We start from the raw sequence: 45,584 nt of genomic DNA, 5'->3' as shown, positions 1-45,584 counted from the left end.
CGGCCAAACCCAGGCCGAGCTGCGGCCCGCGCCTTGCGAGCGCACGCACCACGGCCCGCGGGCTATCCGACGCGAATTTGAAGACACTCCCTAGCCGCCGAGGGCGCCCAGTCGCGTCATCAGGCCGAGGCTGTCCGAGACGACCCAGTACTCGGCGAACCGGTCGCCCTCGGCGCGCAGCATGTCGTGCCCGCGGAACGCCACCTTGGTCCCGGCGGGGGCCTGCGCGCCGGGGATGCCGCCTTGGTAGGTGCCGTGGAAGGTCCAGCGCGCGGCGAGCAGCTCGCCGTCCACGACCGGGCCGACGTCGAGGGTGTTCTCGATGTCGGTGAACAGCGCGTGCGACTGGCGTACCTGGTCGGCGAGCTCCTCGGGGCCGTGGAAGTCGTGCGTGGGCCAGTGCCCGACGACGTCCGGGGTGAAGATCCGGCCCACGGCGTCGAAGTCGCCGGCCCAGACGTCGAAGAGCCACTGGTGGTACAGCGCCTTGAGATCGGTCATGGTCACCCGACTACCCGGAAGTGACCGGACGCCAACATGCCTTCCTCGGCCCGGGCGGGCGGCGTGTCGGTGCGGCCACGTAGCGTTTGACGTATCGGGGCGGGGCGCTCCGAGCGAGGCGACTGTGTAGGGGGCTTCATGTACCGCCAGGGCGACATCCTGCTGCTTCCCGTCGAGGAGCGGACCGTTCCGACCGGGGTGACCGCGCTGCCCGCCAAGCCGAGGGACGGGCGCGGACGCCTCGTGCTGGCACTCGGCGAGGTGACCGGCCACGCACACGCGGTCGTCGGCGCGGGCACGCTGTTCCTCGACCCGGAGCCGACCGTCATCGGGCACCTCAAGCTGGACGCGCCGACCCGCCTGGTCCATGAGGAGCACGCCGCGATCCCGCTGCCGAAGGGCTGGTACCGCGTCATCCGCCAGCGCGAGTACGTCCCGGGCGCGGTCCGCATCGTCGCCGACTGACGCGCGACGACCGTCCGGCGCCACCGCCGATCCGTGCGGCGATTCCGCGCGCTCGGCCGCGAAGGCCCGGTGTGCCGCGGCCGAACGTGCCAATTTCCCCCGCATGGGGCCGTGTTCGCGGGCCGACGGCCATCGCGGATACTCACGGATACCCACACGGATTCCCAGGAGACCAGAATCGTGACCACCCCCGCCACGACCAGCGCCGCGTCGGCCGCCTCGCACCGGCAGGCCCCGCCCGAGCTGACCCTCGCGCACCGCGCCCTGCTCGCCGAGGTCGCCGACGAGTGGGCCGCGGTCGCCGCGGCGACCGGTGCGGCCGACCGGGCCGCCGCGGAGGCCGGTATCCGGGACGCCTACCGCGCCGCGGGGCTGGCCGAGCCCTCGAAGATCCTCTGGTACGACTCCCCGCTCGCCGCGGCCGTCGCCGCGACCGTCGTCGCCGGTTCCTTCAAGCCGCAGGAACTCGCCGCCGCCGGGCTCCGGGTGCGCGCCCCGGCCGGGTCGCGGGCCGGCCGGTGCGTACGCGACCGGCTGCGCGCCGCCGCGTGGGAGCGGGCGCGTACCGACGCCGCCGCGCTGCTCGGCCAGACGACCTGGGCCCAGGCCTGGCACGAGGTGTCCGAGCGGCTGTGGGCACCGACCACCGGCCTGGCCGCCCGGGTGCGTACGGGGGTGGAGGAGGCGGTCGAGGCCGCCGTGACCGGTCCGCGCACGTCGGCCACCCGGGGCACCGCCGCCCGAGGCGGCGCCGGCATCGTCGCGGGCCGCCCGGTCGCCGCGGAGACCCGCGCCGCCACCCTCGACGCGCTGGGCGGCCAGCACGACGCCGCCTGGCTCGCCGCGTTCGACGGCCTGCGCCGCTGCTTCCCGGCACTGGACGGCTCGCCGTCCGCCCCGGTGCTCGACGCCTTCGGCCGCGTCGCCCGTTCGGCCGGATGGTGGTGGCCGTACGAGAACTTCGTCCTCGTCGCCGAGCGCCCGACCATGCTGCACCGCGACGAGAACGCCCGCCTGCACAGCGGCGACGGCCCGGCACTGGCGTTCCCCGACGGCTTCGCGCTGCACGCCTGGCGCGGCATGCCCATCCCGGCCGATTTCGTCAGCGGCCTCGGCCCGCAGGGCAGCGGGCTCGACGCCGCCCGCATCCGCGGCGAGGACAACGCCGAGCTGCGCCGCGTGATGCTGGAGATCTACGGGTACGACCGCTACCTCGCCGAGGTCGGTGCCCGCCCGCTGCACCGCGACGAGACCGGTGTCCTGTGGCGCATCGAACTCCCGGACGACGAGCCGGTCGTCATGGTCGAGGTCCTGAACTCCACACCCGAGCCCGACGGCACGACACGCACGTACTGGCTCCGCGTGCCCCCGACCACCCGCACCGCCCGCGCCGGCGTCGCCTGGACCTTCGGCCTCACCGAGACCGAGTACCACCCGGCCCGCGAGACCTGAGGAATCGGCTCAGCGGGGTGTCCCGACCCCGTGGGACCGGGGTGCGGGAACCCGCGCCGTTACGCCGTCCTGGTGGTGGCGGCAGTCGTCCCGCGTGGTCAGCGGCCACGGTGTGAACGTCTCGTCCGGCCGTTGCAGGTAGATGTCGTGCTCGTGGGCGATGACGCCGCCGACCGGCTCGTCGACGAGCCGGGCGAGCACGTAGCCGGCGGCAAGGCCGGTGACGTCCCGGACGGTTCCCAGCGGCAGGAGCGACCGGGTCTCGGCGATGGCCTCGTGGTCGCCGGCCCTGATCACCACAGGGGTGGCCGGCGCGACGCCGTGCGCCGCGATCGCGACCGCGATGTTGTCCAGGTCGTCGGAGCCGACCGCGGCGATCGACCGGGCCTTGCCGAGACGGAGTTGTTCGAGGACCGTACGGTCGCCGCCGTGCCCGGTCATGACCGGGATGCCGAGGGACCGGGCAAGCCGCGCGGTCGCGGCGTGGGGGTCGCGCTCGACGCCCACCACGGGCACGCCGTGGCGCTGCAGTTCGGCACACAGCCGCAGCCCCACCTGACCCATGCCGACGACGATGACGTGGCCGGAACGCGGCAGCGTACGCGGACCGATCAGGCCGATGAGCTTCAGGCCGAGCATGCGCTCGATGACACCGGCGGTGAACAGCGCGCTGAACAGGAGCGTGGCCAACATCGCCGCACTGGCCGCCAGTTGGTAGCCGTAGGAGTGTGCGGGGGCGGTGGCCGGGCCCACCGCCGCGACGACGCGAGTGGCGTGGAAGAGTGCCTCGGCCGGGTGGTGGCCGTGGCTCACGAGCCAGGCCCAGTCGGCGAGTAGCACGGCGAGGATGCCCGTAAGGCCGATGACCAGCAGCCGGGTGCCGGCGTCGTGGGGACGCAGCTGGCCCGCGAAACGCCCCAGGCGGCGGCCCAGTTGCCGCCCGTGCGGTTGGCAGGCCCCGAGCCTGGGCCGTGCGTCCACCGCCGTTACGGCGCGCGTGCCCTGCGGCCGGTGATGGACGGCCAGGTTCGCCGGATCGATGCAGGGACCGGCGAGGGACGGCGCGGCGAGGTCCGCCGGCGAGGTGACGTCGCACTGCGGGAGCAGGCGCTTGAGCTCCTCGGAGACCGTGCGGTCGAAGACCGTGACGGTGACCGGCGCCTGCGGGGATATGTGCGCCACGGCCAGGGCGTAGCGCAGAGCGGCGACGTCGTCGTGGAGGAGGATGGCCACGCCATCGGGCGTGGTGCGCAAAGCCGTGCGCAGTTCGCTGTCGTTCGGCTCCCCGAGATGGTGGACGGTGTGCTCGCGTGCGGTCAGTGATGCGCAGACGCGGCGCGCGAGGTTGGTGTCGCCGATGACGACCAGGCGGCGGTCGGCGGGCGGTGATCCAGGCTGTGCGGTGGTCACGAGGAGTTGTCCCGGGGGTCGCAAGCGGAGCCGCCGCGGCGGCGCGAAGCAGCTCACGGCGTCGGTCAGGGGCCTGACGACCCTAGCGCTGTGGACGGAATGGTTCACCGGCCCCGCTTGTAGCCAACTCGCGCGCCCCCGCCGGAACCGCGGCGGTACGGACCGCCGTCCGAGTCGGGGGGAGGACGGCCTGCCCCTTTCACGAGGAGGCCACGCGTGTCCAAGGTCATGACGTTCCTGGCGGTGTGCACGGCGGTCGTGGGGACCATCCTGTACTTCACCACCGATCTGTCGCTGTCGGAGTTGCTGGCGGTCGGCGCCGGCGCGCTGTTCCTGCTGTGGCAGGTCGTGCTGCTCACCGTCCCGTGGAGCCTGTACTTCCAGGCCAAGGCGGTCATCCGGGAGATCCACCTCGCGCGCGAGCAGGGCACCGAGGTGGCCGCCGCCCGCGAGGACGAAGCGGTACGCATCGCCGGGCGGCTCAAGTGGGCGGCGATCGGCGCGCATCTTCTGTCCGCCGCGGTGGTCGCGGTCATCACGTACGTCTCGGGTGAGGACATCGGCTACTACTTCTCCGGGTTCTACCTGCTGAGCACCGGATTCCGGCCCGCCCAGGCGTACTTCGCCCATCTGCGGCAGCGGCTGTTCGGCATGATGAACGAGGTCCGCTACCCGCACGAGAACGTCGTCGAGCTCCGCGCCCGGGTCGAAGCCGCGGAATCCCAGCTGGAGGCGTTGCAGCGGCGCGCCGAGGAACTTGCCGAGGCCGACGAGGCCGTCCGCGAGCTGGTGGCCGCGCACGAGGCGTCCGGCCGCGCCCGCGACGAGAAGCTGGAGCGCCAACTCGACGCCATCGGACGCCGCTTCGAGGACACCGTGAACCGCCTCACCGACAACCAGGAAGTCATCGCGGGCATCAAGGCGTTCCTGCGGTTGCTGCGTACCGAGCAGGCCTGACGCGGGCGGAGGACCCACCTGGGGGACCCGATTGGCGGGTCGGCCGCGGCGGGACTGTGGGGTGCCACATGGGGAGGGTTGCCCCGCCGAGGTACCGTCACGAGGCAGAGATCCGCAGGAAGTGCCGCCCGGACAGCCGGGGTTCCGCCGTCGTGAGGAGATGCCGCCGTGGGAGCGCTGGTCACGTACCGCCTTGAGGACGCCGTCGCGACCGTCACGCTGGACGACGGCAAGGTCAACGCGCTGTCCCCGGGCATGCTCGCGGAAATCGGCGCCGCCCTCGACCGGGCGGAGGCGGACGGCGCCGTCGTCGTGCTCACCGGACGGGAGCGGGTGTTCTCGGCGGGCTTCGACCTCCGGGTGCTCAGGGGCGGTGGCGCGGAGGCGTACGGCATGCTCATGGCCGGCTTCGAACTCGCCGTTCGCATGCTGGCCTTCCCCCGGCCCGTGGTCGTCGCCTGCAACGGGCACGCGTACGCGATGGCGGTGTTCCTGCTGTTGTCCGGGGACTACCGCGTCGGGGTGGACGGGCCGTACACGATCACCGCGAACGAGGTCGCCATCGGCCTCACGATGCCGCACACCGCCGTGGAGGTCTGCCGTCAGCGGCTCACGCCCGCGCACTTCACCCGGGCTGTGGTGAACGCCGAGGCCTACTCGCCGGCGGACGCCGTTCCTGCGGGGTTCCTGGACCGGGTCGTGGCCGACGAGGAGTTGGCCGTGACGGCACGGGCCAAGGCCGTCGAACTCGCGAAGCTGGATCCGCAGGCGCACGCGGCGAGCAAACTGCGGGTCCGGGGGCCGGCGTTGGCCGCGATCCGCGAGGCGATCGAGAAGGATGCCGTGGACCTGCGTGCGTCAGGCTGACGTGGTCGCGGGGACGCGTTCCAGGATGCCGCCGGCGAAGACGCCGTACAGGGGGAGCGACGGCATGTGGACGTAGCCGATGTGGCAGTCGCATGTCGCGTTGGGGCACGGGCGTGGGCGCAGGGCCTGGCGGAAGGATCCGTCGTAGAGGTTCCCGAGCACTTCGGGCACGAAGTGGCAGCGGCGGACGGTTCCTTCGCCGTCGACGCTGATGACGCTGTCGCCGGTGCGGCAGTCGCGCCCCAGGGACGGGTGCGCGTTGCGGCTGTAGCCAAAGTGGGGGTCGATCTCGGCCCATGCGGCCGCCTCGGCATCGGTGTAGGTGCGGCCTTCCGCGGCGTTGATCCAGAGATAGACGCCGGGCGGCAGCTCCGCACGCAACTTGCGTGCGGCGGCCAGGTGTTCGGGTTGTCCGACGACGCCGACGCTGAACCGCACCCCGCGTGCGCGCAGTTCACGGCAGCGGGCGAGGAAGCGGGCGTACGGCACCTGGTCCGGGTGGTACGTCGCCCACAGCGCCAGCCGCGTCAGGTCGGCCGCGTCCGTCCACCGCGGGTGCGCGCTCAGGTTGGTCTGGATCGCCACACGCTCCACATGCGGCAGATGGCTCAGCTCGGCGAGGGCGCGCCGGTACCACGTGCGTACCAGGCCTTCGCCCCACGGGGTGAAGAGAACTGACACCCGCTCAGGGGCGTGGGCGACCCAGTCGGTGAAGCGTTCGAGCGCCGCGCGGTCGGTCCGCAGTTGCTCCGGCGTGTCGCGGCGCTTGGCGAACGGGCAGTAGCCGCAGTCGTAGTCGCAGGACGCCAGCGGGCCCCGGTAGAGGATCGTCAGCGGCCGCGCGGACGTCGCGCCGGGCCGGGACGGCCGGACGGGGAACGGCAGCGGGACGGTGGTCACCGGGCGCGGTACCCGTCCATCAGAGCGCCGGTGCGGGCGGAGAACAGGCGCGGGCCGATGGCGTCCGACCAGGCGAGGCCGTCCTCGGTCAGGTGCAGCCGATCGGCGGTGGCGGTCAGCAGACCGGCGTCGGCGAGCGGGGAGAGTTCGTCCGCGAAGTCGTCGCCCGGCCCGGCGCCGGGCTGGGTGCCGAACCGGGCACGGTAGTCGGCGGTGTCGAGGCCTTCGGCCTGGAGGAGAGAGGTCAGGAGGTGCCGGCGGCGCTGCTCGGACGCGTCGAGGCGGTAGCCCACCCGGGCGCGCGCGAAGGCGGCCTGATCGAGCGCCACGTACTCGTCGATGATGGCCCGGACTTCGCCGATGCCCACCGCGTAGTCGAACGAGTAGTGCAGGTCCGAGGTGTAGGAGCGGGCGCCGCAGCCGAGCCCCACCATGCCGTCGCGCTGGCAGCAGTACGCGGTGCCGGTGCTGGCGTCGGTGCCAGGGGCCTTGTCGGCGTCGGCACGGATCGCCGGGACGGCGTCCGCGCGGCGGAACATGCGCATGGACACCTGCTCGTACCCGGCGGCCCGCAGGTGGTCGCGGCCGACGCGGTAGAGCGCCAGGCGGTCGGCGTCCCAGTCGGCGCGTGTCACGGCGCGTCGGCCGAGGCCGGTGAGCGGGCGCACGTACAGCGGGTACAGATACAGCTCTTCGGGCCGCCAGGCGAGCGCGGCGTCGATCGACGCGATCCAACTGGCCCGTGTCTGGCCGTCGATGCCGTAGATCAGGTCGATGTTGAGCTCGGGGATCGCGGCGTCGCGGATCGCCGCGAGTGCGTTCTCGACCTCGGCGCGGCGCTGCGGGCGCCCCGCCGCGCGGGCCTCGGCGTCGTCGAACGACTGCACCCCGATGCTGACACGGGTCGTGCCGTGCGCGGCGAGTACGGCGAGCCGGTCAGGCGTGGCCGTGGCGGGGGACGTCTCGACGGACAGCGGTATTGCGGCGAGATCGGCGCCCATCACGTCGGTGGCAATGGTGAACAGCCGTTCAAGTTCCGGGGCTTCGAGGTACGTGGGGGTCCCGCCGCCGACCGCCCCGACCGCGAACCGGGCGCCGGGCAGGGCCTCGCGTACGGCGAGCGCCTGCCGCTCCAGCGCGTCGAGGTAGCGGGACACCAACTCCTCGGGCGCGCCGGTCCGGGTGAACAAGTTGCAGAACCCGCAGCGCATTTCGCAGAACGGGATGTGGAGGTAGAGGAAGAGGGAGGAGAGGTCCTGGCCCTGCCAGACGTCCCGCAGCGCCGGCTTGGGGGCGAGCGGCCGATAGGCGGTCTTGTGCGGGTACGAGTAGACGTAGCCGGCGTACGGGGACCCGAGCCCGGCGGGTGCCTCCGGCGCCGACGGCACGCGCGTGGGATCGGCAGTGCTGGGGGACCCCAGGGGCGGCATGGACGGGACCTCCGGCGGTGGGGTGACACGTACGGACGCGGACGGCCCCGACCCTACGCGGGAGGCCCGACAGCCCCCGCGCAGGGTCAGGACACGTCCGCGCTCCCGACCCCCGTCGGCTCAGTACCGGAGCGGAACCCACGTGGTGGGGTCGCTACAGTCCCGGAAGTCGATGCCGGCGATGAACGCGTCCACGACCCCGCGCGGGATCTGGCGCGTGTCCCTGACCAAGATGTGTCCGATGCATTTGTCGGTGGTGAACACGACGCTCGACTGGCCTGGTTCCGTGACCACGTGGTTGCCGGACGTGTCCTCGCTGTGCCACGTGTCCGCCTCACCCACACGGGTCGGCGGAATTGCGGTCGGTACGGCGTGTTCGAGGCCCGCTCGCGGCTGGACGAGGACCGTGAAGCCTGTCCGCAGATCGTCCAGGCTGTTGAGCACGGAGTAATCGGGAGACGGGCGCCACTGAGGCGTGGTCACGTCGAACAGCACGTCGCTGAGGCCGCCCCCCAGCCGAGCCAGCCGCATGCGGAGCCCGGTCGGCACCGTACCGAAGTTCATGGGCACGGTGGCTTCACGCGGCGTGATCCGGACGGCCTCGGCCACCCTCCGGAGCGGTTCGGGGACGCTGCCCGGCTTGACGTACAGGAACCAGATACCGCTTGGGTCCTGCCACACGAGGGCGGCTTCCCAGCCCGGATCCCCCGGCTTGCCGCGGCTCGCGAAGAACGCCGGCCGCCCGCGGACCGTGACGATTTGCCCGGTGGCGTAGGGAGCAGGGTCGAAGGTGCCCGGTTGATAGACGAACAGGACTCCGCCGCTATCCCCCTGAGTCGGTTTCGCGGGCCGGATGCTCAGGACCTGCGTGGTGCCGATGAGGCCGTCGAGCATCGCGACATACCCGGCCCCCGGGTCCACCGAAGCGATGAGCGTCACCGGGGTGCCGGCGGCGTAGGGCGCGGCCGGCACCCCCGGCGAAGGCTGCAACTCCGGTGGTATCGCACCCGCCGTCGGTGCGGAAGGGGCCGGACTGGTGCGGTCGGCGCCGTCCCTCATGAAGGGGATGCACGCGACCAGGAGGGCCAGGACGACGGATGTCCCGGTGATCCGGAGGATCCGGTTGCGGCGCCGCTCCGGAGCCGCGGCGAGGACCGAGGGGACCAGGCCCAGCATCTCCGGAGCGTTCTCGTCCGCTTCCGCGGCGAGGATTCGGCGGAGGTCGTCGACATCGAACGTGCTCATGCGCCGCCTCCGTTCTGTGCCACGAGTGCCGGCCGCGGCGCCATGTCGACCCGGAGCGTGGCCAGGGCCCGGGTGGCGTACGCGCGGACGGTCGACGCCCGGCAGCCGAGGACGTGCGCTATCTGGGCGTCCGACAGGTCCTCGTAGTAGCGGAGAACGATGACCGCGCGCTGGCGTGCCGGAAGCGTGCTCAGACGCTGCATCATCGCTGCCCGCTCCGTGTAGGCCGCCTCGGCGGAGGACGCCTGCGCGCAGAGTTCTTCGATGCCTTCGTACGAAACGGTGACCGTTGTGGGCGACTTCCGTCGGCGCATCGTGAGGTACTCGTTGGTCAGCATCGCGCGTACGTAGGCGTCCGGGCGCTCCACTCGCGACACCCGGCGCCACTTCACCAACGTCGGGATGAGCACCTCTTGGGTGAGGTCCCGGGCGAGTTCGCGGTCTCCGCACAACATGTACGCGTAACGCAGCAACGCCGGAGTGCGCGCTGTCGCGAACTCCTCGAACTCCATGCACCCGTCTCCCCCCTGTGCCCTGGCACCGCACGGTGCCTCGTAGAAGGGAATGCGCGGGGAGTGCCGATGTGCTGCGCCGAAGCGCAAATTCGTCCGGGAGCCGGCCACGGGGCCGTCCGCCCGGCGGCGGACGGCCCCGTCGGATCAGCGTTGCAGAGCCACCCAGGTCGAGGGGTCGGTGCAGTCCCCGAAGTCGATGCCGGCGATGAAGGCTTCGATTTCCGCTTTGGGGATCTCCTGCTTGTCCTTCACCCTGATGCTGCCCACGCACTTGTCGGTGGCGATCAGCGTGCCTGACTGGTTGGGGTCGAACGAGACGACCGATTCCTCCGGGTTCTCGGTGTACCACGTGTCGGCCTCGCCGAGCCGGACCGGCACAACGCCTTGCGGTATCGCGTGCTCCATCCCGGGACGCGGCTGCATGATCAGGACGAAGCCGGTCCGCGTGCCGTCTTCGGTGTCGCCGACCTGCGCGTCGGGGGGCGGAGTCGGGAGTCCGCCGGTGGCAAACGTGAGGGCCACCAGGCTGTTTCCGGTGCGGACCGCCTCGAGACGTACCCCGTCGGCCGGTTGGGGCAGCCCCATGGGGACGCGGACCTGCCGCGGGTCGGTCAGACTCAGTGCCTCGGCGCCCAGCAGCGTCGTCTCGCGGCTCTGCTCGTCGAGCGTCGTGTAGACCAGCCATCGGTCGTCGGGAGTCTGCCAGACGAGCCTGGTGGCGAAGTACGTTTCGGGTGGTGTCGTCGAAAGCGGCGACGTGACCGGGGGCAGGGGATACCGCTTGTTGAAGTAGCCCGGCATCCCGTTCACGGTCACCGCCTCGCCGCCTTTGTACGGCTCGGGGTCGAACGAGCCCGCTGCGTACACGGCGACCGCGCCGCCCCCGAACTCCACGGAGGTTCCGCGGATCTCCAGGTATTGCGTGGTGCCGATGACGGACTCCTCGATGACCGCGAAGGGCTTCCCGGGAGTGACCGAGGCGGGCAGTGCGATCGGAGCCGCGGGCGGCACCGTCGGTTGCGTCGACGGAGCCGGTCCGGCCGACCCCTGCTGCGTCGGCGCGTCCCCTCCGTCGAGGAGCAGCGGGACCGTGACCGCCGCGGCCACCACCGCCATCGCAGCGCCTGTTGCCTGGAAGACGGTACGCCTGCGGCGTGCCGGTGCCGCGGCCATGACCGTGGCCAGCATGCCGAGTTCCGGCGGTGCCTCCTCGGCCCTTTCGGCCAGTGTCTGTCGCAGTTGATCGATGTCGTGCGTGGTCATCGGCCCTCTCCGTCTCCTGTTGCGAGCGCGGGTGTCTTGGTCATGTCGACCCGGAGCGTGGCCAGCGCGCGGGTCGCGTACGCACGGACGGTCGAGGCTCCGCAGCCCAGAACGTCCGCTATCTCGGCATCGGAGAGGTCTTCGTAGTAGCGCAGCACGATGACCGCACGCTGCCGGCGCGGCAGCGTGCCGAGGCGCTGCCACAGGTCGGCGCGGTCGGCGTAGGCGTCGTCGGGCCGCACGGCGGGCGCCGCGGGACCGTCGAGCGCGTCGTACGTGAGCGCCACCGTGGCGACCGCCTTCCGGCGGCGCAGGGACAGGAACTCGTTCGTGAGCATGGTGCGCACGTACGCGTCAGGCCGGTCCAGGCGCTCGATCCGCCGCCACTTGACCAGTGCCCGGATCAGCACTTCCTGGGTCATGTCGCGGGCGAGTTCACGGTCGCCGCACAGCATGAAGGCGTACCGCAGTAGCGACGACATACGCGCCGCAGCGAACTCCTCAAATCGCATCCGGACCTCTCCCGTTGTCGGCCCCCTGTGGAGCCTGCGCAACCTGAAACGCATCCGGATGCCTGTGTGCTGCGCGCGAGGGTCAGATTGTTTGCGCGGGAGACGTCGGGAACGTGAGTCCGTCTTGCGGATGCTGACCCTTCGTCACCATTCGCCGGGGTTCAGCATGAACTGCGCGTACGGCACCGTCCACACGACCTCGTGGCCGAGGCGGTGCCCCGTGTAGCCGCCTTCGCCGTACGCCGTCCCGTGGTCCGACGTGACGATCGTGAAGCACGGCCGGCGGCTGCTCATCGCGCGGAAGAGGCGGCCGATGTGGCGGTCGACGTATTCGAGAGCCGCGGCGTGCGTGGCCCGGGTGTCGCCGTCGGCGGCCGTGGCCCCCGGCATGTGGAACCAGTTCGGCTGGTGCAGCGCGGCGACGTTGACCAGCAGGAACAGGCGCTGGTCGGTGTCCAGCGCGCCGACCACGCGCTCCGCGCGGGCGACCTGGGCCTCGAACGAGATCGGGGACGTGACGCCGAGCTCCGGGTCCCAGTGGCTCTCCGCGAACATGCCCGGCAGCACCGAGCCGAGGGCACCCTGCTTGTTGAAGAAGCCGACGCCGCCGATGCACGCCGTGTGGTAGCCGGCGCGGGCCAGGCCGGCGGGCAGGTCGGCCTCCTCGAACACCCACGTGTTCGGTGCCGTCGACTCGCTGCCGCCGAAGCGGGCCGCGAACAGGCGCGGGTGCGGGCCGGGCCCCAGCGGCGTGGGCAGGAAGCCCGCGAGGAACGCGGTGTGCGCCGCGTACGTGAAGCTGCCGGGCGTATGCCGGGCCTCCCAGCGGCCGTCCGGCAGCACGCGCGCCAGGTTGGGCAGTCGGCCTGCCGAAGCGAGCTCGGCGGCGACGTCGTACCGCAGCGTGTCGAGCGTGACGATGAGCAGGTCGTGGTGGCCGACGACCTCGTTCATGTCGGGGTCCGCGGCGAGGCCGGGGCGCGGCGCGGAGGCGGTCGGCGAGCCGGGCCCGGGACCGTGTCCGACGCCGTGCCCGGGGAGGGGGCCGGAGGCGGGGCCGGAGTCTTGGCCGGGGCCTTCCGCGTCGTCGTGGCCGTGGTTCGGCGGGAAGGGGGTCGTCATGTCGGGCACGGAAGTCGGTCCTCGTCTGGTGCAGCCTGTCCCGCCGGACGTTGCGGTCCGTGCGGGCGCCATCCATCCACCAGGGCCCGGACTTGTTCCCCCCACGTGTCCCGTCCCCGATGCAGCACGCCCGGCAGCAGGTCGCCGAACGCGTTGACCTCGCCGACGGCGTGGCGGCGCCGGTCGACCGCGAAGAGGAGATCGACGCCGACGTGCAGCGTACGGGGAAAACACCCGGCCGCGCGGACACACGTCGTCATTGCCTCCCGCCAGGTGCCCTCGCCGACCGCCGCGCGCACCGCGTTGACGTCGGCGCGCGCGTTCCCGAGATGGAGATTGGTCATGGGGGTACGGCTGCCGCGCGCCACGACGTGCGTTGCCCGCCCCGCCACCACAAGCACCCGCAGGTCGACCGCGAGGCCCTCGAGTGTGAGCTTCGGCAGCCACCCCTCCACGTGCACGCCGTCCGCGCACAGGGCGTCGACCAGGTCGGCGACCTCGGCCTCGTCGCGGTACTTGCGGACCCGCAGCGAATTGAACAGCTCGACGCCCGCGGCGGTACGCACGAGCTCGGCGGACGTGGTGGCCTGCACGCGCCCGCCCGCCCCGGTCTCCAGCGCGACGACACCCGACGCCGACGAGCCGTGCAGCGGCTTGACGAAGACGCGCGGCCGCCCGGCGGCGCCCATCAGCTCCCGCAACTCCGCGTACGAACGCACGGGAGCACTCTGCCCGTTCGGGCCGAGACCGGGCGGTACGGGGACACCCGCGTCGGCCAGCCGCGCGTGCGCGCGCGTCTTGTCGAACATGACGGCGATGTCGCCGGGGTCGTTGGCGAGCCAGGCGCCCGGGGACGCGTCGACGGCGGCCCGTACGCGCTCCAACGCCTTCAGAAAGGCCGCATGCCGAACCGACCCGCCCTCCACGCGCTGCGGGTCGGCAGGGCCGCCCAGGAGCGCGTGGACGGCAGGGTCCTCGCCGGGCGAGTCGACGCGTACCGGCCCCGGGTCGAAGGCGAGTTCACCGCCGCGCAGGACGTCCGCCCATGCGACGACCCGCGGCCGCGGCAGCCCGGCGGCCGCGGCCGCGGCCGCAAAGCCGACGATGCGCCGGTGCCCGGGGTTGCCGACCACAGTGATCACCCCGGTCGCCTGCCCGCCCTCGTCCACCTGCTGCCGTCCTCTCACGTGCGTGCCCGCCGCCCATCCTGGTGCACGCCACCGACGGACGACTCACGGCCCGCCGATATCCGAAAGGCCGCCACGCGCGGGCCCGGACCGACGAGTTCCGACGTGGGGGAGCGTCTTCAGTAGCATGGCCGACGAGTTGTCCACCGCAACGCGCGTGCGTGGCGTCGGTCCGAGTGCGTCGCTTTCGAAACGGGGGTAGACCGTGGCAAGTTCCGCATTCGACCGCACTCCGGAGCAGAACGCGCTCATCGAGGGCTGGACCCCGCCCGGAGTCGACGTCTCCCGGGCGCACACGGCCCGCATGTACGACTTCTACCTCGGCGGAAAGACGAACTTCCCGCCCGACCGGGCCGCCGCGGAGCAGGCGCTTGCCGCGTTTCCGCACGTCCGGGTGACCGCCCAGGAGAACCGCGCTTTTCTGCTGCGACTGGTACGCCACCTGGCCGGCCTGGGGATCACGCAGTTCCTCGACATCGGCACCGGTATCCCGATCGAGGGCCGCAACACGCACGACGCGGCGCAGGCGGTCGCCCCCGAGTCGCGGGTCGTGTACGTCGACAACGACCCGATCGTGCTCGCCCACGCGCGCGCTCTGCTGTCCGGCAGCCCGACCGGTGCCACCGCGTACATCGACGCCGACGGGCGCGACCCCGAGTCGATCCTCGGCCACCCGACGCTCACCGCGACGCTCGACCTGGACCGGCCGATCGCCGTACTGATGATGGCCGTCCTGCACTTCGTCCCGGACGAGGACAAGCCGTTCGAGATCCTGACCCGGCTGACCGGCCCACTGGCGTCCGGCAGTTACCTCGGCCTCTCGCACGCCACCCCCGACTACGACCCGGTCGGCTGGAAGGCGATCGAGGAGGCGTACCACCAGTCCGGGATCCCCGGGAAGACCAGGACACGGGCCGAGTTCCAGGCGCTGGTCCCGGACGGCTGGGTGATCACCGAACCGGGCGTCGAGGTCGTGTCGCAGTGGAAGCCCGACCCCGGCACGAAGCAGCCGGACCCGGTCCAGGTGTCCTGCTACGGCGTGCTGGCGCGCAAGCCCTGAGCCGAGTCCGGGCGGCTCGACCGGGTCTCGCCGAACCCCCTGCCGCGCGGTCCTGCGCCGACTACTCGGACACGGCGACGTAGCGGCCGCTACCCCAGTCTCCGCGGCGGAGAGCCTGGGGCATGTCCACCTCGACGCCGGGGAGGGCGGCGAGGAGCCGCTGACGCACCGGCTCGCCGACGAAGTGGTGGTGTGCCGTGAACCGCCGCAGGTGGGTCAACGGCTGTCCGCCGAGCAGTGCCTCGGCGCCCTCGTCGCCCAACGTGCCGTGCGACAGGTCGAGTTCTTCGAGGCGGCCGACGATCGGCGCGCCGCCGAGCGCCTCGGCGATCTCGTCCTGGATCTCGCTGTTCACCAGGCCGAGGTGGCGGAGCGCGGGCAGGTCCGTGCCGTCCAGGATCCTGGCGAGGTCGGCGACGGAGGCGTCCCCGCCGTAGTTCTCGACGCCCAGCCAGATGTCGAGGTGTGTCAGTCGGGGGAAGGCGCTCGCGCCGATGGCGCGGACGACCTCGCGTCCCAGACCGCCGGCCTGCACGTGCAGCTTGCGCAGGTTGGGGTACGTGCGGGTGGGCAGGACCAGCCCCTCGCCGCCGCGCGTGGTCAGTTCCTCCAGGAGCGGGTACGCGTCCAGCAGCGTGGTCATGTCGTACTGCCGGATGTAGGCGGCGTCCGACTCCTCGCGGACGATGTCGCCGACGAAGAGGGCGCGCAGGTTGGGCAGGCGGTCCGCGGCGTCGCGCACGAGCGGTACGGGGTGGGACTCGGTGTCCTCCGAGTAGTGGTCGGCCCAGTCGCCCACGACGAGCGCCGTGACGCGGGAACTGTCCACGGTGCCGAGGAAGTGTTCGAGGAGCTTGCCGAATTCGGCGACCGGGTCGCCGAACTCGTAGCCCTCGACCACGCGGATCCGCCACGCCACCGCACCGGGGTCGGCGACGGCGGGCAACTCGATGTTGTGCCGGTGGTCGACGGTGACGTCCACGACCGGAAGCCCGGCGAAGTCGGCGGCGTGTTCCTCGAAGCTCATTCGGAGACCTCCACGTAGCGGCCGTCGCCCCAACTGCGGGTGTCGGCGGGGGGTGAGATGTCGGAGCTGACGCCGGAGGCGCGCAGTGCGGTGCGAAGCCGGTCCGCCATGGCCTCCCCCAGGAAGTGGTGACGGATCCTCAGTTCCTTGAGGTGGCCCAGCGGTTGGCCGCTCAGCAGGGCCTCCGCGCCGCGGTCGCCCAGGGTGCCCATCGACAGGTCGAGCGTTTCCAGGCGGGCGGTGAGCGGGGCTCCAGCCAGGGCCTCGGCGATCTCGTCCTGGAACTCGCTGTTCATCAGCCCGAGGCGGCGCAGCGCCGGTACGCGTGCCCCGGTCAGCAGTTCGGAGAGGTCGTCCACGCTGGCGTCGCCGCCGTACTCGCCTACGCCGAGCCACAGTTCCAGTTCTTCCAGGGCCGGGAGCTCGCTCAGGCAGACGGCGCGCACGATGCGGGCGGCCAGGCCGCCGCTCTCGATCCGCAGGCGGCGCAGGTGCTCGTGGCGCACCGGTGAGAACGCGGGGGAGTCCACCGGGGCGTTCTCGACGCCGCGAACGCCCAGTTCCGCCAGGAGCGGGAACGCCTCCAGAAGCGGTGTGACGGGGCCGAGGGTGATCCAGGAGATCTCGGACTCCTCCTGCACGATGTCGCCGACGTACAGGTGGCGCAGCGCCGGGAACCGGTGGGCGTCGCGGACCAGCCGCTCGACCATCGGGTTCTCCTCGGACATGTCCTCGTCCCAGCCGCCGATGATCAGGGCGGTGACCTTCGACGTGTCGACGGTGTCCGCGAAGTACTCGTAGATCTCGGTGATTTCGGGGTCTTCGGAGTCCCAGGCGCGCCTGCGCAGCCGCCAGGCGACCGCGTCCGGGGCGTATTCGCCGGGAGCGATGCCGTACGGCGGGTTCGGCTGCCGGGAGTAGGTCTCCGGGGGCTGTTCGCCGGGGACCGCGGAGGGTTCGGACGAGTAGGAGTGGCGCAGGTCGGCGACCGGGAGGCCGCCGAAGTGGTCGAGGTAGCGATGGATGCCCATGCGTGGTCTTCCTGCCGGTGGATGCGCGGGGTGGAGGTGTGCGGTTGCCGTGGCGCCCGGCCGCCCGCCGCTACTCGGCGACCTCGGTGTACCGCCAGGCCTGCCCGTCGCCCCACTCCTCGGCCTCCTCGGGGTCGTCGAGGTTGACGTCGACGCCCGGGAGCGCGGCGAGCAGCCGCCTGCGCATGGCCTCGCCGATGAAGTGGTGGCGCAGGTTGAGGTGCGTCAGGTGGGTGAGCGGCTGGCCGGTGATCAGCGCTTCGGCACCCTCGTCGCCGAGCGTGCCCATCGAGAGGTCGAGCGTGGTCAGCCGGGACACGACGGGGGCGGAGCCGACGGCCGCGGCGATCTCGTCCTGGATCTCGCTGTTCATCAGGCCCAGGCGGGTGAGGGCCGGCAGGCCGTCGCCGCGCAGGATGCCGGCGAGGTCGGCGACGGTCGCGTCACCGCCGTACTCGCTGACGCCGAGCCACAGTTCGAGGCTCGTCAAGGAAGGGAACGCCCCGGCGCCGAACGCGCGGGGGATCGCGGCGGGCAGGCCGCCGGACTGGAACTCGGCGGTACGCAGCGCCGGGTGGCCGACCGCCGGATCGAGGGTGAGCCCGTCGCCGCCCTGCACGACGAGGGTCTCCAGCGCCGGGAACGCGGTCAGGATCGGTGTGATGTCGCTCTGCTGGATCCAGGAGATCTCGTTCTCCTCGGACGAGATGTCGCCGAGGTAGAGGTGGCGCAAGGCCGGTAGCCGGGCGGCCTGTTCGCACAGGAGGCGGACCGCGGTGGCGGAGCTCTCACCGTGTTCGCCCCACGTGCCGATGACGATGGCGGGCACGTCCTCGGTCTTCACCGTCTCGAGGAAGCGGGTGAAGTACTCCTCGTACGTCTCGTGCGCCTGGTAGCCCGGCACCCGCAGTGCCCAGGCGGCGTCGGCGGCCGCCGGGAGCGGGGCCTGCGGTTTGCGCGCCCTGGCGTTGTCCGAGCGGGTCGCCTTCGGATGCGGGATCTCGTGGAGGTGGGCGACGGGCAACCCGGCGAAGTGCGACTCGTACCTGGACATGGGTGGGGCGACTCCTTCGGGGACGGCGGGGCGCGGGTCCCGGGTGTCGGCGCGGGTGCCCGGGCGATGCGCGTGCGGGTCCTGCCTACCAGAGCGCGGTGACGTCGGCACCGCAGGGGGCGCGCGGTGCGGACGGTGCCGGTGATGCGGGGGTGCCGCGGTGCGGGGGGCGCACGATACGGAGGGGCGCGCGGCTCCGAGGGGCGCGCTCCGGGGTGAGGGAAAACCCTGTCGCAGTTGTCGGTTCGGTTGTGTACGTTGTTCTCGACAGCAGAAATTCTCACTTAGAGAACAACTGAACGGACGGGAAACGGGACATGACGACGGTCGGGCAGCCGGACAGCGACAGCGAGCGCGCATGGCTGGCCGCGTACGACCCCAGGGCGTTCGCACCGATCGCCGTGACGGTCGACGTCGTCGCCCTGACCATCCGTCAGCGGGCGGACGGCGGCGGCAAGTCGCTGCACGTGCTCACCATCCGGCGCGGCGCGATGCCGTTCGCCGGGTGCCGGGCGCTGCCGGGCGGATTCGTCCGGGCCGCCGAGGACGAAGACCTCGACGAGGCCGCGGTACGCGAACTCGCCGAGGAGACCGGCCTCGCCGCGCACGGGGGCGGCGAGGCCGGCCCCCTCGAAGCCCTGTCCCGCCTGCACCTGGAGCAGTTGGGCACGTACGGGACTCCCGGACGCGACCCGCGCATGCGCGTCGTGTCCGTCGCGTACCTCGCCTTCGCCCCCGACCTGCCGGACGCGACCGCGGGCGGCGACGCCGCCGCGGCCGCCTGGCTCCCGGTCGACGCGCTCGACCCGGCCGAACTCGCCTTCGACCACGCCCGCATCCTCGCCCACGGCCTGGAGCGCGCCCGGGCGAAGCTCGAATACACCTCCCTCGCAACGGCGTTCGTCGGACCCAAGTTCACGATCACCGAACTGCGCGAGGTGTACGAGGCCGTGTGGGGAGAACCCCTGCACGCCGGCAACTTCCACCGCAAGGTGCTGTCCGTTCCCGGACTCGTCGAGGACACGGACACCACCACCGCCCGCGGCGGCGCCCGCGGCGGCCGACGCGCCCGGCTCTACCGAGCCGGCGGCGCGCGCCTGCTGCACCCGGCGCTGCTGCGTCCGTCACGGGAGGACAACCAGTGACAGGCACGCCAGGCACCACCACTCCGGCGATCCCCGCGACCCTCGAAGAGGCGCTCGACCTGGTCGGTGGGGCGGACGCGCCCGAGGACCTGTTCGGGCCCTACGACGGCACCCCCGAGGCGTGCCTGCGCTCGGGCGGACGCATGTACCGCGTCCTCGCCCGGCTGCTGCACCCCGACACGGTGCCGGAAGGCCGCAAGGCCGCCGCCCAGGCGGTGTTCACCCGGCTCTCCGAGCTGTGGCTGCGCTACCAGCAGACCATCACAGGGGTGACCGGCCGTCAGGTCGTCATCACCACAAGGAAACGCGCGTACTCCGTCGGCGGCGAGCGGGCCCGCGGCGACATCGCCACGCTCTACAAGGTGACGTACGCGGACGCCGACGGCGCGGAGGTGCGCGCGCTGCTCAAGATGCCGCGCTCGGTCTCCGACAACGACCTGATGGAGCGTGAGGCGACCGCGCTGGCCCGCATCGCGCGGGAGGGCGACCGCAAGTACGCCGCCTACGTACCGGGGTTGGTCGAGGCGTTCCGGCACCGCGACGTGGGGTCCGGAAGCGAGCGCCGCGCCAACGTGGTCGAGCGGGTGCGCGGGTTCGTGTCGCTGACCGAGGTGCGGGAGGCGTACCCGGACGGCCTCGACGCCCGCGACGTGGCATGGATGTGGCGGCGGCTGCTGGTCGCGCTCGGCTACGCGCACCGGGCCGGCGTCGTGCACGGCGCGGTCGTGCCCGACCACGTCCTGATCCACCCGCAGAAGCACGGACTCGTACTGGTCGACTGGTGCTACGCGACGCTCCTGGAGCGCGGCCCCGACGAGCGCTACGGGGCCGCCACCGAGCACGTGCCCGCGATGCTCGACCGGTACGCCGACATGTATCCGCCCGAGGTGCCCGGCAAACAGCCGCCGGACCAGTCGACGGACGTGTTCATGGCGACGCAGTGCATGACGTACCTCCTCAACGCGGAGGCGCCCAAGCCGCTGCTGCGCTTCGCGCGCGGCTGCACGCTGCCGGCGCCCGCACGACGGCCGCACGACGCGTGGCAGCTGCTGCGCGAACTCGACGAGCTGCTGGGCCGGTTGTACGGCCCGCGCCGCTTCCGTCCGTTCACGATGCCGGGACGGCGCGGCGGCAAGAGCACGTGACGGACTGACGGCCGGCACCGCGGTCGGCCCGTCCGGGCCGCCGACCGCACGGCCTGCCTTGTCGCGGGCTCGGCAGCCCGCCCGCGGGCGGGCCCCACAACTCTTTCTCCTCACCACCCATCCCCGGGAGGGACACCATGGGAAGCGGAAGCTGGTCCACCAACGTCTACGACGCGGCACAGAGCTACAACGCCAGCGCGGGGCGCAGCGCGTTCGACTACAGCGACCGCGCGCACCGCAGCGTGCCGCGTTCGGCGTGGAAGGCGCACGACGACCTGAACCCGTACGACGTAGGGGTGCGCGAGAGCCGCGACAGCGACGAACACCCCACCTCGCTGGCCATTTCGGTGCTGTTCGACGTCACCGGGTCGATGCGGAGCGTGCCGGTCACGCTCCAGACCAAGCTGCCGGAGCTGTTCGGCCTGCTGCTGCGGAAGGGATACGTCGACCACCCGCAGATCCTGTTCGGCGCGATCGGCGACGCGACGTGCGACCGAGTGCCTTTGCAGGTCGGGCAGTTCGAGTCCGACAACCGCATGGACGACCAGCTGGGGAACATCCTGCTGGAAGGCGGCGGGGGCGGGCAGAAGACCGAATCGTACGAGCTGGCCATGTACTTCATGGCGCGGCACACCGAGATGGACTGCCTCGACAAGCGGGGGAAGAAGGGCTACCTGTTCGTCATCGGCGACGAGATGCCGTACAACCGCGTCAAGCGCCGCGAGGTGGAGTCGGTGATCGGCGACAAGCTGCGCGAGGACATCTCGGTCGAGGCGATGGTGGCCGAATTGCAGCGCAAGTTCGAGGTGTACTACATCCTGCCGGCCGGGTCGTCGTACGTCGGCGACACCGAAGTGCTCGGTGCCTGGCGGGGGTTGCTGCGCCAGAACGTCATCGAGCTGGACAACCTCGACGCGGTCTGCGAGACGATCGCGCTCACGATCGGGCTGGCCGAGGACGCGATCGACCTGGACGAGGGCCTCGGGCACCTGAAGGACGTGGGTGCGGACGACGGGCAGGTCGGGTCGGTCTCCAGGGCGCTGGCGTCGTACGCCGAGGGCCGGGGCGGATCGCTCGCGGTCACGCAGACGCTTCCGGGCCTGGACGACGGGACCGAGGGGACCACCCGGCTGTAGAGATGCGGGGCGGTGCGGCGGCGCCGAGGGGCACGGTGTCGACGCGCCGCCCCGCTCTCGGCATCCGCCTCCTCAGTCGATCGTCACAGGAGATCCGGTGCGCAACCTCGACCATGTGATCGTCGTCGACCTCGGCTTCGGCGACGCCGGCAAGGGCACCGTCGTGGACCACCTATGCGTCCGGGCGTCCCGTACGCGCCACCCCGTCCGCGCGGTTGTCCGGTTCAACGGCGGGGCGCAGGCCGCGCACAACGTCGTCGCCGACGACGGGCGGCACCACACCTTCGCCCAGTTCGGCGCCGGCTCCTTCACCCCCGGGGTCGAGACCTTCCTCTCGCGCTTCATGCTCCTCGACCCGCTCGCACTCGCCGCCGAGGCCGACCACCTTGCGGCAATCGGCGTACCGGATCCGCTCGATCGGCTTACCGTCGACCGCGAGGCCCTTCTCATCACCCCCTTCCACGCCGCGGCCAACCGGGCGCGGGAGGCCGCCCGCGGGGACGCCCGTCACGGATCCTGCGGCATGGGGGTCGGCGAGACCGCCGCGTTCGCCCTCGCCCACCCGGCGACGGCCCCCCGCGCGGGCGACACGCGCGAGCCGGGCAAACTGCGCCGCAAGCTCGCCGCCGTACACGACGCCCTCGCCGCCGACCTCGGCAGCCTGTGGCCCGCCACAGACATTCCCTCCCTCGACGACTGCCTGACCGCCTTCCGCGCATTCGGCAGGGCCGTGCGGCTGGTCGACAGATCCCACCTCGACGGGCTGCTCCGTGCGGGGCCGGTCGTGTTCGAGGGCGCCCAAGGCGTGCTGCTCGACGAGTGGCACGGCTTCCACCCCTACACGACCTGGTCCACGACGACCTTCGCCAACGCCGAGGCGCTGCTCGCGGAGGCGACGGGGGACAGCGCGCGGTCGGCGACCCGGCTGGGCGTCGTACGCACCTACACACCCCGCCACGGCCCCGGCCCGCTCGTCACCGAGGACTCCGCCCTCACCGCCGCCCTCCCCGACCCGCACAACGGCACCGGCCGGTGGCAGGGCGCCTTCCGCGTCGGCCACTTCGACGCCGTCGCGCACCGCTACGCCGTGGACGTCTGCGGCGGCGTCGACGCGCTTGCCCTGACGCACGTCGACGCGGCGGGGCGGGTTCCGCTGGGGATCTGCCGGGCGTACCGCGTCGACGGCGTGCGGGTCGACGCTCTCCCGGTGGGCCGTACGCGTGATCTCGACCGCCAATCCGCCCTCACCGCCCGCCTGCTGCGCGCAGTCCCCGACCACCTCCCCGACCCGACCGACCCGACCGACCCTGCCGACCGTCGTGGCTTCTCCGGCACCGCCCGGCCCGCGGATCCGACATTTCATGCCGTGTCGCCCGCCGCGTGGCCGGAGGTCGTCGAAGGCGCGCTGGGAGCCCCGGTGACGTTGCTCTCCTCGGGTCCGAGGAGCGGTGACAAGGCCGATCGAACGGTGTTACTGTCCAGTAACAAGTAAGTCGGCGGACTGTCGGGAGCCCGTCAGGGTGCCGGGAGGAATTGCCATCAATCGCCTAGTCGGCGGGGTGGTGGTCAGGTTCCCTTCCGGGGGCGCGTACTCTCGACTGGAAGTTGACGGACCGTCACATGATGAAAGTGCCGGATCGTTTCACGCGCACGCGCGCGTGAAAGGCTCAGGGGACAGACATCGCAGGACCGAAGGGGCCGGAGCCGTCATGCCTCGCGAGGAGGGCGTACATGCGCACACCTGCGGTGATGCAATGATGCCGGAGTGATCGAACACCCCGGCGGCAAGCGTCGCGAGCAGTCGCGGGTGGGGCCATAGCGGCGTCTTCGGACGGGCATGACACCCTCGGACCGGCACCTGGGTGACCGGACGACCACAGGAGAACTGTTGTGAAAATCGTTGTCTGCGTGAAGTACGTGCCCGACGCCACCGCGGACCGCGGGTTCAATGACGATGGCACCACCGACCGCGAGTCGGTGGACTCCCTCCTCTCCGAACTCGACGAGTACGCGATCGAACAGGCGCTGCAGATCGTCGAGTCGGGCGCCGAGGCGGAGATCACGTACCTCACCGTCGGACCGGACGACGCGAAGGAAGCCCTGCGCAAGGCCCTCGCGATGGGCGGCGACAAGGCGATCCACGTCAACGACGACGACATCCAGGGCACCGACGCCCTCGGCACCTCGCTGATCCTCGCCAAGGCGATCGAGGAGGCCGGGTACGACCTGGTCCTCTGCGGAATGGCCTCCACCGACGCGACCATGGGCGTCGTCCCGGCGATGCTGGCGGAGCGCCTCGGCGTACCGCAGGTCACCTTCCTGGACGAGGTCAAGGTCGAGGGCGGCGTGGTCAAGGGCCGCCGCGAGGGCGACGCCGCGACCGAGCAGGTCGAGGCGAGCCTGCCGGCCGTCGTCTCGGTGACCGACCGCACGGGCGAGGCCCGCTTCCCGTCCTTCAAGGGCATCATGGCGGCCAAGAAGAAGCCGCTGGAGACCAAGGACCTCGACGACCTGGGCATCGACTCCGACGCGGTGGGCCTGTCCGCCGCGTGGTCGACCGTCGACGCCGCCACCGCGCGTCCGCCGCGCAGCAAGGGCGAGGTCGTGACGGACGAGGGTGAGGGCGGCGTGCAGGTCGCCGCGTTCCTCGCCGCGAAGAAGTTCATCTGAGTCGGGCAGCACCGGACCTATTTCTGATCTTCCGGGCTACACCGGACAAGGAGAGATTCAGTGGGTGAGATCCTCGTTCTCGTCGACCACGTCGACGGAGCCGTACGCAAGCCGACCCTGGAACTGCTGACCCTGGCCCGCCGCATCGGCGAGCCGTCGGCCGTGTTCCTGGGCAAGGGCGCCGACGCCGCGACCGAGACCCTGGGCCGCTTCGGCGCCCAGAAGGTGTACGTCGTGGACGCCGCCGAGGTCGACGACTACCTCGTCGTCCCCAAGGCCGAAGCGCTCGCGCAGATCGCGCAGAGCAGCGGTGCCGCCGCCATCCTCGTGCCGTCGTCGAACGACGGCCGCGAGATCGGCGCGCGCGTCGCGGTGCGTCTGGAGTCCGGCATCATCACCGACGCGGTCGACGTCACCGCGGGTGAGAACGGCCCGGAGACCGAGCAGTCGGTGTTCGCCGCGACGTACCAGGTCCGCGCGCACGTCACCAAGGGCACGCCGATCATCACGGTCAAGCCGAACGCCGCCACCCCGGAGGAGGCCCCGGCCACGCCGACGGTCGAGTCCGTCTCGGTGACCTTCTCGGCCGCCGCCACCGGCACCAAGATCGTCTCGCGCGCGCCGCGCGAGAAGTCGGACCGCCCCGAGCTGACCGAGGCCGACATCGTCGTCTCCGGCGGCCGCGGCGTGAACGGCGCCGAGAACTTCGTCGTCATCGAGCGGGTTGCGGACGCCCTCGGTGCCGCGGTCGGCGCCTCGCGTGCCGCGGTCGACGCCGGCTGGTACCCGCACAGCCACCAGGTCGGCCAGACCGGTACGCAGGTCTCGCCGCAGCTCTACATCGCGGTCGGCATCTCCGGCGCGATCCAGCACCGCGCGGGCATGCAGACCTCGAAGACCATCGTCGCGATCAACAAGGACGAGGACGCCCCGATCTTCGACCTGGTCGACTACGGCGTCGTCGGCGACCTGTTCAAGGTCATGCCGCAGCTCGAGGAAGAGATCAACAAGCGCAAGTAGTCCCCGCGCCCGGATCTCCGGCTTGTGATTCGGCCCCCGGCCTACCCGTGACCCCATGGGAAGGCCGGGGGCCGAACGCGTCCCGGCCGCGGCCGAGCGGGTGAACGCGTCGCGGAACACCGCCTGCCGCGGCGGCACTTCGCGGGACAGGCCGCCGCACACCGACGTCACATCGGACGACGATTGGCTCCCTCGGACCGGTCGGACCTGTCCGGCCGGGGCGTCCAGCCGCGGCGAACGGGTTCCGGCTGCGCCGCGCGCGCTGGTCCGGCAGATACCCGGCCCGGTCGCGCGAAGCCTCGTCCAGCACGGCGTCGGCCAGGAGACCGTCCGGAGCGGGCAGTTCCCGACCGCCCGACCCGCGGCCCAGAGTCAGGCCGACCGACCGGTAGCCCCCGCCCAGGCTCCGGCGCAGGTATCCGCCCAGGTTGCGGTGCTCTCGGCGGATTCGGACGGGGGAAGCGTACGCGGGACGCCGACGGCCGTGTGCGCAGCTCGCGCGGGTCCCCGGCGCCCGTGGCGATGTGGACATCCAGGGCCCAGCCTCCCGGCGTCGGCCCCCAACGCCCCGGACCGGAAACCCTCGCGCTCGACCGGCGGCCGTACGACGCGATGTGCGACCACCGACAGTTTGCGCGTGTCCCGGGCGGCGGCGCCCAGAGCGAACTTCAACCGCCGTTGAGGTCAGGCGGGAAGCCGGCGGTGAGGTGGGCCGACAACTGCGCGGCTGCGTCCTCCTGAAGGAGGTGGCCCGCTCCCTCGATCCAGTGCAACTCGGCGTGCGGGATGCGCTCGCGCAGCCATTCGGCGTACTTCGGGGGAAGGATGCGGTCCTCGCGTCCCCAGATGATGCGTACTGGGATCGAGATCTCCCCGAGCAGGTCTTCGTACGCGGCGGTGTCCGCCTGTCTGATCTGGCGGTACTGGCGGTAGAACGCGGCCTGCCCGTCGGCGCCCAGCCACGGGGCGAGGAACGCCTCGAGGACTCCCGGCCGGAACCCGGCGTGTGTGGCATGCCGCATGTGGGCGGCGACGAGCGCTTCGTGGGCGTAGTCCGGCAGTTCGCGGAAGACGTCGGCGTGTTCGAGGATGAGCCGGAACAGCCCGCGCTCCCATTCGCCGCCGCTCACCGCGTCGAACAGAGTCAGGTCCCGGTACTCCCGGCCTTCCAGCAGCAGGGTCCGCAGGGCCACCGCGCCGCCGATGTCGTGGGCGACGACGCTGGGACGGGACAGGCCCCAGTGGTCGAGCAGGCCGGCGAAGTTCCTCGCGTGCGCCGCCAAGCCGAGGTCTTGGCCCTCGCGCTGGTCCGACCGGCCGAAGCCGAGATGGTCGAAGACGAAGACTCTGCGGGTATTTGCGAGTGCCGGAGCGATGTCACGCCACAGGAGCGAGGAGTAGGGGGTGCCGTGCACGAGCACCACCGGGTCGCCGCTGCCGAAGGCCGCCCATCGCACCGTCCCCTGGGGCGTGGCGAACTCCTCGTCCAGTGTCCAGATCACCGCTGTCTCCTCGGGCGCGAGAACCTCTCGTCCGCGGCGCGACCGGGGCCTTCGCATAGGCGGGGCCCCGGGCACTGCGTTGTACGGGGACCAGTGCCTCCTTCACCCGCGGACCAACCCTGTGCGTCACCGGGTTGGTGGACCGACCGACTGTGCGTGCGGCAGTTGCGGCCGGGTGCCGGGAGAGGGTTACGCGGGCTCGGCGGTGTAGCGCTTGATGAGCGCGAAGGGGAGGCGGCCGATGGCGACGAGGAGGGCGCCGTACGCCACGAGGACGGCGACCGAGCTGACCGTGAGGTTCTGGCCCTCGATGCCGTCGGTGAGCATGCGGACGAGGGGGAACAGCGGCGCGACGCTCAGTACTGCCGTGCCGGTGCACCAAAAGGCGACGCTCTGGTTCGCGCGCCGGGCGAGGTGGGGAGTGCGGGCGACGTGGTCGGGTACGGGGTACCCGCGGTCGCGGTCGCAGACCAGGCCGCGGTAGCCGGTGGCGGCGGCGATGAGGGTGAGGATCGCGAGCGCGGCGAAGCAGATCGTGGCGGGGAGTATCAAGGCGCTGCCCTTCCGGCTCGCGGGCGGAGGTCCGACGCGCGGCGGCGGGCGGGACTCGCGCGGTGCTCGGATGGTGTCCGTTGCAGCCTAGGTCACCGGCAAAGGTGTTTTAAACGCCTTTTGGGGCAGATGTAACCGGTCTCACGTCCGACCCCCGCCGGCCGCGGATCTGGCCGGAAAGCGGCGATCCGCTGGCGATCACCGGCGTTTGATCGAATAATTGTTCGAATAACGCGGACGGCCGTCTCTCTGGAGGACTCTGATGCTCACCACGCAATACACCCCCGGCTCGCCGATCTGGGTCGACCTCGCGTCCCCCGACGTCGACGCGTCGGCGGCCTTCTACTCCACGGTGTTCGAGTGGGAGTTCGAGTCGCGGGGGGAGGCGGCCGGAAACTACGGCATGTTCCGGCTCGGCGGCCGGATAGCCGCGGCGGCGGGTCCGTGCCGGGGTGCCGACGACACGGCGGCGTGGACGCTGTACTTCCACACCACCGACGTGGAGGCGCTGACCAAGGCCGTCGAGCAGGCCGGCGGCACCGTCCTCCACCCGCCGTCGGACATGCCGGGCGCGGGCCGCACGGCCCACTACGCCGACCGCGCGGGTGCGCGCTTCGCGGCCTGGCAGCCGGGCGACACCAAAGGGCTGGAGGTCGTCGACTCGGCTGGGTCGCTGGCCTGGACCGAGTTGCTGACGGCTGACACCGCGGCCGCGACGGAGTTCTACGGGGCCGTGTTCGCCTGGCAGTTCGGCACCGCTCCGGTGCCCGGCATCGACTACACGGTGATCACGCCCGCCGCGCGGACGGGCGGGGACGGCGAGTCCGGCGGCATCGTCGCGCTGCCGCCGGGCGTGCCGGGCAGCGACGCCGCGCCGCAGTGGTACCCGTACTTCGAGGTCGCCGACTGCGACACGGCCGTCGAACGCGCGGTCGGCAACGGCGCGTCCGTGATCGTGGCCGCCGACGATCTGCCGGGCGTGGGGCGCATGGCGATGCTCGCCGACCCCTTCGGCGCACGCTTCGACGTCATCAAGAGCGCGCTGCCGGACGGTATGTGACGCGGAGTCAGTCCTTGGCGTGCGTCTCGCGGTAGGTGTGCAGCGGTACGGCGACCGACGGGTCGGTGCTGACCCGGCGGCGGTCGGGCTCGACTTCGGTGCGGGCCTCGGCCGGGCGCAGGCTCGCGAGGGAGCGTACGGCCAGGTCCTGGTAGACGCGCGTGCCGTTGGCCTTCCAGGCGAGTTCCGTCTCGCTCAGCTCGCGCGTCACGACGCCGGGAGTGCCGGCGACGAGGTGCTTCTCGGGGACGACCGTCCCGGCCTTGACGAATGTGTTGGCCGCGACGAACGCGTAGTCGCCCAGGCGTACTCCGTCCATCACCACCGCGTTCATCCCGACGAGGACGCCGCGGCCCACATGGCAGCCGTGCAGGATTGCGCCGTGGCCGACGTGCCCGTCCTCCTCGATGGTGGTGTCGGTGCCGGGGAAGCAGTGCACGACGCACCCGTCCTGGACGTTGGCGCCGGGACCGACGGTGATGCGGCCGAAGTCCCCGCGCAGGCTGGCCAGCGGGCCGATGTACGCGCGCGGGCCGATGATGACGTCGCCGACCAGTACCGCGTCGGGGTGGACGAACGCGGTCGGGTCGATGACGGGGACCACGGAGTCGATCTCGTACACGCGGGCCATGGCGGCCTCCGTTCCGTACGCGGGGTCGGGCCCGTCCAGTTTTGCTGATGGGTCGTCAGGTCGCGTCTTCGGGGTCCGACAGTGCCCGCTCGTACGCCGCGAGCGTGCTCGTGAACAGTGCCCGCTCGGCGTCGGTCAGCGGTGCCAGCGCGGTACGCCAGGCCCTCGCGCTCTGCCCGAGCCAGTCCTCGATCGCCGGGCGCCGGGCTTCGGTGATGCTCACGATCGTGCGGCGGCGGTCGGCCGGATCGGAGGTGCGTTCGAGGATGCCCTTCTTGTCGAGGTCGCCGACCATCAGGCTCACCGTCGCGGGGGCCACTTCCAGGCGCCCCGCCAGCTCGTTGACCGTCATCGGGCCGTCGAAGAGCAGGTACGCGAGCAGCGACAGGTGCCGGGGCGCCAGCGCGGACGAGCGCAGCTCCTCCGGGACCGCGAGGCGTTTCGCCCGGCCGACCATGCGCGGCATCAGCAGCAAAAGCGTCCGGATCGCGTCGTCGACGCCCAGGTTCCCGGGGGCAGCGGGCCCGGCGGCATCGTCCGAGCGCGCGGCCGTGCGGTCGCTTGACACCGGCAGCCCTCCAAAATAGCTTTGCCATCAAAGATGCTTTGCTTGCAAAGCAAAGTCTGTTTCGTCGTGCCGACGATACCGGGAGGGCACCCCATGACCGGGCAGCACACCGAGCCGACCACCCCCGCCGAATGGAACCAGGCCGTCATCCGCGAGTTCCGCGCCAACCGCGGCCGCGTCGGAGGTATGTTCGAGGGCGCCGACCTGCTCCTGCTGACCACGCAGGGGAGGCGCAGCGGCCTTTCCCACACCACGCCGCTCGGCTACCTCCGGGAGGGACACCGCCTCCTCGTCTTCGCCTCCAACGCCGGGCAGGACACCCACCCGTTCTGGTACCACAACCTCCTGGCGTCGCCGCGCGTGACCGTGGAGGTGCCGTACGAAGACGCCTCCGGCATCGAGGAGTTCACCGGCACAGCGGTACTGCTGGAGGGCGAAGAACGGGACCGGCTCTACGCGTTGCAGGGGGAGCGGGTGCCGGCGTACGCCGCCTACCAGGCCGGCACCGAGCGCGTCATCCCCGTCGTGGCACTGCTCCGCCTCGACTTCGCGGGCGATCCGGAACGTGCCCGTGCCGCCGGGCGTCAACTCCTCGCCGCCCACGCCGACTTGCGCGCGGTGATCGCGGCACTGCGGGGCGACGCCGCACTGCCGGCAGGCGCACGGCCGGCCGGCCTGGCGGCCCACTGCCTCGGGTTCTGCGCCGCGCTCGGCACCCACCACGACGGCGAGGGGACCGCCTTCGCCGCGATCGAGGCCGCGTACCCCGAACTCAAGCCGACGCTCGATCAGTTGCGCGAAGAGCACCGCGGCGTCGTGGCCGCCCTCCGCACCGTCGAGTCCCTCGCCCACCGCATCGCCCGCGGCGAGGAAGTCCCCACCCTGCGCGCCGAACTGGACACCCTGGCCGCCGACCTCGACCGGCACTTCGCCTTCGAAGAGGCCGAACTCCTCCCCACCCTCGGCCTCGACCCGTCGGGCCGGTCGGCCGCCTCGGAGCCCCGGCCGAGCTGAGCGGCACCGGGGTTCAGCCCCGCAGGGCGGCGATGGCCTTGTCGATGCGCCGTTGGCGCGTCTCGGGCTTCTTCGCGCTCTCGATGGCGAGCACGTGCTCGCGCTTGCGGCTGTGCGAGAGGTTGTCGTACGCCGCGCGGGCGACAGGGTCGTCGTCCAGCGCCCGGGCGAAGTCCTCGGGCTCGACGACGGTGCGGGGTTCGGTGTCCAGCTCGACCTCGACCTCCACCGGCTCGCCGATCTCGACACCCGCCGCCTGCCGGTTGGCGTTGCTGAGGCCGAGCAGATGGCGGCCGCGCAGGATGGCGACGCGGCTCTTCCAGGTGTGCCCGTTGACCGTGATCGTCACCGGCGGCCGTGCGCCGCCGCCGAGCGCCTGCACCACTTCGGGCGGCACTTCCAGCCCGCGCATGGGCTCGGGCGGTTCGACGTACGTCTGGAACTTCACGGTCTCTCTCCCACTGTTCTGCCCCGTTGTACTGCCGGCCTGCCCCGGATCCGGCCGACCGCTCCGCCTGATTGTCTCCGTTGCGGACGCCCGGGACGGCAGCGGCCCGCCGTGCCGTCCCGGGCGTCCGCGGGTCACAGCCCGGCAGGCCGACAGCCACCGCGTGCGGGACTACTCCGCGTAGAGCTGGTCCGTTCCCTGGGCGCTGAAGCCGAGGCTCCAGATGTACCCGTCCGGGTCGGCGAAGGTGCCGCCGTACCCGCCCCAGGGCAGGGCGCCGGCCGGCTTGAGGACCGTGGCCCCGGCGGCTTCGGCCTCCGCCATGATCTCGTCGACCCGCTTCTCACTGCGGACCACGTACGTGAGCACCAGCCCGCTGAAGCCGGTTCCCTCCGCGCCCGTGCCCACCTGGTCCGCCAGGCCCTCACGCCCGTAGAAGCCGACCGGCGAGGCGCCGTCCGACTCGAAGAACACCGAGACGCCGTAGTTGTCCTTGATCTTCCAGCCGAGCCCCTCGGTGTAGAACTGCTTGGCCCGATCCATGTCCTGGACGCCGAGCAGGATCGAGCTGACGTGCGCCTTCATGCCGTGACTCCTTGTGCTTGGGGGGTCCGCGCGGTGCCTTGGGGGTTCCGCGCGGTGCCTGGGGTTCCGCGCGCCGTCCCGGCGGACGGCGGGCCCGGACCCGCCCGTCACATCGGGGCGGGTTCGCCGGTCATTACGTATGACAGGCACGAACGGAGGAATGTGACGGATGGTCGAGCCAGACTGGCTGAGCGCACGGTTCGCCGAGCACCAGGACCGCCTGCAGGCGGTGGCGTACCGCATGCTGGGCTCCCGCGCGGAGGCCGAGGACGCGGTGCAGGAGGCCTGGCTGCGGGTCGGCCGCGCCGACACCGACCAGGTGGAGAACCCGGGGGCGTGGCTGACCACCATCGTGGCCCGGGTCTGCCTGAACATGCTCGAAGCACGCCGGGCGCGGCGTGAGGACGCGGCAGGGGCACTGCCGCCCGAGCCCGAGGCGCCGCACCCGAGCCCCCACCCGGACGGACCGGCCACCCCCGAGGACGAGGCGGTGACGGCCGATGCGGTCGGCGTGGCGCTCATGGTGGTGCTGGACACGCTGACGCCCGCCGAGCGGCTCGCGTTCGTCCTGCACGACGTCTTCGCTGTGTCGTTCGCCGAGATCGGCGCCATCATCGACCGCTCCCCGGCGGCGACCCGGCAACTCGCCAGCCGCGCCCGGCGCCGGGTCCAGGGCACGGCCGACGCGACCGATGCCGCGCGGTCCCCCAAACGGGAGATCGTCGCCGCCTTCCTCGCCGCGGCCCGGGACGGGGACTTCGCCGCCCTGCTCGAACTGCTCGACCCGGACGCCGTGGCCCTCGAGATCCGCGGCGCCCACGCGGTGGCCGCGTTCTTCGCCGGACGGGCCCAGGCCGCCCGGCTCGCCCTGGTCGACGGCGCCCCGGCAGCCGTCTGGTGGCACCGAGGCCGAGCAAACGCCGTCATCACCTTCACCGTCGCCGACGGGAAGATCACCCGCATCGCCGTCGACACCGACCCCGGCCGGCTCCGCGACCTCGACGTCGTCCTCCTCCCCGCCGACCGCCGGGAGCAGCCGTGACCGGGACGGATCTCGCGCTCGCGTCCTGCGCCCTCGCGGTGCACGACGTCGACGCCGCGCTCGGCTTCTACCGGGACGTGCTCGGCTTCGAAGTGGGCGAGGACGTCGGGCCCGACGGCGGCCGGCGGATACACGTCCGCCCGCCGGCACAGCCGGACGTACGGATCCTCCTCGCCGCGCCCGACACCGACCCCGGCGTCCCGTCGGACGACCGGCACGCGATCGGGGAGCTGCTGGCCAAGGGCCTCCTGAGCCGCCTCGTGTTCACGACCGGGGACTGCGACGCCACCTTCCGGCACATCGAGGCCACCGGCGCCGAAGTGATGCAAGAACCCATCGACCAGCCCGACGGCGCCCGCGACTGCGCGTTCCTCGACCCCTCCGGCAACATCCTGCGGTTCACCCAGCCGACGCGGGCACTACCGCCGCCCGGCCCGCGCCGGGCACGGAGCGCCACCGACGACGAAACGAGCTGACCGGGCGCCGGGGCCTCGGAAGAATCCCGGAACCCCGGAACCCCGGAACCCCGGAACCTTCAGGAGGGTTCTTCGAGGCGGTCGACCAGGCCCCAGGCCAGCGCGTGGCGGGCGGTGAGCCGGGCACCGGTGAGGGTCATCCAGGCCGTACGCCAGCGGCCGATCCGGGCGGTGACGCTCGCCGTTCCGCCCGCGCCGGGGATGAGCCCGAGGGACAACTCCGGGAGCCGGCACCACGCGTCAGGGGCCGCGACGACCGTGGCCGCGAAGGCCGGGACCTCGATGCCCGCGCCCACGCACGCGCCGTGCAGGTAGGGGGTGATGCGCTCGCGGTCGCGGTGCACGCGCAGGCCTGCGCTGCGGGCGAGGCGTACCACATGCGCGGTCGCCGGGTCGGCCGCGGTGCCGAACTCGTCCAGATCGCCGCCGCTGCTGAACGACGGTCCCGATCCCCGGAGTTCCGCGCGCAGCGCCGGGTCTGCGGCGAGCACGTCGAGGCCGTCGATCAGGGCGTCCCGCAGGCCGTGCCCCAGCGCGTTGCGGCGGTCGGGGCGGTTGAGGGTGATGCGCAGGAGGTCGCCTCCGCGGTCGAGCAGGACCGCGTCGGGCGGTACGGGGGGCTCGGGACGCGGCGGATGCTCGGTACGCCAGGCCGCGAACTCGGGGCCCGCGAGCAGCGCCGAGTACGCGAGCGACTCGGTCGCCACGGCGTCCTCCACACCGCGCGTCCACGGGCTCCCGGCGGCGTCGAGCAGACGGGCGTTGATGCGCAGGACGTTCCCGAGGGCGAGTGCCGCGCGCGGCGTGCGGTCCGCTGCGGCGGCGATCTCGGCAGCGGCGGCGGCCGGGTCGGGCACCGGGACGTGCGCGCGGCCCGGCGCGGCGACAGCCGGGAGGCACAGGGTCAGGGTCAGCGCCTCGACGACGGGTTGCAGGGCGTAGTCCCAGGGTTCGCGGGCGATGCCGATGGTCAGGCGGGTCGAGCCGGCGAGGGCCCGGGCGACGGCGTCCGGGTCGCGCGCACCCGCGTCGAGGTCGACGATCGTGAGCACGTCCGCCCCGCGCGGGGATCCCGCCGGGGTGACGACCGGGTGCAGGAGGTCCGGCTCGGCGGGCAGCTCATCTGGCCGGACGGTTCGGGGGACAGGCTGTGCTGCTGGCGTCTGCTGCGCTGCGGGCATCTAGGGGATCCGCCACTCCTGGGACTTGTTGCCGGGCGTGCATGCCTTCATCGTCACCCGCTGGCCGCTGCCGTTGTTGGTGAGACACGTCTCACCCATGTAGTCCTGGATCAGGTGCGCACCGGCGGTGGAGGCGTTGACCACCTTCCAGTTCGTGGTCACCGAGAATCCGTCTACCAGGCGCACCTCGCCCGAGCTGGGGTAGCTCGCCACGACTTCGAGCGGGTGGCCGTCGAGGTTGCAGGTCGTGAAGTTGGACCACGACGAGGGTACGGAGTACACCCACCCGTACTGCGTGGTGCCGCCCATGACCACGAAACCCCCCGCCGTGGGCTCGTTCTTGTCGAGGCCGAGTGCGAGGCCGTCGCGCACGCTGATGATCTGCCCCCACCCCGCGCCTCCACAGCCGGGCGGTGTGCCGGGCTTGGCCGGGGGCGCCGAGGTCGGCGGTTTGGGACTGTTCGGGGCGCCGGTGCCACCGGACGCACCGCCGGAACCGCCCTTCGTGGCACCGCCGGTGGGGTTGCCCTGGCCGCCGTTGGGCGGTGGCGCGTAGGCGTTCGGGGCGACGCCGCCCGGCGGCGGGTTCGCCGCACCCTGAGGTGTGCCGGACGCGCCCGGGGGCGGCGTGCCGCTGCCGGGGCTCGGTGACGGCGAGGCCGCACCAGGGGACGCCTCGGGGCTGCCGGGTGCGGGGCTGTCGCCCGCCGGTGCGTCCGCCGCGACCTTCCCGTCCCCGGGCTGCCGGCCCGCCGAGTCGTCGGCGCCTGCCTCGCCGGGGCCCGAGGAGATGAACAGCACGGTGGCGACGGCGGCCACGAGGAGGGCGAGGGCGAGCAGGGCCGCGGATATTCGGTTCCGTTTCCACCACGAGGTCGGGGTGCCCTGGGGTGTCGGCATGGCGGTCGCAGGCGGCGGGGCCGCAGGCGACGCGACCGCAGGCGACGCGACCGCAGGCGACGCGACCGCAGGCGACGCGACTTCGGGCGACGGGACTGCGGGCGACGCGACTGCGGGCGATGCGACCGCGGCGGCGGCCGGTTTTGCGTCCGCGGGTTTTGCAGCCGTCGGCTCTGCCGGCTCCGCCGACTTCACGGACTCCGGTGTGACGGCGGGTGTTTGCTCCCGTGACGTGGCGAACGCGACGCCGGGGACGGTCGGGGCGGTCGTCCCCGCAGTGACGGCCACGCCGTCGACCGGGTCCGTCGCATCGGTCGGGGCCGGGTCGGCAACCACGGCGGCCGGGGCGGCAGCTGGAGCAACAACGGCCGTGGCGTCCGTTTTGACGGCACTCGCAGCCACGGCATCCGCAGCCATGGCCCCCGCCGCCGTACGCGCCGCGGCCGCCATCGCCGCCGCGTCCGCGTACCGCTCGGCGGGGTCCTTGCGCAGTGCCCGGGCCACGAAGGCGCGTACCGGCTCCGGGAGTTCCTCGGGCAGCTCGGGGGCGGGCTCCCTGATGTGCTTGAGGATGATCTCCAGCACCTTGGCGCCGGTGAACAGCGGGCGGCCGGTGAGGAGTTCGTAGCAGACCGCGCCCAGCGAATACAGGTCCGAGGCCGCGACCGCCGGGCCGCCTTCGGCCTGTTCGGGGGCGATGTAGCGGGCCGTTCCGAGAACCGCGTGGGAAGCGGTGAGCCGGGTCCCGTCCGTGGCGTGGGCTATGCCGAAGTCCGTGACGGTCACTTGGCCGTCGGCGCGCAACATGAGGTTCGAGGGCTTGATGTCCCGGTGCACGATGCCGCGCCGGTGCGCGGCGTGCAGGGCGTCCAGCGAGAGGGCCGCGATGTCGAGCACGCGCCCCGGCGGCAGCGGCCCTTCGGCCGTGAGGACGGCGTCGAGCGGTCGCCCGTCCACGAGTTCCATGACGATGTACGCCAGGCGCGGATCCGTCCCCGCCTCGCTCTCGCCGTAGTCGTGGATGTGCACGATGCCCGGATGGCTCAGCGCCGCAAGGACTTTGGCCTCACGCCGGAACCGCGCCGCGAAGCGCTCGTCGGCCATCAGCGCGGGCAGCAGGATCTTGACCGCGACGCGGCGTTCGAGCACGCGGTCGTCGGCCTGCCAGACCTCGCCCATGCCGCCGGCGCCCAGCCGTTCGGCCAGGGCGTACCGGCCGCCCAGCACGGTCCCGCGACTCCACATGCCCGATTCCCCCGTTGCGGCCCGAGTTTGCACGTCAGAGACGCGTAGTCTGCCAGAGACGGGTCACCCCGGCCGGGGCCGGGGCGGGTGGGGATCGGTCGGGATCGGGCGGGACCGCGGCCACGCCCCGACGTGCCGGCGCGGGCCCGGGCAGGCGCCGGCCCCCGGGGCGCAATCCGCTCCGGGGGCCGACTGGTGACGGTGCGTCAGCCCTGGACGGGGCGCGTTCCGTCCATGCCCGCGTTGGGGGCGGCCTTGGCGACCAGGTCGGGGATCACGTCCGACAGCTCCGACGGGGTCCAGCGGCTGCCCTTGTCGACGGTCGGGCCGTTGGCCCAGCCCTCGGCGACGCTGATCGTGCCGCCCGCGACCGAGAAGACGCGGCCGGTGACGCCCGCCGAGGCGGTGGAGCCGAGCCACACCACCAGCGGCGAGATGTTCTCCGGCGCCAGCTTCTCCGCCGTCTCCGGGCTGTCGCCGACGACGTTCGCCAGGTCCTCGGTCATGCGGGTGAGGGCGGTGGGCGCGATGGCGTTCACGGTGACGCCGTACCGGCCCAGCTCCTGCGACGCGATGACGGTGAACGCCGCGATGCCGGCCTTGGCCGCACCGTAGTTCGTCTGGCCGACGTTGCCGAAGATGCCCGACGGGGACGACGTGTTGATGATGCGCGCGTCGACGGTCTCGCCCGCCTTGGCGAGTGTGCGCCAGTGCGCCGCCGCGTGGTGCGCCGGGCCGAAGGTGCCCTTGAGGTGCACCTTGATGACCGCGTCCCACTCCGCTTCGGACATGTTGGTGAGCATGCGGTCGCGCAGGATGCCCGCGTTGTTGACCAGCACGTCGATGCGGCCGAACGTGTCGATCGCCAGCTTGATCAGCGACTCCGCGCCGTCCCAGGTCGAGATGTCCTCGGCGTGCGCCACCGCCTCGCCGCCCGCCGCCACGATCTCGTCGACGACCGCCTGCGCCGGTCCGGCCGAGGCGCCCGTACCGTCGCGCGATCCGCCGAGGTCGTTGACGACGACCTTGGCTCCCTCGGCGGCGAATGCCAGCGCGTGCGAGCGCCCGATGCCGTTGCCGGCGCCCGTGATCACCACAACGCGACCGTCGCAGATGCCCATACAGTCCTCCTGGCGTGAGGGGTGCGCCCCGGCCTCCGGGGCGTCCTTAGCTGACGCTCAATCAATAGCCGCCACGATAACGGGGCACACCGTGCGGTGGTCTACAAGGCGGCGTCATGTGGGGTGCCACAGTGATCGGAACCGGCCAGTTCCCGCCCCACTTCACGCAGCGCGTGCAGGAGCGGGGTCGTCCCGCTGCCGCGGCGTACGGCCGCGAACAGGTGCCGCCGCGGCGCCGGCGCCCGCAGCGGGCGCAGCACCACGCCCGGCGGCGCCGACGCGACCGACATCTGCGGCATCATCGCGACGCCGAGGCCCGCCGCGACCACCGCGTACACCGCGCCGAAGTCGGTGACGTAGTGCCCCACGCGCGGCTGGAAGCCCGCCTGCCCGCACGACTGCGTCGCCAGCGCGTGGCACGCGGTGCCTTCGGCGGTGAGCACCCACTCCTCGTCGACCAGGTGCTCCGCGAGGTCGAGCACCTCCTCGTCGGCCAGCGGATGGCCGACGGGCAGCGCCATGTGCACCGGCTCGCTCAGCAGTGGGTGCAGCACGACCGTGGGATGGTCGGCGGTCGGGACCTGCGGTGAGTTCATGACCACCGCGAGGTCCAGCTCGCCGGAGATGACCTTGGGGATCGAGTCCTCGGTCTCGTGCTCGGTGATCGCGAAGCGCCAGCCGGGGTGCGTCGTGCGCACCCGGGCGACCGCGGGGGCCAGCAGATAGGCGAGTGCCGTCGGGAACGCCGCGACCTGCGCCTGCCCGACCCCGCCGCGCGCGTGCGCCGCGAGGTCCGCCCGGGCGCGTTCGAGCTGTACGCCGATCGCGTCGGCGTGCGTCAGCAGCACCTGGGCCGCGCCGGTCAGGCGCACGCCGCGCCCGTTGCGCTCCACCAGCGGTACGCCCGCCTCCTTCGCCAGCACCGCCAACTGCTGCGACACCGCGGACGGCGTCAGGTGCAGGCTCTCGGCGGCCGCGGCGACCGTGCCGTACCGCGCGAGCGTCTGGAGGATGCGCAGGCGCTTGATGTCCATGTAGGAAAACTACCGAATCGGGTCCGGAAAAAGTAGCTGGTCGTGGATGATGAATCCGCTCAGACTGACCTGCATGCCTATGCAGCGGACGCACACCTTGCAGGCCACGCTCGTCGCCGTCATCTGGGGACTGAACTTCGTGGCCATCGACTACGGCCTCGACGCGTTCCCGCCGCTGCTCTTCGCCGCGCTGCGGTTCACCCTGGTGGCCGTCCCCGCGGTGTTCCTCGTACCCCGGCCGCAGGTCCCCGCCCGCATCATCGTGGGCGTCGGAATGCTGGTGTGTGTCGGCCAGTTCGGCTTCCTGTTCACCGCGATGCACATGGGCATGCCCGCCGGGCTGTCCTCCATCGTGCTGCAGTGCCAGGCGATGTTCACGGTGCTGTTCGCGATGGCCTACCTCGGCGAACGCCCGGCCCGCGGCCGCCTCGTCGCACTCGGCATCGCGGCGGCCGGACTCGCGGTCATCGCGGTCGGGCGCGGCCACAGCGCGGGGGCGGGGTCGTTCCTGCTGCTGCTCGCGGCCGGCGCGTCGTGGGGGCTGGGCAACGTGGTCACCCGCAAGGCGGGCAGCCAGGCCGGGTTCGGGCTTGTCGTGTGGTCCGGGCTGGTCGCACCGCTGCCGCTGTTCGCGCTGTCCCTCGGCTTCGAGGGCTGGGCCGCCGACCGCGACGCGATCACCGGCATGGGGCTGTCGGGCGTACTGGCGCTCGGCTACATCGTGGTCGTCTCGACGTTCGTCGGCTACGGCCTGTGGAACAACCTGCTGGGCCGCTTCCCGGCCTCCTCGGTCGCGCCCTACAGCCTGCTCGTGCCGGTCGTCGGCATCGCCGCCGCCGCGGTCGTGCTGGGCGAGCGCCCGACCGGGTGGGACTGGGGCGGGGGAGCGCTGGTCATGGCGGGTATAGCGGGAGTGAGCGGCCTGCTCGGCGCCCGGCCCGACAGGGTGCGCCGCAAGCGCGCCGCGACGGCGGACCCGTCCGTGCGGCCCGGGTACGCCGACGGCCGGGACCCCGGGCGTGTGCCCGGGGCCCCGGCCCCCTCGACTGCTCCATCGTCGACCACCGCCGCGACTGCTGCCCCCACAACTGCCACGGCCACTGCCCCGCCGACGACGGCTTCCTCGTCTCCCCCCGCTACTACCGCTACTACTGCGTGATGCCGAACCGCTCCAGGCCGAACGCCTTGATCGCGTTGCCGCGGAAGAGCTTGTAGCACTCCTCCTGGGTCAGGCCCGCCTGGGTCGCGATCTCGAGCGCGACCTTGTGGGTGTGCGGGAAGGTCGAGTCCGCGTGCGGGTAGTCGACCTCGAAGCAGATCTGGTCGATGCCGATGATGTCGCGGTTCTTGAGGCCGATCTCGTCGTCGAAGATGCAGCCGTAGATGCGGTCCTTGATGTACGAGGACGGCTTGTTCGCGAGCGACGAGCCGAAGTCGTTGTCGTCGCGCTCGTGCCACAGCTTGTCGGCACGCTCCAGGACGTACGGCATCCAGCCGACCTGGCCCTCGGCGTACGCGATCTTCATCTTCGGGAAGCGGTCCAGCACGCCCGAGAAGATGTAGTCGACCAGCGAGCCCATCGCGTTCTGGAAGGTCAGCGTCGACGACACGATGAACGGCGCGTCCGGCGAGGTCGAGGGCATCTTGGACGACGAGCCGATGTGCATGCACACGATCGTGTCCGTCTCCTCGCAGGCGCGGAAGAACGGGTCCCAGAAGCGGTCCTTGTCGTGCACCGACGGCAGGCCCAGCGGCACCGGGTTCTCCGAGAACGCCACCGCGAACGAGCCCTTGGCGGCGCAGCGGCGCACCTCCTTCGCGGCGAGCTCCGGGTCCCACAGCGGGATGAGCGTCATCGGCAGGAGGATGCCCTTGCCGTCACCGGCACACCACTCGTCGATGATCCAGTCGTTGTACGCCTGCACGCACAGCAGCGCGAGCTCCTTGTCCTGGCGCTCGTAGAACGCCTGGCCGCAGAAGCGCGGGAGGATGTTGGGGAAGCATATGGACGCGTCGGTGTGGTTCGCGGCCATGTCCTTCAGGCGCTCGGACTGGATCCACGCGCCCGGACGGATGTCGTCGAAGGTGACCGGCGTCACGTCGAGCGTGTCGAAGCCGACCGCCGCCGAGAGCTTGGGGAACGGGTAGACCAGGTCGTCGTACAGCCACCAGTCGCACCACTCGCCGTCCTCGGCGCCCTTCTCGTACGAGAAGACGCCGCCGACGAAGTTGAACTTCGCCTTCTCGCGCACCACGCGCGGGCCACGGTCCTTGAACTTCGCCGGAAGCCGGTCCTGCCACAGGTTCGGGGGTTCGACGACGTGGTCGTCCACCGAGATGATGCGGGGAATCTCGAGCGTCATGGCTTCGGCTCCTGGTCCGTCCGGGTGCTGCGGAATGTCGCATGTGCTTTCGACGCTTCCAGGAAACCCGCTCGCCGCGCCGCGGCCAAGCCCCCAGTCCCGGCTAACGTTATTCCGTAGGGGCATATCATTGCGGTATGGAAATGCGCGATCTGAGGAGCTTCCTCGCGGTGGCCGAGGAGCGGCACTTCGGCCGGGCCGCCGCGCGCCTGTACCTGTCGCAGCCGATGGTGTCCAAAGCGGTACGCCGCCTTGAGCAGCAGTTGGGTGCCCGGTTGGTGGACCGCAGCTCGCTCCCGGTGACCCTCACGCCGGTCGGCGAGGCGTTCCGCCGCCAGGTCGACGAGGCGCTGCGGCTGCTCGACGACGCGTGCGCGGACGTACGCCGCCGTGCCACGCGCGAGGCCGGCCAGGTGCGTGTGGGGTATACCTCCGGGCTCGGTCCGTCGCTGGTGTCGACGGCCATCTCGGCGCTGCACGTACGCCATCCCGAGCTGCGCGTGCAGTGGACCAGCGAGCCGACGGCCCGTCAGGTCGCCGATGTGCGCGAGGGCGTGCTCGACGCCGGGATCGGCTGGATGCCGGACCTGGGGACCGGGTTCGAGTCGGCCCGGGTCGGCACGTTCGCCTTCGTCGCGCTGCTGCCGGCCGACCACCCGAAGGCCGCCGCGGAGGACATCGAGCTGGCCGACCTGGTCGGCGACGAGCCGATCGTGGTGTGGCCCCGCGGCCCGCACCCGCGCCTGTACGCGCGCGTCACCGACGCGCTGCGGCGCGCGGGCGCGGCGGAGATCGTCGAGGCGTACGGCAGCGTGGACGACGTCATCGCCCGGGTCGTCGACCGCCAGGGCATCGGCATCTCGCCGCGAAGTTGGGCGCGTCAGCGTCCGGTGCGCGGGGTCGTCCAGGTGCCGCTGACCGGCACGCCGGACGTGCCGGTGACGGCCTTCTGGCGGGCCGACAGCGAGCGTGAGGGCGTGCAGTTGCTGGTGCGGTGCCTCAAGGAGGTCGCGGAGGACAGCGACCTCGCCGAGCAGTTGTAGGCCGCCGCGCTCAGCGCGCCGCGCCCGCTTCGTCGCCCACCGAGCCGGCCGCGCGGTAACGGCGGTGGGCGGCCACGGTCTCGACCGTGACGAGCACGCCGGCCACCACCCCGGCCGCGGCGGTCGCCCCCGCCGGCGGCAGGAACAGGCCCGCCACCACGATGACCGCCGCCGCGATCGTCCAGTCCCGCAGGCGCCGCGGTCCGCAGTTGTCCTTCGCACGCAGGGCGATCGCCGCCACCGCGATCAGGAACAGCGCGAGCGGGACCGCGACGGCCAGGGACGCCGTACGCTCCGGGATCGGGTGGTCCCCGTGGTCCGCCACCGCCGCGGCGGCCGTCGCGAGGCCGCCGCCGACCGCGGCGAGCGCGCCGAAGACGACGTAGTGGCCGTACCCCCAGGTGAACGCGCGCACCTGGTCCTCCGGCCCGTCGCCGCCGAGCGTGTCGAAGTAGAGCCACCAGCACGCGAAGGCGATGACCAGCCCGCCCGCGGCGACGGTGATGATCGCGGCGCTGACGCCCCCGTCCGTGGCGTCCTTGACCGCGACGGTCGCGGCGAGGATGGACTCGCCGAGAATGATGAGTGCGAACAGGCCGTAGCGCTCGGCGATGTGCTCGGCGTGCCACAGCACGCCCGCCCCGGCGCGCTCCGCCCAGATCGGCACGAGCACTTCGCACAGGATCAGCGGGAGGAACGCGATCTTGAACGCGGTGATCGAGTCCGGGACCACCAGCGCGAGCCACCCCACCTGCACGAGGCCGATGCCCAACGCGTACCGGTGCGCACGCACCCTTATCGACGGCTGGCTCCGGGCCACCCGCAGCCACTGCGCGACGAGCCCGATGCGCATGACCATGTAGCCCACGACGACGATGCGGTACGTCTCCTCGTCGAACGCCGCCTCGACGCCCGACGCGAGGATCAGCACACCGGCCATCTGAAGCAGCGTCAGCAGCCGGTACGGCACGTCGTCGCTGTCGTGCGCGGTGGCGAACCACGTGAAGTTCATCCAGGCCCACCAGATCGCGAACATCAGCATGAGGAAGCTGATGATCCCGCTGCCGACGTGGTGGGTGGCGTACGCGTGCTCCAGACGGACCGTCAACTGCGCGACCGCGACCACGAAGCACAGGTCGAAGAACAGCTCCAGCGGAGTGGCGGCGCGGTGCGCCTCCGCGGGATCGCGCAGTGCCGCACCGCGACTCCAGGGCCTTCCGACCGTCACCACCAGGCGTTCGTCCGCCATGCCCCGCAGCCCCTTGCCGCTCGCCGCACCGTGTTGTCGGGACCCACCTTCCCCCATGACGGGGTTTGCGTACGCCCACCCGACCACGCCACGCGTGAACTGGACACTCGATCAAGGTGGAGGGCACCCGATCCGACCAACGCGGAGGCTGCGGACCACAGTCCGCGCCGGTCGCGGGACAGCGCCTCAGAGCGCGTCCGGCCCCCGCTCGCCGGTGCGCACCCGGATGATCGTGTCGACCGGCACGCTCCACACCTTGCCGTCGCCGATCTTCCCGGTGTGCGCGGCCTTCGTGATGATCTGCATGACGGGCGCCGCGTCGTCGTCCTCGACGACGACCTCCAGGCGGATCTTCGGCACCAGGTCGACGCGGTACTCGGCGCCCCGGTAGACCTCGGTGTGCCCGCGCTGCCGTCCGAAGCCGCTGGCCTCGGTGACGGTCAACCCGTGCACACCGAACGTCTGGAGCGCGGACTTCACGTCGTCGAGCCGGTGCGGCTTGATGACCGCGGTGATCAGTCGCATGGGTGTTCGCCAGTCCTGTCAGCCGTCGTCCGGCGGCGCGTCGGTGGGTCCGTGTCCGGGGCCGGGCCGGCGCCCGGACCGGTGCGGCGGTCCCTCATTCGTCGTCGGCCTCGACCCGCACCTGAAGCGGCTTGGGCGATCCCGGCTTCGACAGGTGCGACGCGGCGCCGACCGAACCGAGATCGTAGGCCGTCTCCGCGTGCACGGCCAGGTCGAGTCCGGCCTGTTCGTCGTCCGCCGACGCCCGGAAACCGACGGTGCGCTCCACGACCGTCGCGATCGCGTACGTCGCCACGAACGAGAACACCGCGGCCACCACCACCGCGACCACCTGCTTGCCCAGCAGTTCCAGGCCGCCGCCGTGCATCAGGCCGCGCGGACCGCCGGTCACACCGTCCCACGCGAACACGCCGATCAGGACCGTGCCGACCACGCCGCCCACGAAGTGCACGCCGACCACGTCGAGCGAGTCGTCGTAGCCGAACTTGTGCTTCCAGCCCACCGCGTACGAGCACAGCACGCCGGCCACCAGGCCGATCGCCAGGGCGCCCGGCATGTCCACGACACCGCACGACGGGGTGATCGCCACCAGGCCCGAGACCGCGCCGGACGCCGCTCCGAACGTCGTCGCGTGCCCGTCGCGCTTCTTCTCCACCAGCAGCCAGCCCAGCAGCGCGGAGCACGCCGCGGCCTGCGTGTTGACCAGCGACTGCGCGGCGATCCCGTTGGCGCCGAGCGCCGACCCCGCGTTGAAGCCGAACCAGCCGAACCACAGCAGGCCGGCGCCGAGCATCACCAGCGGCAGGTTGTGCGGGCGCATCGGGTCGCGCCGGAAGCCGAGGCGCGGGCCGACCACCAGAGCCACTGCGAGACCGGCCGCACCGGAGTTGATCTCGACGACGAGGCCGCCCGCGAAGTCCAGCGCGCCGAGCTGCTCGCGGATCCAGCCGTCGGGGCCCCACACCCAGTGCGCGAGCGGAACGTACACGAGCGCCACCCAGGCGGCGCAGAAGACCAGCCAGCCGCGGAACTTCGCGCGGTCCGCGATCGCGCCGCTGATCAGCGCGACTGTGATGATCGCGAAGGTGAGCTGGAAGGCCGCGAACACCAGCGTGGGGACCGTGCCGGTGACCGAGTCCGGCTTGACGTCGTGCAGGAACACCTGCCCGAGGTCGCCCAGCAGTCCGCCGCCGAGGTCGTCGCCGAACGCGAACGAGTAGCCGAACGCGAACCACACCACGGTCACCACGGCGATGGCCGAGAAGCTCATCATGATCATGTTGAGCACGCTCTTCGCCCGGACCATGCCGCCGTAGAACAGCGCGAGCCCGGGCGTCATGAGCAGCACGAGCGCCGTGGCGACCAGCAGGAACGCGGTGTCCCCGGTGTCGATCTCGGCGGGTGCGGCCAGTTGCGTCGGCAGTGCGGCGGCGTTCATCGGCCCCTCGTCTTCCCGTCGGCAGGCGCCCCGCCGACCGCGAGGCTCACGCCAGGGTGGAGACGCCCCGTTTCCGCCCGCGCACACGGAAGTTACGCCCGCGTTACGCAACCTGATGCCGTGTTACTTCCGCATTGCCAAGCGGTGTCGGAGTCCTCACGTTGTGCGATTTCGCTCATGTGGCGGAAACCTGAACGGCCCTGCCGACACATCCGGGAAACGTCTCCGATGGACGTACTGGAAGACCGCATACTGGATGTGAATCTCCGAAAACGTACACGTGGCACCGGACTTCGCCTCTGGAAGGGCCCGGCGGCCTTGGCGGAGGGGGCGGTCATGTTTTCGGGTGAATCGGGGCATGTCGGTGCCGCGTGGCCGATGGTCTGATCATCGCTCCCTACGATGACCGCGTGACGAGCGACGTGGCGACCGACAAACCCACCCGCAAGCGCACCCCGGAAGGGGGCGGCGGGGCCGCGCCCGCACCGCCGGA

The 45,584-nt window shown here is 72.1% G+C and carries 44 protein-coding genes; 17 read left to right on the top strand and 27 right to left on the bottom strand.

Going from position 1 to position 45,584, the window contains the following annotated elements; translation table 11 throughout:
• Positions 1-90 precede the first annotated feature (90 nt).
• Positions 91-501, bottom strand: a complete 411-nt coding sequence (locus AB0C36_RS25835; protein ID WP_358358011.1) for an ester cyclase — start codon at positions 499-501, stop codon at positions 91-93.
• A gap of 138 nt (positions 502-639) precedes the next feature.
• On the opposite strand from AB0C36_RS25835, the gene AB0C36_RS25830 reads away from it, so the two are divergent.
• Both AB0C36_RS25830 and AB0C36_RS25825 read left to right on the top strand, forming a co-directional pair.
• Positions 640-966 carry a DUF8820 family protein gene (locus tag AB0C36_RS25830; protein ID WP_358358010.1) on the top strand — a complete coding sequence of 109 codons (327 nt, stop codon included), beginning with the start codon at positions 640-642 and terminating at the stop codon, positions 964-966.
• Between the two features lie 180 nt (positions 967-1,146).
• Positions 1,147-2,418, top strand: a complete 1,272-nt coding sequence (locus AB0C36_RS25825; RefSeq protein ID WP_435839116.1) for a DUF6745 domain-containing protein — start codon at positions 1,147-1,149, stop codon at positions 2,416-2,418.
• A gap of 9 nt (positions 2,419-2,427) precedes the next feature.
• Here the strand turns inward: AB0C36_RS25825 and AB0C36_RS25820 are convergent, their stop codons facing one another.
• Positions 2,428-3,828 (bottom strand): NAD-binding protein, encoded by a 1,401-nt coding sequence (locus AB0C36_RS25820; protein WP_358358008.1) that lies wholly within the window; start codon positions 3,826-3,828, stop codon positions 2,428-2,430.
• A gap of 216 nt (positions 3,829-4,044) precedes the next feature.
• Between AB0C36_RS25820 and AB0C36_RS25815 the strand changes: the two genes are divergently transcribed.
• Positions 4,045-4,785, top strand: a complete 741-nt coding sequence (locus AB0C36_RS25815; RefSeq protein ID WP_358358005.1) for a hypothetical protein — start codon at positions 4,045-4,047, stop codon at positions 4,783-4,785.
• A 168-nt stretch (positions 4,786-4,953) separates the two neighbouring features.
• Positions 4,954-5,652, top strand: coding sequence for a crotonase/enoyl-CoA hydratase family protein (locus AB0C36_RS25810; RefSeq protein ID WP_358358003.1), 699 nt, complete (start codon positions 4,954-4,956; stop codon positions 5,650-5,652).
• Here the strand turns inward: AB0C36_RS25810 and AB0C36_RS25805 are convergent.
• From AB0C36_RS25805 to AB0C36_RS25770, 8 genes are all read right to left on the bottom strand, one after another.
• Complete coding sequence (locus AB0C36_RS25805; RefSeq protein WP_358358019.1) at positions 5,644-6,486, bottom strand: STM4011 family radical SAM protein; 843 nt, start codon at positions 6,484-6,486, stop codon at positions 5,644-5,646. The genes AB0C36_RS25810 and AB0C36_RS25805 overlap by 9 nt on opposite strands.
• Positions 6,487-6,548: 62 nt before the next feature.
• Positions 6,549-7,982, bottom strand: coding sequence for an STM4012 family radical SAM protein (locus AB0C36_RS25800; RefSeq protein ID WP_358358000.1), 1,434 nt, complete (start codon positions 7,980-7,982; stop codon positions 6,549-6,551).
• A gap of 120 nt (positions 7,983-8,102) precedes the next feature.
• Complete coding sequence (locus AB0C36_RS25795; RefSeq protein WP_358357998.1) at positions 8,103-9,227, bottom strand: Slp family lipoprotein; 1,125 nt, start codon at positions 9,225-9,227, stop codon at positions 8,103-8,105.
• Complete coding sequence (locus AB0C36_RS25790) at positions 9,224-9,739, bottom strand: SigE family RNA polymerase sigma factor (RefSeq protein ID WP_358357997.1); 516 nt, start codon at positions 9,737-9,739, stop codon at positions 9,224-9,226. The genes AB0C36_RS25795 and AB0C36_RS25790 overlap by 4 nt, the downstream gene beginning before the upstream one ends.
• A 147-nt stretch (positions 9,740-9,886) precedes the next feature.
• Positions 9,887-11,005 carry a hypothetical protein gene (locus AB0C36_RS25785; protein WP_358357994.1) on the bottom strand — a complete coding sequence of 373 codons (1,119 nt, stop codon included), beginning with the start codon at positions 11,003-11,005 and terminating at the stop codon, positions 9,887-9,889.
• A complete protein-coding gene (locus tag AB0C36_RS25780; RefSeq protein WP_358357992.1) occupies positions 11,002-11,517 on the bottom strand; it encodes a SigE family RNA polymerase sigma factor in 516 nt (171 codons plus the stop codon). Before AB0C36_RS25780 ends, AB0C36_RS25785 begins: the two co-directional genes overlap by 4 nt.
• A gap of 144 nt (positions 11,518-11,661) precedes the next feature.
• Complete coding sequence (locus AB0C36_RS25775) at positions 11,662-12,471, bottom strand: STM4013/SEN3800 family hydrolase (protein ID WP_358358017.1); 810 nt, start codon at positions 12,469-12,471, stop codon at positions 11,662-11,664.
• Between the two features lie 164 nt (positions 12,472-12,635).
• Positions 12,636-13,808 carry an STM4014 family protein gene (locus tag AB0C36_RS25770; RefSeq protein WP_358357990.1) on the bottom strand — a complete coding sequence of 391 codons (1,173 nt, stop codon included), beginning with the start codon at positions 13,806-13,808 and terminating at the stop codon, positions 12,636-12,638.
• 223 nt (positions 13,809-14,031) lie between these two features.
• Between AB0C36_RS25770 and AB0C36_RS25765 the strand changes: the two genes are divergently transcribed.
• Positions 14,032-14,886, top strand: a complete 855-nt coding sequence (locus AB0C36_RS25765; protein ID WP_358357988.1) for an SAM-dependent methyltransferase — start codon at positions 14,032-14,034, stop codon at positions 14,884-14,886.
• A gap of 61 nt (positions 14,887-14,947) precedes the next feature.
• Here AB0C36_RS25765 and AB0C36_RS25760 read toward each other — a convergent pair whose 3' ends face one another.
• The 3 genes from AB0C36_RS25760 to AB0C36_RS25750 all read right to left on the bottom strand — a co-directional run bounded on the left by AB0C36_RS25760 (position 14,948) and on the right by AB0C36_RS25750 (position 17,998).
• Positions 14,948-15,913, bottom strand: coding sequence for an STM4015 family protein (locus AB0C36_RS25760; protein WP_358357987.1), 966 nt, complete (start codon positions 15,911-15,913; stop codon positions 14,948-14,950).
• Positions 15,910-16,944, bottom strand: a complete 1,035-nt coding sequence (locus AB0C36_RS25755) for an STM4015 family protein (protein ID WP_358357984.1) — start codon at positions 16,942-16,944, stop codon at positions 15,910-15,912. Before AB0C36_RS25755 ends, AB0C36_RS25760 begins: the two co-directional genes overlap by 4 nt.
• A 70-nt stretch (positions 16,945-17,014) precedes the next feature.
• A complete protein-coding gene (locus AB0C36_RS25750) occupies positions 17,015-17,998 on the bottom strand; it encodes an STM4015 family protein (RefSeq protein ID WP_358357982.1) in 984 nt (327 codons plus the stop codon).
• Between the two features lie 317 nt (positions 17,999-18,315).
• On the opposite strand from AB0C36_RS25750, the gene AB0C36_RS25745 reads away from it, so the two are divergent.
• The 6 genes from AB0C36_RS25745 (at position 18,316) to AB0C36_RS25720 (ending at position 25,114) form a co-directional block, all read left to right on the top strand.
• Positions 18,316-19,143, top strand: coding sequence for an NUDIX hydrolase (locus AB0C36_RS25745; protein ID WP_358357981.1), 828 nt, complete (start codon positions 18,316-18,318; stop codon positions 19,141-19,143).
• Positions 19,140-20,288 (top strand): serine/threonine-protein kinase, encoded by a 1,149-nt coding sequence (locus tag AB0C36_RS25740; RefSeq protein WP_358357979.1) that lies wholly within the window; start codon positions 19,140-19,142, stop codon positions 20,286-20,288. The genes AB0C36_RS25745 and AB0C36_RS25740 overlap by 4 nt, the downstream gene beginning before the upstream one ends.
• 137 nt (positions 20,289-20,425) lie before the next feature.
• Positions 20,426-21,424: a hypothetical protein gene (locus tag AB0C36_RS25735; RefSeq protein ID WP_358357976.1), complete on the top strand. Its 999-nt coding sequence runs from the start codon at positions 20,426-20,428 to the stop codon at positions 21,422-21,424.
• Between the two features lie 97 nt (positions 21,425-21,521).
• The gene (locus tag AB0C36_RS25730; RefSeq protein WP_358357973.1) at positions 21,522-22,916 is read left to right on the top strand and encodes an adenylosuccinate synthetase; all 1,395 of its coding nucleotides are present in this window, start codon (positions 21,522-21,524) and stop codon (positions 22,914-22,916) included.
• 416 nt (positions 22,917-23,332) lie between these two features.
• Positions 23,333-24,094, top strand: coding sequence for an electron transfer flavoprotein subunit beta/FixA family protein (locus AB0C36_RS25725; protein ID WP_358358016.1), 762 nt, complete (start codon positions 23,333-23,335; stop codon positions 24,092-24,094).
• Positions 24,095-24,154: 60 nt separating this feature from the next.
• A complete protein-coding gene (locus AB0C36_RS25720) occupies positions 24,155-25,114 on the top strand; it encodes an electron transfer flavoprotein subunit alpha/FixB family protein (RefSeq protein ID WP_358357971.1) in 960 nt (319 codons plus the stop codon).
• Between the two features lie 668 nt (positions 25,115-25,782).
• Here the strand turns inward: AB0C36_RS25720 and AB0C36_RS25715 are convergent.
• Both AB0C36_RS25715 and AB0C36_RS25710 read right to left on the bottom strand, forming a co-directional pair.
• Positions 25,783-26,616, bottom strand: a complete 834-nt coding sequence (locus AB0C36_RS25715) for an alpha/beta fold hydrolase (protein WP_358357970.1) — start codon at positions 26,614-26,616, stop codon at positions 25,783-25,785.
• Between the two features lie 189 nt (positions 26,617-26,805).
• Positions 26,806-27,168: a hypothetical protein gene (locus tag AB0C36_RS25710; protein WP_358357968.1), complete on the bottom strand. Its 363-nt coding sequence runs from the start codon at positions 27,166-27,168 to the stop codon at positions 26,806-26,808.
• A 262-nt stretch (positions 27,169-27,430) separates the two neighbouring features.
• Between AB0C36_RS25710 and AB0C36_RS25705 the strand changes: the two genes are divergently transcribed.
• Complete coding sequence (locus AB0C36_RS25705) at positions 27,431-28,228, top strand: VOC family protein (RefSeq protein WP_358357965.1); 798 nt, start codon at positions 27,431-27,433, stop codon at positions 28,226-28,228.
• A gap of 7 nt (positions 28,229-28,235) precedes the next feature.
• Here the strand turns inward: AB0C36_RS25705 and AB0C36_RS25700 are convergent, their stop codons facing one another.
• Positions 28,236-28,859, bottom strand: coding sequence for a DapH/DapD/GlmU-related protein (locus AB0C36_RS25700; RefSeq protein ID WP_358357962.1), 624 nt, complete (start codon positions 28,857-28,859; stop codon positions 28,236-28,238).
• A gap of 55 nt (positions 28,860-28,914) precedes the next feature.
• A complete protein-coding gene (locus tag AB0C36_RS25695) occupies positions 28,915-29,325 on the bottom strand; it encodes a MarR family winged helix-turn-helix transcriptional regulator (protein WP_358358014.1) in 411 nt (136 codons plus the stop codon).
• Positions 29,326-29,520: 195 nt separating this feature from the next.
• Here AB0C36_RS25695 and AB0C36_RS25690 point away from each other — a divergent pair, with 195 nt between their 5' ends.
• Positions 29,521-30,441: a nitroreductase/quinone reductase family protein gene (locus AB0C36_RS25690; RefSeq protein ID WP_358357959.1), complete on the top strand. Its 921-nt coding sequence runs from the start codon at positions 29,521-29,523 to the stop codon at positions 30,439-30,441.
• A 13-nt stretch (positions 30,442-30,454) separates the two neighbouring features.
• Here AB0C36_RS25690 and AB0C36_RS25685 read toward each other — a convergent pair whose 3' ends face one another.
• Together AB0C36_RS25685 and AB0C36_RS25680 are read right to left on the bottom strand one after the other, a co-directional pair.
• Positions 30,455-30,889 carry a YdeI/OmpD-associated family protein gene (locus AB0C36_RS25685; protein ID WP_358357956.1) on the bottom strand — a complete coding sequence of 145 codons (435 nt, stop codon included), beginning with the start codon at positions 30,887-30,889 and terminating at the stop codon, positions 30,455-30,457.
• 171 nt (positions 30,890-31,060) lie between these two features.
• A complete protein-coding gene (locus AB0C36_RS25680; RefSeq protein ID WP_358357955.1) occupies positions 31,061-31,474 on the bottom strand; it encodes a VOC family protein in 414 nt (137 codons plus the stop codon).
• Positions 31,475-31,643: 169 nt separating this feature from the next.
• On the opposite strand from AB0C36_RS25680, the gene AB0C36_RS25675 reads away from it, so the two are divergent.
• Positions 31,644-32,516, top strand: a complete 873-nt coding sequence (locus AB0C36_RS25675; RefSeq protein ID WP_358357953.1) for a sigma-70 family RNA polymerase sigma factor — start codon at positions 31,644-31,646, stop codon at positions 32,514-32,516.
• Complete coding sequence (locus tag AB0C36_RS25670; RefSeq protein WP_358357951.1) at positions 32,513-32,992, top strand: VOC family protein; 480 nt, start codon at positions 32,513-32,515, stop codon at positions 32,990-32,992. Before AB0C36_RS25675 ends, AB0C36_RS25670 begins: the two co-directional genes overlap by 4 nt.
• A 59-nt stretch (positions 32,993-33,051) precedes the next feature.
• Here AB0C36_RS25670 and AB0C36_RS25665 read toward each other — a convergent pair whose 3' ends face one another.
• The 4 genes from AB0C36_RS25665 to AB0C36_RS25650 all read right to left on the bottom strand — a co-directional run bounded on the left by AB0C36_RS25665 (position 33,052) and on the right by AB0C36_RS25650 (position 38,473).
• A complete protein-coding gene (locus AB0C36_RS25665; RefSeq protein ID WP_358357949.1) occupies positions 33,052-34,173 on the bottom strand; it encodes an enoyl-CoA hydratase/isomerase family protein in 1,122 nt (373 codons plus the stop codon).
• On the bottom strand, positions 34,174-36,318 hold the full coding sequence (locus AB0C36_RS25660) for a serine/threonine-protein kinase (RefSeq protein ID WP_358357948.1): 2,145 nt from the start codon (positions 36,316-36,318) through the stop codon (positions 34,174-34,176).
• A 206-nt stretch (positions 36,319-36,524) separates the two neighbouring features.
• Positions 36,525-37,439: an SDR family oxidoreductase gene (locus AB0C36_RS25655; RefSeq protein ID WP_358357946.1), complete on the bottom strand. Its 915-nt coding sequence runs from the start codon at positions 37,437-37,439 to the stop codon at positions 36,525-36,527.
• A gap of 101 nt (positions 37,440-37,540) precedes the next feature.
• On the bottom strand, positions 37,541-38,473 hold the full coding sequence (locus AB0C36_RS25650) for a LysR family transcriptional regulator (RefSeq protein WP_358357945.1): 933 nt from the start codon (positions 38,471-38,473) through the stop codon (positions 37,541-37,543).
• Between the two features lie 73 nt (positions 38,474-38,546).
• Between AB0C36_RS25650 and AB0C36_RS25645 the strand changes: the two genes are divergently transcribed.
• Positions 38,547-39,632 carry an EamA family transporter gene (locus tag AB0C36_RS25645; protein ID WP_358357943.1) on the top strand — a complete coding sequence of 362 codons (1,086 nt, stop codon included), beginning with the start codon at positions 38,547-38,549 and terminating at the stop codon, positions 39,630-39,632.
• On the opposite strand, the gene AB0C36_RS25640 is transcribed toward AB0C36_RS25645, so the two are convergent.
• The gene (locus AB0C36_RS25640; RefSeq protein WP_358357941.1) at positions 39,622-40,836 is read right to left on the bottom strand and encodes an amidohydrolase family protein; all 1,215 of its coding nucleotides are present in this window, start codon (positions 40,834-40,836) and stop codon (positions 39,622-39,624) included. The two genes, AB0C36_RS25645 and AB0C36_RS25640, sit on opposite strands and share 11 nt — an antisense overlap.
• Positions 40,837-40,973: 137 nt before the next feature.
• On the opposite strand from AB0C36_RS25640, the gene AB0C36_RS25635 reads away from it, so the two are divergent.
• The gene (locus tag AB0C36_RS25635) at positions 40,974-41,879 is read left to right on the top strand and encodes a LysR family transcriptional regulator (RefSeq protein WP_358357939.1); all 906 of its coding nucleotides are present in this window, start codon (positions 40,974-40,976) and stop codon (positions 41,877-41,879) included.
• Positions 41,880-41,889: 10 nt separating this feature from the next.
• Here AB0C36_RS25635 and AB0C36_RS25630 read toward each other — a convergent pair whose 3' ends face one another.
• The 3 genes from AB0C36_RS25630 to AB0C36_RS25620 form a co-directional block, all read right to left on the bottom strand.
• Complete coding sequence (locus tag AB0C36_RS25630) at positions 41,890-43,128, bottom strand: low temperature requirement protein A (protein ID WP_358357937.1); 1,239 nt, start codon at positions 43,126-43,128, stop codon at positions 41,890-41,892.
• A 186-nt stretch (positions 43,129-43,314) separates the two neighbouring features.
• On the bottom strand, positions 43,315-43,653 hold the full coding sequence (locus AB0C36_RS25625) for a P-II family nitrogen regulator (RefSeq protein WP_358357935.1): 339 nt from the start codon (positions 43,651-43,653) through the stop codon (positions 43,315-43,317).
• A gap of 94 nt (positions 43,654-43,747) precedes the next feature.
• Complete coding sequence (locus tag AB0C36_RS25620) at positions 43,748-45,091, bottom strand: ammonium transporter (RefSeq protein WP_358357932.1); 1,344 nt, start codon at positions 45,089-45,091, stop codon at positions 43,748-43,750.
• Positions 45,092-45,584: the final 493 nt, after the last annotated feature.

This window comes from Streptodolium elevatio, assembly GCF_040649515.1.
In the GTDB taxonomy this organism is placed as follows: Bacteria; Actinomycetota; Actinomycetes; order Streptomycetales; family Streptomycetaceae; genus Yinghuangia; species Yinghuangia elevatio.
Note: the sequence above shows the minus strand (reverse complement) of the source record. Positions and strands in the feature narration are given on the sequence as shown.

What these genes read in the sequence shown, in the direction of transcription:
- AB0C36_RS25755 (WP_358357984.1), bottom strand. Translation starts at nt 16,944, where the DNA reads ATGGGCATCCATCGCTACCTCGACCACTTCGGCGGCCTCCCGGTCGCC.
- AB0C36_RS25690 (WP_358357959.1), top strand. Translation starts at nt 29,521, where the DNA reads ATGACCGGGCAGCACACCGAGCCGACCACCCCCGCCGAATGGAACCAG.
- AB0C36_RS25645 (WP_358357943.1), top strand. Translation starts at nt 38,547, where the DNA reads ATGCCTATGCAGCGGACGCACACCTTGCAGGCCACGCTCGTCGCCGTC.
- AB0C36_RS25775 (WP_358358017.1), bottom strand. Translation starts at nt 12,471, where the DNA reads ATGAACGAGGTCGTCGGCCACCACGACCTGCTCATCGTCACGCTCGAC.
- AB0C36_RS25640 (WP_358357941.1), bottom strand. Translation starts at nt 40,836, where the DNA reads ATGACGCTCGAGATTCCCCGCATCATCTCGGTGGACGACCACGTCGTC.
- AB0C36_RS25745 (WP_358357981.1), top strand. Translation starts at nt 18,316, where the DNA reads ATGACGACGGTCGGGCAGCCGGACAGCGACAGCGAGCGCGCATGGCTG.
- AB0C36_RS25630 (WP_358357937.1), bottom strand. Translation starts at nt 43,128, where the DNA reads ATGGCGGACGAACGCCTGGTGGTGACGGTCGGAAGGCCCTGGAGTCGC.
- AB0C36_RS25620 (WP_358357932.1), bottom strand. Translation starts at nt 45,091, where the DNA reads ATGAACGCCGCCGCACTGCCGACGCAACTGGCCGCACCCGCCGAGATC.
- AB0C36_RS25680 (WP_358357955.1), bottom strand. Translation starts at nt 31,474, where the DNA reads ATGAAGGCGCACGTCAGCTCGATCCTGCTCGGCGTCCAGGACATGGAT.
- AB0C36_RS25735 (WP_358357976.1), top strand. Translation starts at nt 20,426, where the DNA reads ATGGGAAGCGGAAGCTGGTCCACCAACGTCTACGACGCGGCACAGAGC.
- AB0C36_RS25750 (WP_358357982.1), bottom strand. Translation starts at nt 17,998, where the DNA reads ATGTCCAGGTACGAGTCGCACTTCGCCGGGTTGCCCGTCGCCCACCTC.
- AB0C36_RS25665 (WP_358357949.1), bottom strand. Translation starts at nt 34,173, where the DNA reads ATGCCCGCAGCGCAGCAGACGCCAGCAGCACAGCCTGTCCCCCGAACC.
- AB0C36_RS25635 (WP_358357939.1), top strand. Translation starts at nt 40,974, where the DNA reads ATGGAAATGCGCGATCTGAGGAGCTTCCTCGCGGTGGCCGAGGAGCGG.
- AB0C36_RS25625 (WP_358357935.1), bottom strand. Translation starts at nt 43,653, where the DNA reads ATGCGACTGATCACCGCGGTCATCAAGCCGCACCGGCTCGACGACGTG.
- AB0C36_RS25660 (WP_358357948.1), bottom strand. Translation starts at nt 36,318, where the DNA reads ATGTGGAGTCGCGGGACCGTGCTGGGCGGCCGGTACGCCCTGGCCGAA.
- AB0C36_RS25675 (WP_358357953.1), top strand. Translation starts at nt 31,644, where the DNA reads ATGGTCGAGCCAGACTGGCTGAGCGCACGGTTCGCCGAGCACCAGGAC.
- AB0C36_RS25655 (WP_358357946.1), bottom strand. Translation starts at nt 37,439, where the DNA reads ATGGGCATCTGCGACGGTCGCGTTGTGGTGATCACGGGCGCCGGCAAC.
- AB0C36_RS25700 (WP_358357962.1), bottom strand. Translation starts at nt 28,859, where the DNA reads ATGGCCCGCGTGTACGAGATCGACTCCGTGGTCCCCGTCATCGACCCG.
- AB0C36_RS25705 (WP_358357965.1), top strand. Translation starts at nt 27,431, where the DNA reads ATGCTCACCACGCAATACACCCCCGGCTCGCCGATCTGGGTCGACCTC.
- AB0C36_RS25785 (WP_358357994.1), bottom strand. Translation starts at nt 11,005, where the DNA reads ATGACCACGCACGACATCGATCAACTGCGACAGACACTGGCCGAAAGG.
- AB0C36_RS25695 (WP_358358014.1), bottom strand. Translation starts at nt 29,325, where the DNA reads ATGCCGCGCATGGTCGGCCGGGCGAAACGCCTCGCGGTCCCGGAGGAG.
- AB0C36_RS25790 (WP_358357997.1), bottom strand. Translation starts at nt 9,739, where the DNA reads ATGGAGTTCGAGGAGTTCGCGACAGCGCGCACTCCGGCGTTGCTGCGT.
- AB0C36_RS25780 (WP_358357992.1), bottom strand. Translation starts at nt 11,517, where the DNA reads ATGCGATTTGAGGAGTTCGCTGCGGCGCGTATGTCGTCGCTACTGCGG.
- AB0C36_RS25800 (WP_358358000.1), bottom strand. Translation starts at nt 7,982, where the DNA reads ATGCCGCCCCTGGGGTCCCCCAGCACTGCCGATCCCACGCGCGTGCCG.
- AB0C36_RS25795 (WP_358357998.1), bottom strand. Translation starts at nt 9,227, where the DNA reads ATGAGCACGTTCGATGTCGACGACCTCCGCCGAATCCTCGCCGCGGAA.
- AB0C36_RS25830 (WP_358358010.1), top strand. Translation starts at nt 640, where the DNA reads ATGTACCGCCAGGGCGACATCCTGCTGCTTCCCGTCGAGGAGCGGACC.
- AB0C36_RS25760 (WP_358357987.1), bottom strand. Translation starts at nt 15,913, where the DNA reads ATGAGCTTCGAGGAACACGCCGCCGACTTCGCCGGGCTTCCGGTCGTG.
- AB0C36_RS25835 (WP_358358011.1), bottom strand. Translation starts at nt 501, where the DNA reads ATGACCGATCTCAAGGCGCTGTACCACCAGTGGCTCTTCGACGTCTGG.
- AB0C36_RS25650 (WP_358357945.1), bottom strand. Translation starts at nt 38,473, where the DNA reads ATGGACATCAAGCGCCTGCGCATCCTCCAGACGCTCGCGCGGTACGGC.